At 57.0% G+C, this 57,671-nt stretch carries 47 protein-coding genes (2 of these 47 only partly in view); 16 read left to right on the top strand and 31 right to left on the bottom strand.

What is annotated here, in order from left to right:
- The 6 genes from BM155_RS01695 to leuC form a co-directional block, all read right to left on the bottom strand.
- Window positions 1–824, bottom strand: partial view of a FimV/HubP family polar landmark protein gene (locus BM155_RS01695; protein ID WP_074900753.1) — the start only. The gene continues 2,182 nt to the left of window position 1, outside the view; only the first 824 of its 3,006 coding nucleotides appear in the window; the start codon lies at window positions 822–824; the stop codon falls past the left edge of the window.
- A gap of 203 nt (window positions 825–1,027) precedes the next feature.
- Window positions 1,028–2,023 carry an Asd/ArgC dimerization domain-containing protein gene (locus BM155_RS01690; protein WP_067152425.1) on the bottom strand — a complete coding sequence of 332 codons (996 nt, stop codon included), beginning with the start codon at window positions 2,021–2,023 and terminating at the stop codon, window positions 1,028–1,030.
- A 575-nt stretch (window positions 2,024–2,598) separates the two neighbouring features.
- A complete protein-coding gene (gene asd, locus BM155_RS01685; protein ID WP_067152423.1) occupies window positions 2,599–3,714 on the bottom strand; it encodes an aspartate-semialdehyde dehydrogenase in 1,116 nt (371 codons plus the stop codon).
- Window positions 3,715–3,996: 282 nt separating this feature from the next.
- A complete protein-coding gene (leuB, locus tag BM155_RS01680; RefSeq protein ID WP_074900942.1) occupies window positions 3,997–5,082 on the bottom strand; it encodes a 3-isopropylmalate dehydrogenase in 1,086 nt (361 codons plus the stop codon).
- Between the two features lie 98 nt (window positions 5,083–5,180).
- On the bottom strand, window positions 5,181–5,828 hold the full coding sequence (gene leuD, locus BM155_RS01675) for a 3-isopropylmalate dehydratase small subunit (RefSeq protein ID WP_067152420.1): 648 nt from the start codon (window positions 5,826–5,828) through the stop codon (window positions 5,181–5,183).
- Window positions 5,828–7,267, bottom strand: coding sequence for a 3-isopropylmalate dehydratase large subunit (gene leuC / locus BM155_RS01670; protein WP_067152418.1), 1,440 nt, complete (start codon window positions 7,265–7,267; stop codon window positions 5,828–5,830). Before leuC ends, leuD begins: the two co-directional genes overlap by 1 nt.
- Window positions 7,268–7,430: 163 nt before the next feature.
- Here leuC and BM155_RS01665 point away from each other — a divergent pair, with 163 nt between their 5' ends.
- The gene (locus BM155_RS01665; RefSeq protein WP_074900751.1) at window positions 7,431–8,330 is read left to right on the top strand and encodes a LysR family transcriptional regulator; all 900 of its coding nucleotides are present in this window, start codon (window positions 7,431–7,433) and stop codon (window positions 8,328–8,330) included.
- Window positions 8,331–8,543: 213 nt separating this feature from the next.
- Complete coding sequence (locus tag BM155_RS01660; RefSeq protein ID WP_067152414.1) at window positions 8,544–9,314, top strand: TIGR04219 family outer membrane beta-barrel protein; 771 nt, start codon at window positions 8,544–8,546, stop codon at window positions 9,312–9,314.
- A 66-nt stretch (window positions 9,315–9,380) separates the two neighbouring features.
- On the opposite strand, the gene aroC is transcribed toward BM155_RS01660, so the two are convergent.
- Window positions 9,381–10,472, bottom strand: a complete 1,092-nt coding sequence (gene aroC / locus BM155_RS01655) for a chorismate synthase (RefSeq protein WP_074900749.1) — start codon at window positions 10,470–10,472, stop codon at window positions 9,381–9,383.
- A gap of 124 nt (window positions 10,473–10,596) precedes the next feature.
- Window positions 10,597–11,520: a 50S ribosomal protein L3 N(5)-glutamine methyltransferase gene (gene prmB / locus BM155_RS01650; protein WP_074900746.1), complete on the bottom strand. Its 924-nt coding sequence runs from the start codon at window positions 11,518–11,520 to the stop codon at window positions 10,597–10,599.
- A 108-nt stretch (window positions 11,521–11,628) separates the two neighbouring features.
- Between prmB and folE the strand changes: the two genes are divergently transcribed.
- Together folE and BM155_RS01640 are read left to right on the top strand one after the other, a co-directional pair.
- The gene (folE, locus tag BM155_RS01645; protein ID WP_067152410.1) at window positions 11,629–12,168 is read left to right on the top strand and encodes a GTP cyclohydrolase I FolE; all 540 of its coding nucleotides are present in this window, start codon (window positions 11,629–11,631) and stop codon (window positions 12,166–12,168) included.
- A gap of 225 nt (window positions 12,169–12,393) precedes the next feature.
- Complete coding sequence (locus BM155_RS01640) at window positions 12,394–12,738, top strand: 5-carboxymethyl-2-hydroxymuconate Delta-isomerase (RefSeq protein ID WP_067152408.1); 345 nt, start codon at window positions 12,394–12,396, stop codon at window positions 12,736–12,738.
- Between the two features lie 59 nt (window positions 12,739–12,797).
- Here the strand turns inward: BM155_RS01640 and BM155_RS01635 are convergent, their stop codons facing one another.
- From BM155_RS01635 to BM155_RS01605, 7 genes are all read right to left on the bottom strand, one after another.
- A complete protein-coding gene (locus BM155_RS01635) occupies window positions 12,798–13,691 on the bottom strand; it encodes an alpha/beta fold hydrolase (RefSeq protein WP_083421046.1) in 894 nt (297 codons plus the stop codon).
- Window positions 13,692–13,848: 157 nt separating this feature from the next.
- Window positions 13,849–14,307: a phosphohistidine phosphatase SixA gene (gene sixA / locus BM155_RS01630; protein WP_067152406.1), complete on the bottom strand. Its 459-nt coding sequence runs from the start codon at window positions 14,305–14,307 to the stop codon at window positions 13,849–13,851.
- A gap of 30 nt (window positions 14,308–14,337) precedes the next feature.
- Window positions 14,338–14,823, bottom strand: a complete 486-nt coding sequence (locus BM155_RS16735) for a DUF4389 domain-containing protein (protein ID WP_082817398.1) — start codon at window positions 14,821–14,823, stop codon at window positions 14,338–14,340.
- An 11-nt stretch (window positions 14,824–14,834) separates the two neighbouring features.
- Window positions 14,835–15,872, bottom strand: coding sequence for an NAD(P)H-dependent glycerol-3-phosphate dehydrogenase (locus BM155_RS01620; RefSeq protein WP_074900743.1), 1,038 nt, complete (start codon window positions 15,870–15,872; stop codon window positions 14,835–14,837).
- 189 nt (window positions 15,873–16,061) lie between these two features.
- A complete protein-coding gene (gene htpG / locus BM155_RS01615; RefSeq protein ID WP_067152402.1) occupies window positions 16,062–17,969 on the bottom strand; it encodes a molecular chaperone HtpG in 1,908 nt (635 codons plus the stop codon).
- A gap of 139 nt (window positions 17,970–18,108) precedes the next feature.
- On the bottom strand, window positions 18,109–19,299 hold the full coding sequence (locus tag BM155_RS01610) for a serine hydrolase domain-containing protein (protein ID WP_067152400.1): 1,191 nt from the start codon (window positions 19,297–19,299) through the stop codon (window positions 18,109–18,111).
- 221 nt (window positions 19,300–19,520) lie between these two features.
- Window positions 19,521–20,123, bottom strand: coding sequence for a peroxiredoxin (locus tag BM155_RS01605; protein WP_067152394.1), 603 nt, complete (start codon window positions 20,121–20,123; stop codon window positions 19,521–19,523).
- A gap of 330 nt (window positions 20,124–20,453) precedes the next feature.
- On the opposite strand from BM155_RS01605, the gene BM155_RS01600 reads away from it, so the two are divergent.
- The 3 genes from BM155_RS01600 to bfr all read left to right on the top strand — a co-directional run bounded on the left by BM155_RS01600 (window position 20,454) and on the right by bfr (window position 22,912).
- The gene (locus BM155_RS01600) at window positions 20,454–20,666 is read left to right on the top strand and encodes a bacterioferritin-associated ferredoxin (protein ID WP_067152392.1); all 213 of its coding nucleotides are present in this window, start codon (window positions 20,454–20,456) and stop codon (window positions 20,664–20,666) included.
- Between the two features lie 70 nt (window positions 20,667–20,736).
- On the top strand, window positions 20,737–22,062 hold the full coding sequence (locus tag BM155_RS01595) for a DUF2254 domain-containing protein (RefSeq protein WP_074900740.1): 1,326 nt from the start codon (window positions 20,737–20,739) through the stop codon (window positions 22,060–22,062).
- A gap of 370 nt (window positions 22,063–22,432) precedes the next feature.
- On the top strand, window positions 22,433–22,912 hold the full coding sequence (gene bfr, locus BM155_RS01590) for a bacterioferritin (RefSeq protein WP_074900738.1): 480 nt from the start codon (window positions 22,433–22,435) through the stop codon (window positions 22,910–22,912).
- A gap of 125 nt (window positions 22,913–23,037) precedes the next feature.
- Here the strand turns inward: bfr and grxD are convergent, their stop codons facing one another.
- On the bottom strand, window positions 23,038–23,370 hold the full coding sequence (grxD, locus tag BM155_RS01585) for a Grx4 family monothiol glutaredoxin (protein WP_067152386.1): 333 nt from the start codon (window positions 23,368–23,370) through the stop codon (window positions 23,038–23,040).
- A 244-nt stretch (window positions 23,371–23,614) separates the two neighbouring features.
- On the opposite strand from grxD, the gene BM155_RS01580 reads away from it, so the two are divergent.
- The 5 genes from BM155_RS01580 (at window position 23,615) to BM155_RS01560 (ending at window position 31,701) form a co-directional block, all read left to right on the top strand.
- Window positions 23,615–24,799 carry an aspartate aminotransferase family protein gene (locus tag BM155_RS01580; RefSeq protein WP_175487734.1) on the top strand — a complete coding sequence of 395 codons (1,185 nt, stop codon included), beginning with the start codon at window positions 23,615–23,617 and terminating at the stop codon, window positions 24,797–24,799.
- Between the two features lie 22 nt (window positions 24,800–24,821).
- A complete protein-coding gene (gene argF / locus BM155_RS01575; RefSeq protein ID WP_074900736.1) occupies window positions 24,822–25,736 on the top strand; it encodes an ornithine carbamoyltransferase in 915 nt (304 codons plus the stop codon).
- A gap of 706 nt (window positions 25,737–26,442) precedes the next feature.
- Window positions 26,443–29,376 (top strand): ribonucleoside-diphosphate reductase subunit alpha, encoded by a 2,934-nt coding sequence (locus tag BM155_RS01570; RefSeq protein WP_067157525.1) that lies wholly within the window; start codon window positions 26,443–26,445, stop codon window positions 29,374–29,376.
- 325 nt (window positions 29,377–29,701) lie between these two features.
- Window positions 29,702–30,958, top strand: a complete 1,257-nt coding sequence (locus tag BM155_RS01565) for a ribonucleotide-diphosphate reductase subunit beta (RefSeq protein ID WP_067152382.1) — start codon at window positions 29,702–29,704, stop codon at window positions 30,956–30,958.
- Between the two features lie 269 nt (window positions 30,959–31,227).
- Window positions 31,228–31,701: a tRNA-uridine aminocarboxypropyltransferase gene (locus BM155_RS01560; RefSeq protein WP_074900734.1), complete on the top strand. Its 474-nt coding sequence runs from the start codon at window positions 31,228–31,230 to the stop codon at window positions 31,699–31,701.
- Between the two features lie 279 nt (window positions 31,702–31,980).
- Here BM155_RS01560 and BM155_RS01555 read toward each other — a convergent pair whose 3' ends face one another.
- From BM155_RS01555 to BM155_RS16930, 4 genes are all read right to left on the bottom strand, one after another.
- Window positions 31,981–34,749 carry a TonB-dependent receptor domain-containing protein gene (locus BM155_RS01555; RefSeq protein ID WP_083421045.1) on the bottom strand — a complete coding sequence of 923 codons (2,769 nt, stop codon included), beginning with the start codon at window positions 34,747–34,749 and terminating at the stop codon, window positions 31,981–31,983.
- A 202-nt stretch (window positions 34,750–34,951) separates the two neighbouring features.
- Entirely contained in the window at window positions 34,952–37,198 is a 2,247-nt protein-coding gene (locus BM155_RS01550; RefSeq protein WP_175487733.1) for a glycoside hydrolase family 32 protein, read from the bottom strand.
- A gap of 18 nt (window positions 37,199–37,216) precedes the next feature.
- Window positions 37,217–38,173: a PfkB family carbohydrate kinase gene (locus tag BM155_RS01545; protein WP_074900718.1), complete on the bottom strand. Its 957-nt coding sequence runs from the start codon at window positions 38,171–38,173 to the stop codon at window positions 37,217–37,219.
- Window positions 38,174–38,188: 15 nt separating this feature from the next.
- Window positions 38,189–39,670, bottom strand: a complete 1,482-nt coding sequence (locus BM155_RS16930; protein ID WP_074900933.1) for a glycoside hydrolase family 32 protein — start codon at window positions 39,668–39,670, stop codon at window positions 38,189–38,191.
- A 249-nt stretch (window positions 39,671–39,919) separates the two neighbouring features.
- On the opposite strand from BM155_RS16930, the gene BM155_RS01535 reads away from it, so the two are divergent.
- Together BM155_RS01535 and BM155_RS01530 are read left to right on the top strand one after the other, a co-directional pair.
- Window positions 39,920–40,957: a LacI family DNA-binding transcriptional regulator gene (locus BM155_RS01535; protein WP_074900715.1), complete on the top strand. Its 1,038-nt coding sequence runs from the start codon at window positions 39,920–39,922 to the stop codon at window positions 40,955–40,957.
- 26 nt (window positions 40,958–40,983) lie between these two features.
- Complete coding sequence (locus BM155_RS01530) at window positions 40,984–42,222, top strand: MFS transporter (RefSeq protein ID WP_067152370.1); 1,239 nt, start codon at window positions 40,984–40,986, stop codon at window positions 42,220–42,222.
- Between the two features lie 113 nt (window positions 42,223–42,335).
- On the opposite strand, the gene pgi is transcribed toward BM155_RS01530, so the two are convergent.
- Window positions 42,336–43,949, bottom strand: a complete 1,614-nt coding sequence (gene pgi, locus BM155_RS01525; protein WP_067152368.1) for a glucose-6-phosphate isomerase — start codon at window positions 43,947–43,949, stop codon at window positions 42,336–42,338.
- A 356-nt stretch (window positions 43,950–44,305) separates the two neighbouring features.
- Between pgi and BM155_RS01520 the strand changes: the two genes are divergently transcribed.
- Window positions 44,306–44,626 (top strand): hypothetical protein, encoded by a 321-nt coding sequence (locus BM155_RS01520; protein WP_074900712.1) that lies wholly within the window; start codon window positions 44,306–44,308, stop codon window positions 44,624–44,626.
- 54 nt (window positions 44,627–44,680) lie between these two features.
- On the opposite strand, the gene BM155_RS01515 is transcribed toward BM155_RS01520, so the two are convergent.
- The 8 genes from BM155_RS01515 to BM155_RS01480 all read right to left on the bottom strand — a co-directional run bounded on the left by BM155_RS01515 (window position 44,681) and on the right by BM155_RS01480 (window position 54,818).
- Complete coding sequence (locus BM155_RS01515) at window positions 44,681–47,845, bottom strand: efflux RND transporter permease subunit (protein ID WP_197463064.1); 3,165 nt, start codon at window positions 47,843–47,845, stop codon at window positions 44,681–44,683.
- Between the two features lie 4 nt (window positions 47,846–47,849).
- Complete coding sequence (locus BM155_RS01510; RefSeq protein ID WP_175487732.1) at window positions 47,850–48,920, bottom strand: efflux RND transporter periplasmic adaptor subunit; 1,071 nt, start codon at window positions 48,918–48,920, stop codon at window positions 47,850–47,852.
- A 231-nt stretch (window positions 48,921–49,151) separates the two neighbouring features.
- Window positions 49,152–50,039, bottom strand: coding sequence for a dienelactone hydrolase family protein (locus BM155_RS01505; protein ID WP_074900710.1), 888 nt, complete (start codon window positions 50,037–50,039; stop codon window positions 49,152–49,154).
- Between the two features lie 95 nt (window positions 50,040–50,134).
- A complete protein-coding gene (locus BM155_RS01500; RefSeq protein ID WP_067152360.1) occupies window positions 50,135–51,004 on the bottom strand; it encodes a MaoC family dehydratase in 870 nt (289 codons plus the stop codon).
- Window positions 51,005–51,317: 313 nt separating this feature from the next.
- Entirely contained in the window at window positions 51,318–52,775 is a 1,458-nt protein-coding gene (locus tag BM155_RS01495; RefSeq protein WP_074900707.1) for a flavodoxin domain-containing protein, read from the bottom strand.
- 18 nt (window positions 52,776–52,793) lie between these two features.
- Window positions 52,794–53,627, bottom strand: a complete 834-nt coding sequence (locus BM155_RS01490) for a DUF4198 domain-containing protein (protein ID WP_074900704.1) — start codon at window positions 53,625–53,627, stop codon at window positions 52,794–52,796.
- A 30-nt stretch (window positions 53,628–53,657) separates the two neighbouring features.
- Window positions 53,658–54,191, bottom strand: coding sequence for a DUF2271 domain-containing protein (locus BM155_RS01485; protein ID WP_067152354.1), 534 nt, complete (start codon window positions 54,189–54,191; stop codon window positions 53,658–53,660).
- Between the two features lie 33 nt (window positions 54,192–54,224).
- Complete coding sequence (locus tag BM155_RS01480) at window positions 54,225–54,818, bottom strand: PepSY-associated TM helix domain-containing protein (RefSeq protein WP_067152352.1); 594 nt, start codon at window positions 54,816–54,818, stop codon at window positions 54,225–54,227.
- A gap of 382 nt (window positions 54,819–55,200) precedes the next feature.
- Here BM155_RS01480 and BM155_RS01475 point away from each other — a divergent pair, with 382 nt between their 5' ends.
- Window positions 55,201–56,547 carry a Na+/H+ antiporter NhaC family protein gene (locus BM155_RS01475; RefSeq protein WP_067152350.1) on the top strand — a complete coding sequence of 449 codons (1,347 nt, stop codon included), beginning with the start codon at window positions 55,201–55,203 and terminating at the stop codon, window positions 56,545–56,547.
- Window positions 56,548–56,675: 128 nt separating this feature from the next.
- On the opposite strand, the gene BM155_RS01470 is transcribed toward BM155_RS01475, so the two are convergent.
- The gene (locus BM155_RS01470) at window positions 56,676–56,999 is read right to left on the bottom strand and encodes a TfoX/Sxy family protein (RefSeq protein WP_067157515.1); all 324 of its coding nucleotides are present in this window, start codon (window positions 56,997–56,999) and stop codon (window positions 56,676–56,678) included.
- Between the two features lie 456 nt (window positions 57,000–57,455).
- A protein-coding gene (purL, locus tag BM155_RS01465) for a phosphoribosylformylglycinamidine synthase (protein WP_074900700.1) crosses the window boundary here: on the bottom strand, window positions 57,456–57,671 show its end. The gene runs 3,651 nt beyond the window's last position; the window shows 216 of its 3,867 coding nt (coding positions 3,652–3,867); the start codon falls outside the window, past its right edge — the gene reads right to left on this strand; the stop codon is at window positions 57,456–57,458.

Raw genomic sequence — 57,671 nt, 5'->3', positions numbered from 1 at the left:
GCCACTTCGGAAATTGCCTCGCGCATACCGAAGGCTCGGATATCCGCTGCTTCCGGCAGCCGCAGCACAGCCCCCTTCTTCAACAGGTTGATATTGTTATTGATAAACGCTTCTGGATTGAGGCGCTGAATTGCCAGCATCGTCTGCTGTACGGAAAACTCGCGCCCGACGCGGTTTTGCGCCGCGATCTCCCACAGAGTTTCGTTGGCGGCTACAGGACCGTATACCCGGCTGCCATCATCTGCCATCGGCGATTCATCAACAGCCATCGGCGCAGTTGCGCTAGGTTCTTCCATCGTCGCCTGCGGCTCGGCCGGTGCAGAGCGTGTGGTGGGGGCCTGTTGTGGCCGCGGCGCGGAAGGCGTGCGGCGCACCTGTTGGCGCTCGCGTTCGGCGGCACGCACCGGCCGCTTGGCGGCGGTGTCTGAGAAGGCGGGCAAATCCATCAGGAGGGTGTATTCCCGCAGCAGGCGTCCGCTGGGCCAGCGGGTTTCCACAAGAAAATTGAGGTAGGGTTCGCGTATCGGCGTACGGCTGGTAATGCGTATTACCGGCTGACCACCGGAGTAATCCACATCGAAACGCAATTCGGTGAGCAGGTAAGATCTATCGATTCCGGCCCGCTCAAAATCCTCCGCGCTGGCGAGGCGCACTTTAATTTCGTTGTCATCGAGGCCGCGGGTCTGCAGCAGGCTGATTTCCGCATTGAGGGGTTGGTTGAGGGTAGAGTTCAGCTTTATTTCACCCAGCCCCAACGCCAGAGCCAGGTTGCCCCCCAGCGCGCTGACCAGACCAACCGCAAGTGCCAGCTTTCGCACACGCATATCCGATTCCCTTTATTGTTAGAATCCCGGGTTTTCCGTCATCCGCCACGCGCATTTTCGAAAACCCCGCCACTGCACAGTAAACGTTCAATGGTGCAACTGCCGCAAGGACAGTTTTTCTCTCCGGCGAATGTATCGCCCCCCAAGGCCGAATGGAAGGAAGTTAAGAATGCACCTTCACTATGGCCGCTAAGTATTAAATATCAATAGTTTTTTAGCAACAAGTGCACAATCTGCACACAGTTCATGGCCAAATCTTTGCGCAAATTGTCCGAAACCGCACAAAAATTAACCTGCCGATGACTTAACAGACTTTGCCGCAAGCGCCCGATGAGCGTCGTTTCACCGCCGACAGCGTCTTCCGCCGAGGGCCGCTCCGCCATTTGCAGGCGGGCACCGTTTTTGAGCAGAGCGCGCACTTTTTCCAAATCGATATCTTCACTCAACGCGACACTCAAGTTGGCTAACTGGCCGTGAAAAACAGACGCAGTGTTAATGCAGGCATCCACCGCCACCGTATCGCCGAGCAGGCGTCGCAGATCGTGGATCAACGCCAATTCACTGATGTTGTGACCACTGGCCAGCAGCGCCTCGCTGGAACTCAACTGGTTAAATGCCAGCCGCTGTCCAATAGCGGGATCAATGTCCACGTCCTGGCCACTGAACATACGCGCCGTCTGCCCCGCCATCGCATCCACTGCGGACTTGCCCAGCGCCGACACCGGCTGATTGAGCTGTATCTCCACCCGCCGCAATTGATCGCGCAGAGGGAAGAGCGCCTCGGCCACCATCGCCGCACCGGCAACCGGCAGCGTCAGCACTCGGCGCTCAGCGGTGGCTATGGCATCGCTGTTGATCAGAGGATGCACCAGGGTAACGCTATCATCGCCGCGGGTATTTCCAGCGGTATCCAGCACCCATGCACCAGCCTTTTCTGCTGTGTCGAGGGCTGCCTGAGCAGCTTCACCAGCCTTGAGCAGTACCACGACCTGCTCTGCGGTAAAAGTGAATTTTTCCAGGGACTGCACCGGAATATTGCGTTTGGCAAATACTTGCTGCTCTACATCGCTATCCTGCACTTCCAGCAGTTGCAGCCGCTCCGCAGAGACGGAGCCGCGTTCCTCCAGGATTTCCAGCAGGGGAGCGAAAGCCGCATTGTCGACACCGACAATGACCAGTTCAGGGGTGCTTTCGGACATGGTGATTCACTTCTCGGGATGGGGATACAAAAGTGGGGCGATTATACTCACGCGGAGCGATCAAAAAAGCCGCTCCCGGGTTGTGAAACAGCTTTCTTGTGTGAAGGGAATCACAGGCTCGGACTTCCGCGGGCACAACTCGGCCAGAAATGCCGCGGCCCGCGCTTACAACTTGCCTGGAGCCCCTCTGATAAATGCACCGCCTGGTATAAGTCAGACTGCACGACCGGGCGGCGAACTCAGATGATCGATGGACTTTTCGAAACCGTCGTATACAGAGACTGACGGGTATATTTTCGAAATGCTCACCCCATTGCCTGAGCGCCCCGAAATCAGCGACAGCTCTCATGGGATTAAGGAACCTCTGATTAATTCGCGTGGACACTATGGTAGCTTCCGGGGCGCTCAGGCAATAGGAAGGACATTTCGAAAACGCACGAGTACTTCCCTGTAGCTCCGACGGATACATCCCTGTATCCGACGGTTTCGAAATGCCCGTCCTATCACCTGAGCTTCACATCCGCCCCCGAAGCGCCTCAGCCACCAGAAAGTGACTTAATCAGAGGTTCCTTAAATCAGAGTTTCCCAAGCAATATCAGCAATACTCGGCGCAGGGGTTCCGCCGCGCCCCAAAGCAACTGATCGCCGACCGTGTAGGCATTGAGGTATTCGGGCCCCATGTTGAGCTTGCGCAGCCGGCCCACTGGGACATCCAACTTTCCGGTTACCGCTGTCGGTGTGAGACGCTGCAGAGTGGCCTCGCGCTCGTTGGGAATTACCTTCACCCAGTCATTGGCGGTGCCGATCAACTGCTCTATGTCTGCCATAGGCAGGTCCTTTTTCAGCTTCACTGTGAAAGCCTGGCTGTGACAGCGCATGGCACCAATCCGTACGCAGGTGCCATCTACCGGCACGGTGCGCTCAGTGCCAAGGATTTTGTTGGCCTCTACCTGCGCTTTCCATTCTTCCCGGCTCTGGCCGTTTTCCAGCTGGGTATCGATCCAGGGTAACAGACTGCCGGCCAGGGGCGCACCGAACTCTCGCGTGGGGAAGTCTGCACTGCGCATGGTGTCGGCCACCTTGCGGTCGATCTCAAGGATAGCGCTGGCCGGATCTTCCAGCTCATGGGCGACGCCATCGCGGATTGCGCCCATCTGCGCGATCAGCTCGCGCATATTCTTCGCACCGGCACCACTGGCCGCCTGGTAGGTCATAGCGGATACCCACTCCACCAGATCCGCTTTAAAAAGACCGCCCAGTGCCATCAGCATGAGACTGACGGTGCAGTTGCCGCCGATAAAATTTTTCACCCCAGCGTCGATCCCCCGGTCGATCACATCCCGGTTGACGGGGTCGAGCACGATAATGGCATCGTCTTCCATGCGCAGACTGGAGGCGGCGTCGATCCAGTACCCCTGCCATCCTTTATCGCGCAACTTGGGAAATACGGCTTTTGTGTAGTCTCCGCCCTGGCAGCTGACAATCGCATCCAGCTCCGCCAGGGCATCCAGATCATAGGCATCGCCCAGCCGCGCCACTTCGCGCCCAATATCCGGGCCCTTGCCGCCGGCATTGGAGGTGGAGAAAAAAACCGGCTCTGGGATATGGGCGAAATCGTTTTCTTCCAGCATGCGGCCCATCAGTACCGAACCGACCATGCCGCGCCAGCCGATAAAACCTACTTTTTGCATTGCAGATAACCTTGAAATCCCGTGGTGTAAAGAATCCGGTCTATGGAGCCTCCGATGAGTTCACTCCCTGGCAGTTAAGAAACTTCGATGCCAGATGAGAGGCTCAGGTGATGGGGCGGACACTTCGAAATCGATCGGATACGAGGAAATAGCCGGCGGAGCCTCAGAGACTTGCTCGTGCGTTTCCGAAATGTCCTTCCTATTGCCTGGCCGCCCCGAAGTTCACAACATCACGCATGCGAATTAATCAGAGGTTTCCTGGCCGGTGTCACAGTGCTATCGCTAGCGCCGATAGCCGAGTGCTTCGGTCACAGCCGTGCCCATCTCCGCGGTGGATACCTTTTTACATCCTTCAGTATAGATATCCGCGGTGCGCAGGCCCTGATCCAACACTTTGCTCACTGCCGCTTCAATCGCATCGGCGGCTTCGCCCAGATTCAGCGAATAGCGCAGCATCATCGCCGCGGACAGGATGGTCGCCAGTGGATTGGCGATACCCTGACCGGCGATATCCGGTGCCGAGCCATGACAGGGCTCGTAGAGACCGAAACCGGCTTCATTCAGTGACGCGGACGGCAGCATACCGATGGAACCGGTGAGCATGGCAGCGGCATCGGAGAGGATATCGCCAAACATATTGCCGGTGACCATCACATCGAACTGCTTGGGCGCCCGCACCAGCTGCATAGCCGCGTTGTCCACGTACATATGTGACAGCTCGACATCCGGGTATTCCGGCGCCAGACGGTCCAGCACCTCGCGCCACAGCACTGTCACCTCCAGCACATTAGCCTTGTCCACGGAGCAGAGCTTCCCTTTGCGCTTGCGCGCGGCCTCAAAGGCGGTGCGCGCAATGCGCTCGATTTCCGATTCACTGTAGACGTAAGTATTGAAGCCCTGTTTTTCACCATTCTCCAAAGTGCGGATTCCGCGCGGCTCACCAAAATAGATACCGCCGGTAAGTTCCCGCACGATCAGAATATCCAGGCCGGAAACCACCTCCGGTTTCAGTGAAGAAGCCTCGGCCAGCTGTGGATACAGGATGGCTGGCCGCAGGTTGGCGTAGAGGCCCAAACCGCTGCGGATTTTCAGCAGGCCTTTTTCAGGGCGAATATGGCGCTCGAGCTGATCCCATTTGGGCCCGCCTACCGCACCCAGCAGTACCGCATCACACTTACCGGCCGCTTCCAACTGCGCGTCGGTAAGCGGTTCACCGTGAGCATCAATAGCGGCGCCACCGATCAGGCCCTGCTCAAAGGAAAGACCGAGATCGAATTTTTTGTCTACGGTTTCCAGTACCGCCACCGCCTGCTCGACAATCTCCGGACCTATGCCATCGCCCGGCAGGATCATAATTTTTTTGCTCATTTTCTTTTCCAGTTTAAGGGTGCGTGTTATCAGGGCCGGAGGCGATTCAGCGACCGGCATCTACGCCTTCCTATCAATCTATATTTTTGCGCCCGGAATTATTTCACCGCATCAAAAAGCCAGGGGGCTTGCTCGCGGCGCTTGGCTTCGTAAGCGCGGATATCCTCCGCATCCTCAAGAGTCAAACCGATATCATCCAACCCATTTAGCAGGCAGTGCTTGCGGAAAGCATCTACCTCGAAGCCTATGACATCGCCATCCGGCTTGACGACCTGCTGTTTCTCCAGATCGATGGTCAGCTCGTAGCCTTCCTGCGCATACATTTCCCGGAACAGCTGGTCTACAACCGCCTCGTCCAATACGATCGGCAGCAGGCCGTTCTTGAAGCAGTTGTTGAAAAAGATATCCGCAAAACTGGGCGCGATGATGGCGCGGAAGCCGTAATCGTCCAGGGCCCAGGGCGCGTGTTCGCGGCTGGAGCCGCAACCGAAATTCTTGCGCGCGAGCAAAACCGAAGCGCCTTTGTAGCGTGGAAAATTCAACGGAAATTCCGGGTTCAACGGCCGTTTGGAGCAATCCTGCCCCGGTTGCCCCTCGTCGAGATAACGCAATTCGTCGAACAGGTTGGGGCCGAAACCAGTGCGCTTGATGGACTTCAGAAACTGCTTGGGAATAATCAGGTCGGTATCCACATTAGCGCGGTCCATCGGAGCCACCAGCCCTTTGTGGCAAACAAAAGCCTTCATCACGCAGTCTCCGCTTGAGTTACAAATTCACGCACATCGACGAAATGACCGGCAATCGCCGCTGCCGCGGCCATCCCCGGACTCACCAAATGGGTTCGCCCGCCATAGCCCTGGCGCCCTTCGAAGTTGCGGTTGGACGTGGAGGCGCAGTGCTCGCCCGGATTGAGTTTGTCCGCATTCATCGCCAGACACATGGAACAGGACGGCTCGCGCCATTCGAATCCGGCGCGGGTAAAAATTTCGTGAAGCCCTTCCTTTTCCGCCTGTGCCTTCACCGCCTGGGAACCGGGTACAACCAGTACCTGCTTGACACTGTCGGCCTTATGGCGCCCCTTGGCCACCGCCGCCGCCGCGCGTAGATCTTCGATACGCGAGTTGGTGCAGGAGCCGATAAACACCCGGTCCAGCTTGATGTCTGCAATCTTCTGCCCGGCGCTCAACCCCATATACTCGAGGGCCCGCTCAATACCGGCGCGCTTGGTGGCATCCGCTTCCTCGGCCGGGTCCGGCACCCGCGCACCCACCGGGGCCACCATTTCCGGAGAAGTTCCCCAGCTGACCTGGGGCTCGATGTCTTCACCGCGCAATTCCACCACTGCGTCGAAAACCGCATCGTCATCGGAGTGCAGGCGGCGCCAGTTCTCGACAGCTTTATCCCACAATTCGCCCTTCGGCGCGTAGGGTTTGCCCTTCACGTAGTCGAGAGTGACTTGATCCACTGCCACCATACCGGCGCGGGCGCCCGCCTCGATGGCCATATTACATATCGTCATGCGGCCTTCCATGGACATGGCGCGGATCACCTCACCGCCAAACTCGATGGCATAACCGGTGCCACCGGCGGTTCCTATTTTTCCGATAATTGCCAGCACCACGTCTTTGGCGGTCACCCCCGCCCCCAGCTTGCCGTCCACGCGCACCAGCATATTCTTCATCTTGCGCTGAATCAGGCACTGGGTGGCCATCACATGCTCCACTTCCGATGTGCCGATGCCATGCGCCAGCGCGCCCAGGGCGCCGTGGGTGGAAGTGTGGGAATCGCCGCAGACGACGGTCATCCCCGGCAATGTCGCGCCCGTTTCGGGGCCGACCACATGCACTATGCCCTGCCCCGGGTGGTTGATACCAAACTGCACCACGTCGAAATGGCGGCAGTTTTCATCCAAAGTTTGCACCTGGATGCGCGCAATCTCGTCGCGGATACCTTCCACGCCAGCGGCGCGCTCGGTGGCGTCGGAAGGCACGTTGTGATCCGGCGTCGCCACCAGGGAATCCTTGCGCCAGGGTTTACGGCCCGCCAGCCGCAGACCTTCAAACGCCTGCGGAGAGGTCACTTCGTGGATCAGGTGTCGGTCGATATAAATCAGCGCAGTGCCATCTTCGCGGCTTTTTACCAGATGGTCCTGCCAGAGCTTGTCGTAGAGTGTCTGTCCGGCCATGGCCGCTTCTCCTCGTTCTTGAACTGCCGCAGTCTAGTCCCGGGCATTGAATAACATCAATTTATATTTATTATAAGTTAGAGTCCAATTTGGAATATTTGGTGAGAATGCGGTTTGTTACCCATCCGGTACTACACCGCCCGTTTGCAGGAAGAATCAGATTATGGAAATCCAGTGGCTGAAGGCCTTTCTGGCCACCGCCGAACAGGGCTCGGTGTCCGAAGCGGCGGAGCAACTGCACCTCACGCAACCAGCGGTCAGCAAGCGCCTAGCGGCTCTTGAACAGCAGCTGGATACTCCCCTGTTCGACCGCATAGGACGGCGTCTGCGCTTGACCGACGCGGGCCGTACCCTGCTGCCACGGGCGCGCCATATCCTCAACGAGGTCAGCGACGCGGAGCGTGAACTGCGCGCCCTGGGCAGCCATGTCAGCGGCAGCCTGCGCATCGCCACCAGCCACCACGTCGGTTTGCACCACCTGCCGCCGGTACTCAAAACCTTCAGCGCCCGCTACCCGGACGTCGCTCTGGATATCGACTTTCTGGACTCGGAGCAGGCCTATGAAGCGCTGGCTGCCGGCGAGTACGAGCTGGCCGTGGTCACTCTGGCACTGAAGGACTACCCCAACCTGGAGGCCAGAGTCATCTGGCCGGACCCCTGTGTCGTGGTGGCCGCACCGGACCACCCCCTGGCGCAGATGCCCGTCCTGGACATTGCCGACCTGGCCCGCTATCCAGCCATTCTGCCGGATCTGAATACCTACACGGGCAGGTTGATCAAAAGGGAGTTCGATGCCCGCGGATTAAAACTCACTGCAAAACTCGCCACCAACTATCTCGAAACCATCAAAATGATGGCCGGTGTGGGGCTGGGCTGGAGTGTACTGCCGCGCACCCTGGTCGACGACAGCCTCGCCGAGCTCCCTGTGGCGAAGCTGCATATCCTGCGCAATCTCGGCGTAATCAATCACCGCGCCCGCACCTTGAGCAACGCCGCCAGTGCCCTGCAACAATTGCTGCTCGCTACAGCGGATCAACAGCGCGCGGTGCCGGGCAGTCGATAGTGGATTTACGCATCTTCCCTTTTTCAGTTCACTTTCGGATTGTAGAGATAAACAACGGCCAGAAGAGCGGTGTCTCTAACGTCAAGAGGCCAGTAATCAGAACGGTCTAAACAGAGATTCGCCGATAAAAATTAAAAAAATGTGCATCTGACATGAGCGGGCAATACAAAAAACGGTAAACTGCGCCACAGTTTTTACAATGGAGAGAAACTCATGAAAAAAATAACACTTGCCCTTTGCGCGGCACTCGCCAGCGGTGCCGCCAGCGCAGACACCATCCTCGGTTTCGACGCCAGTGCCGGCGTCTGGCAGCCGAGCTACAGTGGTGCCATCGGTGTAGACGATTTTGACACTGACGAGTTCTCCCTGGCCGAAGACAATGTCACCTTCCTACAGGCAGCCCTGGAGCACCCGATACCGCTGATCCCGAACATCATGCTCGCACACAGCAGTATTGAAACCGACGGCTCCGCGGTCTTGAACACCGACGTCACTTTCGCGGATGAGACGTTTGACGCCAACTCCGAAATCAGCGCGAATATCGACCTAACACACACGGACCTGACCCTCTATTACGAAATTCTCGACAACTGGGTCAACCTGGACCTGGGGCTGACCGCACGCCAGTACGACGGCGCCCTCGAGATCGTTGAGCAAGGGGTTACCGCCGCAGTGGTGGGCGCACCGGAACTCGCACAGGAAACCGTTGAACTCTCCGGCGTACTGCCCATGGTCTACGGCATGGCGCGTTTTGATCTGCCCTTTACCGGCTGGTCCATCATTGCCCAGGGCAATGGCACTGGCTACAACGGCGACACCCACACAGATATCACCGCCAAAGTACGCTGGGACTTTATGCCGGTGGCAGACTTCGCTATCGAAGCCGGTTACCGAGTGATGAGCCTGGACGTAAAAGAACTGGATGACCTGCAGAGTGATATCGAGATCAAAGGCCCCTATATCGGTCTGAACCTGCACCTCTAAGGCGCCATTGCCAGTAATAAAAAAGGGCCTTTCCAGGCCCTTTTTTATTTTCCGCCAAACCGATTCTCACCCACCAACAGTCACCACGCCCGGCACAGCATCTCCGTTTTGGGCGCGCTGGCGCAGGGCGTGGTCGATCAACACCAAGGCCACCATCGCCTCCGCGATTGGCGTCGCGCGTATACCGACGCAGGGGTCGTGGCGCCCCTTGGTGACCACTTCGATGGGGTTCCCGTGGATATCGATACTGCGACCCGGAATACGCAGACTGGAGGTCGGCTTCAGCGCGATATGGGCGATGATGTCCTGGCCACTGGAAATTCCGCCCAGCACACCCCCGGCATTATTAGACAAAAAGCCCTCCGGCGTAATTTCGTCCCGATGCTCTGTGCCCTTTTGTTCCACACTGTCGAAGCCGGCTCCAATTTCCACCCCCTTGACCGCGTTGATACTCATCAAAGCGTGTGCCAGATCCGCATCCAGGCGGTCAAAAATGGGCTCTCCAAGTCCGGCGGGGACGCCACTGGCGTGCACTGAGATGCGCGCGCCAATGGAATCGCCCTCTTTAATCAGAGCCTGCATATAGGCTTCCATTTCCGGGACCTTGTCCACGTCGGGGCAAAAGAAGGGATTCCGCTCCACCTGTGTCCAGTCCAGTTTTTCCGCCCGGATAGGCCCCAGCTGTGAAAGGTATCCGCGCACCTCGATACCGTACTTTTGCCGGAGCCATTTCTTGGCAATGGCTCCTGCGGCGACGCGCATGGCCGTCTCCCGCGCGGAAGCGCGGCCGCCGCCGCGGTAGTCTCGCAAGCCGTACTTTTGCCAGTAGGTATAATCCGCGTGGGCCGGGCGCACCTGCTCGGCAATGTTGGCGTAATCCTTGGAACGCTGGTCGGTGTTCTCGATCAAAAGACCAATCGGAGTCCCCGTTGTTTTTCCCTCGAACACACCGGACAGAATCCGAACCGCATCCGCCTCGCGGCGCTGAGTGGTGTAGCGGGAAGTGCCCGGCTTGCGTCTGTCCAGCTCCCGTTGAATTTCCTCTTCGCTGATTTCCAGCCCCGGCGGGCAGCCATCGACAATGCAACCCAGCGCGGGGCCGTGACTCTCACCGAAAGTGGTGACACAAAACAACTTGCCAAAGGTGTTGCCGGACATAGTTCCTGCCTATTAGCACTTTATCCATCGAAAGCCGCGCATTATAGAGGATTCCCTTTTTAGAAAGCGGCGCGGGCGCCAAAAAGCACGATTGCTCCGCGCTCCGGCGCCTGCGTAAGAGGAACTATTCGGCTTCGAAAAAGGATTGGTAAGCGAGCAGGTCTTCACGCCCGATAATGAAGACACCGTGACCTCCGTGCTCAAACTCGGGCCAGGTAAAAGGCACCTGCGGAAACGCCGCCTCCAGCGCCTCCCAACTATTGCCCACCTCACACACCAAAAGACCATCCGGCTGCAGATGGTTGGCCGCCTCGCGCAGCAGGCGGCGGGTAAAGTCGAGGCCATCCTCCCCTGAGCCCAGGGCGATTTCCGGCTCGGCCCGATACTCTTCCGGCATCTCCGCCAGGTCCCGAGCGTCCACATACGGCGGATTGCACACAATCAGATCGTAGCTCAGTCCCCGCAGGCCGGAAAAAAGATCTGACTGTACAGCGCGTACCCGGTCGTTCATTTGATGGCGCTTGATATTGATTTTTGCCACCTCGACAGCGCCTGCATCAATATCGCCCAGATCCACCCGGGCTTCGGGAAATGCCTCGGCGCAGGCAATGCCAATACATCCACTGCCGCAGCACAGGTCCAGTACCGCCAGAGGCTCCGACCTGAGCCAGGGCTGGAAACCGTTGCGGATCAACTCCGCAATCGGTGAGCGGGGCACCAATACCCGTTCATCCACGTAAAAGGTCAGTCCGCAAAAATGCGCCTCGCGAGTCAGATACGGCGCCGGAAGCCGCTCCTCGACGCGCCGCTCCAAAATTGCCATCACCTCGCGGCGCTCCTCCATTGTCAGGCGCGCGTGCAGCACCTCCGGCTTGCTGTCCAGCGGGAGATGGAGGCGGTGCATCACCAGTGCCACCGCCTCATCCCAAGCATTATCGGTGCCGTGACCAAAATAAAGGCCGGCTTCACTGAAGCGACTGGCACCCCAGCGGATATAGTCCAGCACCGTACACAGTTCGTGCAGACTGGCCTCGCGCCTCTCTATCATTAACTCTTTCCTTTAACCTGAATGAATGAACGAAGATCTTTACTCAAAGATGACAAACGCTTAGGGTACCCCACCCGCCCTTCGGGCCGAGACCCTGGAAAGAGCAGTATGAACGAACACTACGCGCGAATTATCGAAGCAATCGGCGAGGATCCGCAACGCCACGGCCTGCGGGACACCCCCGAGCGGGCCGCAAAGGCCATGGAATACCTGACCCGCGGCTACCGCCAGTCTGTCGAGGAAGTCGTCAACGGTGCCCTCTTCCCTTCGGATTGCAGTGAAATGGTGCTGGTGAAGGATATCGAACTCTACTCCCTCTGCGAGCATCATCTGCTGCCCTTCATCGGCAAAGCCCATGTGGCTTATATTCCAGACGGCAAGGTGCTCGGCTTGTCCAAGGTAGCGCGCATCGTCGATATGTATGCGCGTCGCCTGCAAATCCAGGAACAGCTGACAGTACAGATTGCCGAAACCCTGCGACAGGTCACCGGCGCCGCCGGCGTGGGCGTCATCATCGAGGCCAAGCATATGTGCATGATGATGCGCGGCGTGGAGAAGCAAAACTCAGTGATGAAGACCTCCGCGATGCTCGGCGCTTTCCGCAGCAATCAGGCCACTCGCAACGAATTCTTATCCCTGATCCGCTAGGGGACCGCGATCCCTTGCTCCCAGGCAAGAAGCTCGGACGATGGGATACACCGCCGGATACAGAAAAGTTTCCGGCGGCGCTATTCGAGTGTTTTACAGTTGCAATCCCGTGCCCGGGCGCTCCTGAATTCTCCACTGTGCCCGCTAGAATGAATCGCCCCCTGGCGCACGCCCCTGGCCCTTTGCCATACTCTCTACCGAAAGTGGTCCGCCAATGAGGCCAGTATGCCCCACCTGGTTATTGAGTATGCGCGCAAACTGGAAGAAACGATTTCCATCCCGGCACTGGTCAGCGCCGCGCAGGAGGCGATGAACCGCTCCGGCCTGTTTGCCTCCCACACCATCAAAACCCGCGCCCTGGCCTACGACCACTTTATTGCCGGTGATAAAGGCGGCAGCTTTATTCATGCCGAGATACAGCTGCTGGAAGGCCACAGCGATCGGGAGCGGGAGGCGCTCAGCTCGGCAGTGTTCAATTGCTTGTGCCAATTTGCCAACGGCGTTCCAGCTGTGACGGTTGAAGTGCGGGAAGTGGATGCCAGCTGCTACGCGAAAAGATTACCCTTCTGACCGGCCCCGGTTACCCCCCTTGGAAACCTCTGGCGAGTTCCCGTCAGTGCCAAAGCCTATTAATCAGAAACTTTCCCTGTTTCACCGCGCAGAAACGGCCCAAACCAGTCGGCAATGACCCCGGCACTCTCCTCCATATGCAGGTGGTGCCCACCGGGGAATTCCCGCACTTCGATATTGGCTCGCCCCTGCAGGACCTGCCGCAATGGTACAGCTCTGTCGGCCATTCCGCTCTTCGCCAGGGCCAGCCGGACCGGCATGGTAACCCGATCCAGAAATGCCCAAACCTGGGCCTTGTTCAGTTTGGCGGTGGAAGTCGCCATGAGGCGCGGATCGCTGCGCCAGGTAACCCCTCCGTCGGTTTCCATGGTGCCGCGCTCTGCCAGGGCGCGGGCAGCGGTGCCCGATAAGGGAAACATCCCCTTCTTGCGCGCCTCAACCGCCTCTTCGAAAGTAGCGTAGTGGCGGCGCCTGCGCGCACCCAGCCGGGCGCGCTGGGCGATAGCCCTGGCTAGGATCTCGGGCGCTTCCTTGTCCTCCGCCAGCGGCGGAATCAAGCCGTCAATCAGCGCCATTCTCTTGACCCGCCCCGGGAAGGTGCCGGCGGTAAGCATTGCCGCTATGGCACCGCGGGAGTGCCCCAGCAGGGAGAAGTCACGCCAACCGAGCGCCTGACTCACCCCCAGAATATCTTCAACTTCCTCCCAGATGTTGTAGTTGGCGTCCCGCGAACGGTGGTAACTGCGACCGTGACCGGCCATATCCACCGCGACCAGGTGAATTCCGGGCAGCAAGGGCGCCAGGCGATCGAAACTGGCGCAATTATCCAGCCAGCCGTGCAACGCCAGGACAGGCTCACCGTCGGGCGGCCCCCACAGACGGGCGGCGATGGCCTTGCCGTCAAACTCGAGTGTCTTTTCGCTAAAAAGGCCAGGGCCCTGGGATTGATTCATGGGCGGCAACTTCCGGGAAATCTCACTGGCGATATTGAAGGGGCGCCGGAGGACTAGCAATGACCACAGACATCAGCGCAGGTGGTGATTCGGGCGGGACTGGGGAACACGCCCCGCCATTTTGCGGCCGGGGCCGTGAAGCAACGGAGAATACACCTCAGTATGCGTGCTGTAACCACTCGAGTTCCCCGCAGCTGTCAGCCCACACTGGCGCGCGGAGACAGGCGAGGCTGGATGTTCCCATGGGGTGCCGGTTGCCGCTGCCGCAAACCCCATTAACCAGTCTACCCACCAGCGGCTGGTGGCTGACCAACAACAGTGGATAACTGGCAGTATCCACCTGCTGCAACGCATTCAACACCAGCTCCGGAGGGGTATCACCAATCAGAAGCGACTCGGTTTTTACCGGCAGACCCAATAGGTCGGCAACAATCCGCGCTGTCTGCTGAGTCCGGATGAAAGGGCTGGCCCAAATGGCACGAACGCCAGCCAACTCAGCAGCGCGCATTTCACAGACGCGGGCCACGGCCTCGCGACCGCGTTCAGTCAGTTGACGGGCGGCGTCATCCCCCCGCACTGGCTCGGCCTCGCCGTGGCGCAATATCAGCAACTGCACGTCGGCTCCCACTCCTAAAGGTACAGACAGTTACGGCTTGTCGCCGCCCCGCTCCTCGGGTTTCCCTGCATCCTCTGCCCCTGTCTCATCTGAGGGTTCTCCGTCGGCTTTGCTTTTTTCCTCAGCCTCAGTGTCACTGCCGAGCTCGATCACCTCGCCGGACGCCTCTGCTTCAGTTCCGGAGACCACTTCCGTATTCACTTCCTGGGCACTCTCAAAACCGGACAGATCCTCGGCCTCAGATTGCGGCCACTCAGAGAAGGGAAAGGGCTTTTCCTCGGTGTTGTAAACCAGGAACTGCAATGTCTGGTATACATAGGAAGCGATCTGATCCCCCAGGCGGCGCAGGTTGTCGTTGGCACCGCCTGTAATGATCGCAAACAGGAATTGCAACACCACTACCGCCAACATCACCACGCCGGCAATTTCCAGCAGAAAGAAGAAAAGCACCATATACAGCAGGCGCATCCACTGGTTGCCAGAGGTCAGGTTTTTTTTCAGGTCATCGTTGTCCATAAAATTTCCCGTCAGGATTTCACCGAATAGGCTACATCGAATGTTTGCGCGCCCGACATTAAATTGCGTATCACCTCCGGAATCGGCCGCTCCTCAAATAATATGGCGTGGATCGCGGAAACCAAGGGCATGTAGACACCCAATTCGTCCGCTTTGCGCTTGATCAGGCGAATGGTATTGACCCCTTCCGCCACTTGGCCGATTTCCGCCACCGCTTCTTCCAGTGCGCGCCCTTTGCCCACTAAGTAACCGACACGGTAGTTGCGGCTGAGCTTTGAAGAACAAGTCAGAATCAGGTCGCCGACACCTGCAAGGCCGATAAAGGTCATGGGGTCCGCGCCCATGGCTTCAGCGAAACGCATCATCTCCGCCAGGGCGCGGGTGATCAACAGACTGATGGTATTCTGCCCCCGCTCCAACGCCGCGGCCATCCCGGTGACAATTGCATAGATATTTTTCAGCGCGCCCGCCAATTCCACGCCGAACACATCTTTGCTCGAATAGATTCGGAAGGTCTCGGAATGCAGCACTTTCTGAATACTAGTGCAGAGCGTTTCGTCCTCGCTGGCAATTACCGTGGCGGTGTAGTGCCCCTCGACGATTTCCTTGGCGAAATTCGGGCCACTGAGCACACCTACACGCATACCGCTGGTTTCCTCGCGCAGAATATCGCTCATCAGGTGGAAACTGTCGTGCTCTATTCCTTTTGTGGTGGATATCAGCATGGTACCGGGCGCCAACAAGGGGGCCACCCGCTGCACCACTTCGCGGAAGGATTTGGAGGGAATGGCCACGAAGACAATTTGGCAGCCGCCGACAGCCTTTTGCAAATCACTGGTAACCGTCAGCTCAGGATGCAGGGACACTCCGGGCAGATAGTAGCGGTTCTCCCGCAGCCTGCGGCATTCCTCCGCGCGCTCCGGATCGCGCATCCACTGGCGGGTGTCGTAGTTATTGCCCGCGACAATATTGGCGATTGCAGTGCCGAAGCTGCCGCCACCCAATACCGCGATAGAGAGGGGTTTGGATGTTTCCAAGTGTGTCGTCATATCCGATACAGCTTTTTTGAAGTTTTGCGGATTATAGAGGGCGTACAGTGGCAGCCCAACGATGGTGGGAAAAAAATATGGAATCGGGTCACATTGGATAAATATTAAGCGATTCCGTGCGCACCGGCAAAGACGCCCGGCAGCCTTGTCGCCGCCGGGCGGACCTTGCGATGCGACCCGGAGAGCGCCTCAGCGATTCAGTTCCAGCAACAAGGCATTCAACCGGCGTACATAGTCCGCCGGATCACTCAGCTGATTGCCGGCAGCAAGGCTGGCCTGGTCCATCAGGATATTGGTCAGATCCGCAAAACGATCTTCGTCCTGCTCCCGATCCAGGCGTTGTACCAGTGGGTGATTGGGGTTCAGCTCAAAGATGGGTTTAGCTTCCGGCAGTTTCTGGCCAGCCTGCTCGAGAATGCGGCGCATCTGCGGCCCCATATCCTGTTCGCTGACCACAAGACAGGCCGGTGAGTCCACCAGTCGGGTGGTGGCGCGGACTTCCTCTACACGGCCTTCCAGCACCGCCTTGACCCGCTCCACCAGGGCGCCGGCCTCTTTCTCCAGCTTCTCGCGCTCGGCCTTGTCCTCCTCGGTTTCCGCATCCCCCAGATCCAGAGCGCCCTTGGCCACATCCTGAAAAGGCTTGCCGTCGAATTCGTGCATATGACCGACAAACCACTCGTCCACATGATCCGTGAGCAGTAACACCTCTATGCCCTTCTTGCGGAACACTTCCAGGTAGGGGCTGGACTTCGCGGTGGCAAAGTTATCGGCGCAGACGTAGTAGATGTACTTCTGCCCATCTTTCATACGACCGACATAATCCTCGAGGGATTGATTCTGCACCGGCTCGTCGGTGTGAGTGGTGGAGAAACGCAACAGCTTGGCAATCTTATCCCGGTTGGCATAGTCCTCCGCTGGACCTTCTTTCATCACATTGCCAAACAGATCCCAGAACTTCTGGTACTGATCCACGTCCTTTTTCGCCAACTTGTCGAGCATATCCAGCACCCGCTTGGTCAGGGCGCTCTTGATTGCTTCAGTGTTGCGGTCTTTTTGCAAAATCTCGCGGGAGACGTTCAGCGGCAAATCGTTGGAATCCAGCACGCCCTTCACAAAGCGCAGATACAGCGGCAGGAACTGCTCTGCATCATCCATGATGAAAGTTCGCTGCACATACAGTTTCAGCCCGCGTGCAGCCTCGCGCTGGTAAAGATCAAACGGGGCCCGGCCGGGAATATACAGCAGGCTGGTGTAATCCAACTTGCCTTCGACACGGTTGTGACTCCAGGTCAGCGGATCGTCAAAGTCATGAGTAACATGCTTGTAAAATTCTTTGTACTCCTCGGACTTGATCTCACTTCTGGGACGGGTCCACAAAGCCTGGGCGGCGTTGACCGCCTCGAACTCCGGCGTTTGCTCCGCCTTGTCATCGCCTTCCCCGGTGCTCTCCTTCGGCATTTCCACTGGAATGGCGATATGGTCGGAGTATTTTTTGATAATCGAGCGCAGGCGCCAGCCGTCGGCAAACTCCTTGGCATCATCCTTCAGGTGTAAGACAACTCGGGTGCCGCGATTGGGCCACTCAACCGTTTCCACTGTGTACTCGGCTTCACCGTGACATTCCCAGTGCACTCCCTGCTCGGCGCCCAGACCCGCGCGGCGGGTGAAGACCTCTACTTTATCGGCAACGATAAAGGCGGAGTAGAAACCGACCCCGAACTGGCCGATCAGGTGCGCATCTTTTTTCTGATCACCGGTCAGCTGCTGCATAAACGCCGCAGTGCCAGAACGGGCAATGGTACCGAGATTCTCGACCACCTCTTCCCGGCTCATACCAATGCCGTTGTCGGTGATGCTCAACGTGCCCTCGTCTTTGTCGAATTCGATACGGATACGCAGATCGGGGTCATCCGCGAGCAATTCCGGCTTGGAAAGGGCCTCAAAGCGCAATTTGTCGGCGGCGTCGGAGGCATTGGATACCAGCTCGCGCAGGAAGATCTCCTTGTTGGAGTAGAGCGAGTGGATCATCAGATGCAGCAGTTGTTTGGCTTCCGTCTGGAAACCGTGGCTCTCTTTGTGGGCCTCAACGGTCATGAATTGGTCTCCCCGTACACATCAATCGGAACAGGGGGCAGATATAGGGGCCGGAAGTGGGGTTTCAAGGCTAACATCCCCACATGTCTTTTCCATTGTACAGAAACAGGGGGCACTCAAAGCGCAGAGCGGCAGGATTTTACTTGTTGGCCATCGCCGTGGAGAGAGTGCCGTTGCCGGTGATGTCGATAACAAAATTGGCGGTCAGATCGGCGATAATGCGAGATTCCGCATTCATCAGTATGGCGATGCCAATTTTCTGTTTCTCCGAATAGGCGACCGCGGCGCGAAAACCGGCTACCCAGCCGCCGTGATAGATAATGCGATCGTTACCGATCGTATACAGGCGCCAACCGAGGCCGTATCCGGCGTGGGAAAGATAGTCGCGCCAGATACGGTGGCGCATATGGCGCTGGGTCTCAACCCGCTCGGTGGTGATATCTTCGATAACCTCGGGAGACAGCACCTTGGGGTAATAGCCCATCTGTGCCTTCAACCACTGTGCCATATCCGAAATACTGGCGTTGACCCCCGCTGCCGGTGCCGCCAGGTAGTATTCCTTTTCCACCTTGACGGGACGCCAGCCGCGCCCGGTCTGCACATGGGGGGCGGCTCGGTTATCCGCCGCCATAAAACTCTCCCAGCCAACCGAGGCATCTTCCATCTTCAGAGGAATAAAGAACCGCTCCTTCAGCTGGCGCTCATAGGGAACCCCTGTGGCCTTGTAGATCACATCCTGAATCAGACTGAACAGCACATTCTGATAGCCATAACACTTACCCGGAGTACAGCGCGGATCAATATTGGCGAATTTGGGCAATATCTTGCTAAGAGGTTTATTGTCTTCCAGGTAATTGTCGTAGGCGTTGGGGGTCAGGCCGGAAGAGTGACTGAGCAGGTGCTGCACTTGCAGCTGCCGGGAAAGTGAAGGGGTTTTGAAGCTGAGCTCGGGCACATAGCGCACCACCCTGTCCGTCCAACCAAACTTCTTCTCGTGTTCCAGTACCGCGGCCATACTACCGGCAAATGTCTTGGATACAGATGCCAAGCGGAACACGGTGTTGCGGTCTACCTTGTCGCTTTTGCCCTTGATGCGTACGCCATAGGTGCTCAACGCGACTACCCGATCACCGTCGACGATCACATAGGCGCCACCGGGAATATCCTTTTCCCGCATCAACATGCGGAAATAACGGTCGAACTCTTTGGCACTGGCGTCGATATCAATCTCATCCGCCTGCGCCGTCAACCACAGGCCGCAGAACAGCAATGCCGCGATACCGCGCAGGCACCGACAAGAGAAAAGGGTGGATAAGGACGCAGGTCTCATGCCGTACTTCACGCCACCGCGGCAATGCTCAACTTGTTAATAAGACTAGCAGCCAACAGGGGAGTTCTCTTCTGGTTTGGGGGTCCGCATGAGGCGCCGCATTGTAATGGCAAACCGACATTGGTGCACGAGTCCCCCAAAAAAGCCTCTGAAAGATACAAAAAAACCGCCTCGCGGCGGTTTTTTCGAAGGGGCGCTCTGCGCCCCAGTGCTGCGACAGCTTACAGCTTGTCGGCGTTCTCGCTCAGGTAGGAGGCAACGCCTTCCGGAGAAGCATTCATACCCTTGTCGCCCTGCTGCCAGCCAGCCGGACATACTTCGCCATGCTCCTGGTGGAAAGCCAGCGCGTCAACCATGCGCAGCATTTCGTCGACATTGCGGCCCAGAGGCAGATCGTTCACCACTTGGTGACGTACCACGCCCTCTTCATCGATCAGGAAGGAGCCGCGGAAGGCTACGCCGCCTTCAGACTCAACATCGTACGCCTGGCAAATTTCGTGCTTCACGTCGGCAACCAGAGTGTACTTGACCGGGCCGATACCACCTTCGTTGACCGGGGTATTGCGCCAGGCGTTGTGGGAAAACTGAGAGTCGATGGACACACCGATCACTTCCACACCGCGCTTTTCAAACTCTGCGAAACGGTGGTCAAACGCAATCAGCTCGGACGGGCACACGAAGGTGAAGTCCAGCGGATAGAAGAAAACTACCGCCTTTTTGCCCTTGATAGCTTCTTTCAGGTTAAAGGACTCGACGATTTCGCCGTTGCCCAGTACCGCCGCAGCGGTAAAGTCCGGAGCAGGCTTGCCTACCAGTACTGCCATGAGAACCTCCTCAATCTAATGATGGGTTGGTTACGAAGGATAAAACGATCAATTTATATACAACCACTATAAATTGACTAAGGATTGATAGTGGGCCGCTATGATACACAGGCGCACCTATCAGTCCCATTAAATTTTTATATAACTTTGATAGTGGCGCCCTCCACTGACTTCTGCGGGAGACCGAGTCAATACTGCCCTTCCGGTCGCGAAAAATCCGTCTAGACTCATAATTGAGTGCCAGGAATATTATTGACACTCATTCTCACTTGCAATACGATCCTCGCACTGTGAGATAGTTGATCAAGTTAGCGCCAGGTTTCAGCGATAATGTACGTTTGTATCTGTAAAGGCATTACCGACCGTCAGATCAAGGAAGCGGTCTATGACGGCTCCACCTCGGTAAAGGCCCTGCGCCGCCACCTGGGCGTCTCCTCCCAGTGCGGTCGCTGTGCCCAACTGGCGCGGGAAATCATCGATGAAACCATGGCGGGCGGCATGATGACCGCAGGTAATAGCAGACTCTTCTACTCCGCCAGCTAGCCCCACCCCCACTCTCAAGACGGCTGAACTAAGCTGATTTCACCTCTGTCGCCGCGACTCGGGTGAAGCCGTGATTCAAAGCCTTGTGCATCTGAGCGAAAAGCTCCGCTCCAGCTTTTGGAGCCTGCCGTTGCTGATGATCTTATCGGCCATGGCAATCGCTCATATTCTGCTCCTGCTGGACGACTGGATAGACCCGGCAGGTATGACCGGCCTCACTTGGTTGCGCCTGCGGGACCCGGACAGCGCGCGCGCTCTGCTCTCTACTATTGCCAGTTCCACCATCACCGTCGCCGGCACAGTGTTCTCCATCACCGTGGTCGCCTTGACACTGGCCTCCAACCAGTTTGGCCCCAGCCTGGTACGCAACTTTATTCGCGACCGCCGCACCCAAGCGAGCCTGGGAATATTCCTCGCCACCTTTGTCTACGCCCTGATGATTATGCGCAGCATGGACACTTTGGGAGAGCACACCAGCAAGTACGATCTGGCAGTACAGGCAGCCCTACTAATGGCCCTGATCAGCATCGGCGTTCTGATCTACTTCATTCACAACGTCGCCCAATCCATTCAAGTAGACAATATTACCCACCATATCAACCGCGAATTTCACCTAGCCATAGAACGTGAATACCCGCTTTCACACGAATATACGAACGGAGAGAAATTTGACACCGGACATCTGGATCTCGGCAGCAGCTGGGTGGAAGTTCCCACCGCCCGCGGCGGCTATGTGCAATTGGTGGACCGACAGAAATTAATTGCGCTGGCACAGGAACATGACTGCTGCCTGCAGATCACCTGCCACGCCGGCAGTTTTCTGCATCATTGGAGCAATATCGGACGCATATATCAGGCCCCGCGGGACTGCACTACATTGATCGCAAAAACACAGTCCGCATTGAGAATAGGCCCCCTGCCCACCGCGGAACAAGACATCGTATTCTCGGTCTGCCAACTATCGCAGATTGCGGTGCGCGCCCTGTCACCGGGTGTCAATGACCCCTATACCACCTATACCTGTATCGATCGGCTGATTGAAGGACTGGGCACAGTACTACAGCGACCGCAGCCACCAAACTGCTTCTGCGACGATAAAGGCAAGCTGCGGCTGATCACCCGCAAGCTGGAATTTTCCCAGCTACTCGACGCCGCCCTGGAAGAAATCTGCGAATACAGCCGCGGAAATAGCATGGTTATACGCCAGCTGCTCAAAGCCTTGTCGCAGCTCGCCGATGTCTGCGCCCGCGACAATGACACAAAGGCACTGTGCAGTTATCTGCAGCGACTGGAAGAGGATTGCCGAATATTCTTAAAAAGCCCCTCGGACCAGGCAATCGCCGAAGAGAAAATCGATACCATTCAACAGAAGTTGGCGAAAGGGAAAGCCGGATAATTCAGTAATATCTATGGCACTGATAAAAGGCGATAAATACCGCGCCATTCACGGAAATGACAAAGTCCAGACTGCCGGCAAACCTGCACCATGACCCAAACCCCCAGTGAAAACCGGAATCCCTCTCGCGGAATAGAATCATTTTCGTTTGGTTTTACGGCCATATTCGCGTTACAGACTGTATTTTCCCCACTTTGTGCAACCGGCCCGCGCTCTTGACTTGCCAGTAACCGCAACGCAAACTCATCGCGCATTGCGGCTGTGACCCTACAATAAACCTCAGGGAAAACATCAGCGGCGAACAAGCTATTAACAACTAAATTTCTCTGCAGACACGTTTCCCGACTGCAGGGCCTCAGGAGCATAAGCAATGAAAGGCGACCCCAAAGTTATCGAACACCTGAATAAAGTACTGGGCAATGAACTGGTAGCCATCAACCAGTATTTCCTGCACGCCCGCATGTACGACAACTGGGGCCTGAAAGCACTCGGGAAACAGGAATACCACGAATCCATCGATGAAATGAAGCACGCCGACTGGCTGATCGAGCGCATCTTATTTCTCGAGGGAATTCCCAACCTGCAGCACCTTGGCAAACTGTTGATCGGTGAAGATACCGAGGAAATGCTCAAGTGCGACCTGAAGCTCGAGCAAAAGGCTATTCCCGACCTGCGCGATGCCATCGCCTACTGTGAGTCAGTGCGCGATTACGGCAGCCGGGAGCTGCTGGAAAAAATTCTCGAATCCGAAGAGGAGCATGTGGACTGGCTGGAAACCCAGCTGGAACTGATCGATAAAGTCGGCCTCCAGAACTACCTGCAATCGCAAATGGAAAAAGCTTCGGAATAACAGTTGTGAGATCGGCGGCACCTGCCCATATGAACCAGAGGTCGCCCAAATACATTTTCGCTACGTCAGACAGAAAAAAACCGCGGTAATTACCGCGGTTTTTTTACTTCAGAGAAAAGCCGACTTTACTCTCCAGCCTCCCCTTCGGCAGCGGCCTCGTCGATTAGCTTCTTCAACTCACCACTTTCATACATCTCCACAATAATGTCACAGCCACCGATCAACTCCCCTTTCACCCACAATTGCGGGAAGGTGGGCCAGTTGGCGTACTTGGGCAACTCAGCGCGGATATCCGGATTGGCCAATACATCCACATAAGCAAAGCGCTTGCCACAGGCCATCAACGCCTGAGAAGCTCGCATGGAAAAACCGCACTGGGGTGCGTTGGGGCTGCCTTTCATATAGAGCAGAATGGCATTGTCGGCGATCTGCTGCTTGATATTCTCCAGTGTGTCCATAGGGATGACTAACCTCAGATAGTGAAAGTATTGGTTAATTCCGGGCGCCGGGCGGCAGCGCGCTGGCCGGCATTGTACCCCAGTGCGCCGCCGCGAGAAGCCCATTTCCACGCGCCTATAACTAGCGCGGCACAATGTGTATGTTAGTATTGCCCGCTTCCCGGGGAAACTGCGGCCCAGAACCGCCCGCACCGAATTTTCTGCGGCTCCCTTTTTCGGCCCACTGACACAGAGGAGATAACAGGTGGCCACTCCCGCACTGATGCAAAACTACGGCGATAGAACCCTGACTCTGGTCCGGGGAGAAGGTAACTACGTGTGGGATGACGCCGGCCAGCGATACCTGGATGCCATCGCCGGTATCGCCGTCTGCGGCCTGGGCCACTGTCACCCCGCGGTGACCGAGGCCCTGCACGACCAGGCGCGCACCCTGTTGCACGTCTCCAACCTATACAATATTCCCACCCAGGAACAGCTGGCGGACCGGCTGGTGTACTTGTCCGGCATGGACAATGTGTTCTTCTCCAATTCCGGTGCCGAGGCCAACGAGGCGGCAATCAAGCTGGCCCGCCGCTTGGGCAACGAACGTGGCTACGCGGTGCCGAAAATTGTTGTAATGGAAGGCGCCTTCCACGGCCGCACCCTGGCCACTCTGACCGCCACCGGCAACGAAAAGGTACAGCAGGGCTTCGCGCCGCTGCCGGAAGGTTTTTTGCGCGCCCCCTTCGACGACCCAGATGCAATCAACCAACTGGCGGCCGAGCACCCCGACATTGTCGCGGTACTGGTGGAGCCGGTACAGGGAGAGGGCGGCATCCGCGTGCCGGCACACGACTATTTGAACCGGTTGCGCAACCTCTGCGACAAACACGACTGGCTGCTGATGCTCGATGAAATCCAGACCGGAAACGGCCGCAGTGGGAAGCTGTTCGCCTACCAGCACAACGATATACTGCCGGACGTGGTCACCACCGCGAAGGGACTGGGCAACGGCGTACCCATCGGCGCCTGCCTCGCCCGCGGCAAGGCGGCGCGCCTCTTTACCGCTGGTAGCCACGGCTCCACCTTTGGCGGTAATCCGCTCGCGTGCCGCGCCGCCCTGGCGGTGCTGGACACACTGGAAAACCAGTGGCTGATAGAGCGCGCGGAAAAACTCGGCGCCCGGCTGTTGCAGCAGCTGCGCCAGCAACTGGCCGGCTGTGACGCAGTCGTGGATATCCGTGGCCTCGGCCTGCTGGTCGGCGTGGCGCTGGACCGGCCCTGCGGCGAGATCGTGGAAATGGCCCGCGCCGAGGGAATACTGATCAATGTCACCGCCGGCAATGTGGTGCGCCTGCTGCCACCGCTGACCCTGACCGACGACGAGTGCGCCCGGATCGCGGAAACTGTCAGCACACTGATTCAACGATTCACCCGCAGTGCGGCCTGATTGATACAAAGGGGAACAACGCATGGCCATCAGACATTTCCTGACCCTGCTGGACCTGTCCAAAGACGAACTCAACAGCGTGATAGAACGCGCCATCGAACTAAAGGCACTGCGCGCCCAGGGCATCGCCACCACCCCTTTCCGCGACAAGGTGCTGGGCATGATTTTCGAGAAGTCGTCCACCCGCACCCGGGTGTCCTTTGAAGCGGGCATGGCACAGATGGGCGGCAGCGCCCTCTTCCTTTCACCGCGCGACACCCAACTGGGCCGAGGTGAACCTATCGAAGACAGCGCACGGGTAATCTCGCGCATGGTGGACATGGTGATGATCCGCACCTTCGGCCACAACGTACTCGAGCGCTTCGCCGAATACTCTCGCGTACCGGTCATCAACGCCCTATCCGACAGCTACCACCCCTGTCAGCTGCTCGCCGATATCCAGACCTACGTCGAACACCGCGGCAGCCCGGCGGGCAAAGTGGTCGCCTGGGTCGGCGATGGCAACAATATGTGCCACTCCTATATCAACGCCGCGCGCCAGTGCGATTTCGAACTGCGCATCGCCTGTCCGGAGGGCTACGAGCCGGAGGAGTCCATCGTCGCCGCCGCGGGAGACCGAGTCCGCATAATGCGCAAACCAGCAGAGGCCGTTCGCGGTGCCGACTGGGTCGCCACCGATGTCTGGGCCTCCATGGGCCAGGAGACGGAACAGAAAGAGCGGGAGCGTGCCTTCCAGGGATTCCTGGTCGACCACGAACTGATGAGCCACGCCAACAGCGATGCTGTGTTTATGCACTGCCTCCCCGCCCACCGCGGTGAAGAGGTCAGTGGCGAACTACTGGAGGATGAAACTATCTCCGTCGTCTGGGATGAAGCGGAAAACCGGCTACACGCGCAGAAAGCGCTGATGGAATTCCTTCAGGAAAACAGCGAGTAAGCCCGGTGCGCAGGATGGTGAACACGAGGCCGATGTGACCACATCAAAAATCGTGTTCATCACTTTGCGCCAGCGGAAGCCCTGTCGCCCGGCCTGTCTACCCCATTCGAAAAAACCGGCCATCTTAGTACCACTTTGCTCAAAGACTAGACAAACCGAAATAGTTATTGCCGGGGTTAATTTAGGGGCCGTTTGCTATTAAAAAAAATTCTTAAAATCCCCCTTGGATTAAAAAGCCCTGCACACTCATTCACCACCCCCAGCAACGGCGGGCACTGGCATGGAAGTGGCCACTGACCTTCCCCCGCCTACCCACAAATTATCCACAGAAAACCACGGAGTTATTCGCCTTGAATTAGGCCTGCTACCGCATTATCTTGTAGCGCAACCTAAGGACCACCCCAATATATTGGGGTAAGACAACAGCAAAACCCTAGCCGGCAGCCGCGGTGGCGCCATCATACGGACAGGTTTTTCAAAGCGAATTCATAAATAGCAGGCGGAATGGACTCCCCGCCGCAGGCAAGGGCCGGCACCCACAAGGGGGGCCGGCGGCGAAGCGGCCTGCTCCCATCCCGCCCCGCGGGAACAGGGAAACGACGGACCCGTTCCACACCATACTCTTCTCTACGGACCCACTGGTTAGAGGGGAAACTGCCCACGGGCAACAGCGGAAAACGACATACAAGTTCTTGTGGAGATCTACATGCACACAGAGTCAGGGCGCTCTCAATCCGTGCCTACAAATACAGACACTACCAGGGATCAAGCCAGCGAAAGCACCAGCCTCGCCGCCACTGCGCCGGGACAGATCCGCGTCATCAAACGCAACGGCACCGTAGTGCCCTACGACGACAGCAAAATCTCCGTCGCGGTCACCAAAGCATTCCTGGCCGTGGAAGGCGGCACTGCCGCCGCCTCCCGCCGCATTCATGAGCGGGTGGAGGAACTGGTTTCACAAATCACCGCCACATTTAAGCGCCGCATGCCTTCGGGAGGCACCATCCATATCGAGGAGATTCAGGATCAGGTGGAACTGGCCCTGATGCGTGCAGGCGAGCACAAGGTGGCCCGCGACTATGTGCTCTACCGCGAAGAGCACGCGCGTCTGCGCGCCGAACGGGAAAAGCAGCAAGAGGCCGCTCAGTCCGCCGACACCCACCCGGACATCCGCGTGAAGCGGGAAGACGGCAGCCTAGTGCCACTGGATATGGAGCGCCTCCGCACCATTGTCCGGGAGGCCTGCGAGGGCCTGAAAGACGTGGACGGAGAAGCTATCCTCGACGAGGCGTTGAAAAACCTCTATGACGGCGTGTCCGAGGAGGACATCAACACCGCCCTGGTCATCACCGCCCGCACCCTGGTAGAGCAGGAACCCAATTACACCTACGCCACCGCCAGCTTGCTGCTGGACAAATTGCGCTCTGAGGCCCTGCGCTTCCTGGGCGTGGCCGATACCGCCACTGCCCGCGAGATGCAGGATCTCTACGCGGCCACCCTGCCCGCCTATGTGCAAAAAGGCATCGAGCTGGAACTGTTGGACCCCAAACTGGCCACTTTCGACCTGGAAAAACTGGGCGCGGCCATCAAGGGTGAACGCGACCACCAGTTCACCTATCTGGGCCTGCAAACCCTCTACGACCGCTATTTCCTGCACAGTGACGACACCCGTTTTGAGCTGCCGCAGATCTTCTTTATGCGCGTAGCCATGGGACTCGCCATCAACGAGGACGACAAGAACGCACGGGCGATCGAGTTCTACAATTTGCTCTCCTCGTTCGACTACATGAGCTCCACACCGACCCTGTTCAATGCGGGTACCCTGCGGCCACAGCTGTCTTCCTGTTATCTAACCACGGTACCGGACGACCTCTTCGGCATCTACGGCGCCATACAGGACAACGCCATGCTCTCCAAGTGGGCCGGCGGCCTCGGCAACGACTGGACCCCGGTGCGCAGTCTCGGCTCCTACATCAAAGGCACCAACGGCAAATCCCAGGGTGTGGTGCCTTTCCTGAAAGTCGCCAACGACACCGCCGTTGCGGTCAACCAGGGCGGCAAGCGCAAGGGGGCCGTCTGCGCCTACCTGGAAACCTGGCACCTGGATATCGAGGAGTTCCTTGAACTGCGCAAAAACACCGGCGACGACCGCCGCCGCACCCACGACATGAACACCGCCAACTGGGTGCCGGACCTGTTTATGAAGCGCGTCTTCGAAGACAAGGAGTGGACCCTCTTCTCTCCCGCCGACTGCCCAGACCTGCACGACCTCTACGGCAAGGCCTTCGAGGAACGCTACGACTACTACGAGCGCCTGGCTGCGGAAGGCAAGCTGAAACTGCACAAAAAAGTCCGCGCCGTGGACCTGTGGCGCAAGATGCTGGGCATGCTGTTCGAAACCGGCCACCCCTGGATCACCTTCAAGGACAGCTGCAACCTGCGCAGCCCGCAACAGCACGCCGGTGTCGTGCACAGTTCCAACCTGTGCACCGAAATTACCCTGAACACCAAGGCCGGCGAAGAGATCGCCGTGTGCAACCTGGGCTCGGTCAACCTCGCTCAACATATTGACGACGCCGGCAAACTGGACCGGGAAAAACTGGCCCGCACTGTCAAAACCGCTGTGCGCATGCTGGATAACGTTATCGACATCAACTACTACTCGGTGGAGACGGCGCGCAATTCCAACATGCGCCACCGCCCGGTGGGCCTGGGCCTGATGGGATTCCAGGACGCCCTCTACAAAGCGGGCATCGCCTACGCCAGCGAAGCGGCCGTGGAATTCGCAGACACCACCATGGAAGCCATCAGCTTTGAAGCTATCTCCGCCTCCAGCGACCTGGCGGCAGAGCGCGGCAAGTACCAAAGCTACGAGGGTTCCCTGTGGAGCAAGGGCATACTGCCGCTGGACTCCATCCAAATACTGGCCAAGCAGCGCGGCGAACAGTTTATCGAACAGGACACCAGCGCCACCCTGGACTGGGACAGCCTGCGCGAAAAAGTGAAAAAACAGGGGATGCGCAACTCCAACGTGATGGCTATCGCCCCCACGGCAACCATCGCCAATATCACTGGCGTCTCCCAATCCATTGAGCCCACGTATCAAAACCTGTACGTGAAATCGAACCTGTCCGGCGAATTCACCGTGGTCAACCCCTATCTGGTGCACGACCTGAAAGACCGCGGCCTGTGGGACAAGGTCATGGTCAACGACCTCAAATACTACGAGGGCTCGGTGCAAAAGATCGACCGGGTTCCGGAAGACCTGAAGGCCAAATATCGCACCGCCTTTGAAGTGGAGCCGCGCTGGATAGTGGACGCCGCCAGCCGCCGCCAGAAGTGGATCGACCAGGCGCAGTCTCTGAACCTGTATATCGCTGGCGCCGATGGCCGCAAACTGGACCTGACCTACCGCATGGCCTGGTACCGCGGACTCAAGACCACCTACTACTTGCGCGCCCTGGCCGCCACCAGCACGGAAAAATCCACCGTGAACACCGGCACTCTGAACGCGGTCAGCGCTGGCGGTGCCACTAGCGGCGGCGCGGCGGCCATGAGCGAAGCCCAACCGGAACCGGTTCCCGCGGCAGTCCCCAAAGCCTGCTCCCTGGACGATCCGGATTGCGAGGCCTGCCAGTAAAGCGCGCGCCCTGCCCCCGCGACGCCAGCGGGGCGGGGTATGACTTATCGCAATAGGCGCCGGAGCGCCATCCGGAGCAATTGCGGACCGGCCATAGGATGGCCAAATAAGAACTCTCGGGGGAGAGCGCAGTAACCGCACCTGCGGTCAAGACCACTCGCACCGGCCCCGGTCCACCCGCCCTTCCGGGGGAAGGCGGGATCAAACAAAAATCGGACCGGGTGTCGGCAGCGACCTGCCGGTGCGCCAAGCCTGGCTTGGCGAAGTGCCACTCCCCGGCATGACAAGTAGTTTCAACCACCAGATACGAATCAAAGGGCCAATTATGCTGAGCTGGGACGACTTCGACACACAGCCCCAACCCACAACGAAAACCACCGAACCGCGACCGGCGCCGGAGACGCTGCAGCAACAAGAAGTAACCGAAGCGCGCCCCTCTTATGGAGCCGCCAGTGCTCCGGCGTCGCCCGCGGCCCATAAAGCCGCTTCCTCCGCGGTCGAAGCGGCGCGGGCCGCGGTGGCTGAATTAGACCCGGCTCCGGGCCTGGAGGAACTGGAGATGGGCGCCGCCCGCGTACAGGTAGATGAAAAACGCATTATCAATTGCCGCGCGGACCTCAACCAACTGGTCCCCTTCAAATACGACTGGGCCTGGCAAAAATACCTGGACGGCTGTGCCAACCACTGGATGCCCCAGGAAGTAAATATGAACAAGGACGTCGCCATGTGGAAGGACCCAGAGGGCCTGACCGAAGATGAGCGCCGTATTGTCAAATACTCCCTGGGCTACTTCTCCACCGCCGACAGCTTGGTCGCCAACAACCTGGTACTGGCCATTTACCGCCTGATCACCAACCCGGAATGCCGCCAGTACCTGCTGCGCCAGGCGTTCGAAGAGGCCATTCATACCCACGCCTATCAGTACTGCGTGGAATCCCTGGGTATGGACGAGGGCGAAGTCTTCAACATGTACCGGGAAGTGCCCTCCGTGGCGAAGAAAGCCGCCTGGAGCCTCAAGCACACCCAGTCCATTGGCTCCCCCACCTTCAAGACCGGCACTCCAGAGACCGACCAGGAACTGCTGCGCAACCTGGTGGCCTTCTACGCGGTCACCGAAGGCATCTTCTTCTACTGCGGCTTCAGCCAGATACTGTCCATGGGCCGCCGCAACAAAATGACCGGTGTCGCCGAGCAGTTCCAATACATCCTGCGCGACGAGTCCATGCACCTGAACTTCGGCATCGACGTGATCAATCAAATCAAACTGGAAAACCCGCATCTGTGGACAGCGGAATTCCAGCAAGAAGTCACTCAGATGATTCTCGAAGGCATGGAACTGGAAGTGGCCTACGCCCGCGACACCATGCCGCGAGGCGTCCTCGGCATGAATGCGAATATGATGGAGGAGTACCTCCACTTTATCGCCAACCGCCGCCTGACCCAGCTGGGCCTGAAAGAACAGTTCCCGGGCGCCCAGAACCCCTTCCCCTGGATGTCCGAGATTATGGACTTGCGCAAGGAGAAAAACTTCTTTGAAACCAGGGTGATTGAATACCAGACTGGCGGCGCGCTGCAGTGGTAAGCACCAACCGGAAAGCCAACAACAGGGATTACGACAACAAATAGTCGCTCACAGGAAGAGAAGTTTTGAAACGGGCGAAAGCCCGTTTTTTGTTTAAGGAACCTATAATGGAGTGTCCATTTCGAAACCATCGGGTACAGGCGAGTACTAGTGCGCTTTCGAAATAGCTTCCCCATTGCCCGCCCCCTAAACTGGCTGCAGCACTCACTCGATTTGATCAAAATACCTTAAAAACGCTGCGCTTAAAAAGGTACAAGCCCAAACCAGGAATGAAAATTACTCTGCTGACCCACCAACGCGAGCTGGAGCGAAAAACCAATACCGGCGCACTGGCCCTGCAGCACTGCGGAAATATGGTAGAACGTTTGGTGTGGGCGCGCCGCAGCCCAGCTGTCGATCTGGTGAAGGCCATTGAATGCGGGAAGGCTGTTCTGGTGTATCCCGGGGGAGAGTCGAGAGGCACACAGCTGGAGGATTTCGCGCAGGTGATATTGATCGACGCCACTTGGCAGGAAGCCAGAAAAATTTACAACCACAGCCCCTATTTACAAGCGGCGCCCCGGGTGACGCTGACAACAGACACCGCATCCAACTACCGCCTGCGACGCAACCAGCCCAATGGCGGCCTCTGTACCGCAGAGTGTGTGATCGAAATACTGCGCAGACACGGTGAAAATAGCGCTGCCGATAGATTGCACACAGCCTTTATACAATTCAACCAAGCGGGCTACGCCCGCAATTGAAAAGTATAAATTAAGTACTCCTAAGGAACCTCCGATTAATTCACGTGAACGCTAAGGTAGGTTCCGGGGCGCTCAGGCAATAGGCTGGCTTCTCATCTGGCTCCAATAAGTTTTTTACCGTCAGGAAGTGAATTAATCAGAGGTTCCCTAAAAAACTTCTCAGCATTTTTGTGGACGCCGGGAATTGCAGATATCAAGCGCTGCTCTTGCGCACGACCCTAGCCGTTCGCAAGAGCAGTTACAGAAATCTCTCTGCGGAGATTTCAAAAGCCCCAGTGATTAAAAGCGATAGCTGATACTTGCTTTCACCGAACGCCCCATTAATGGACGGGCAACTCCCGTATAGATGCCATCACTAAATACCGATTCACTAGTGATGTTGGTTCCCTCAGTAAAGGAGTCCGCATCATTTACGTTGTTAACATGCAGCTGTATATCCATATTTTCGGTAGCTGCGTACATCAGCCCGAGATTAACCTGGGTGTACTCCGGGTACACAGTGACATTGACACTGTCATCGCTGGCAAAGCGCTCGCTGAAGTACTGGACCTGCCCATATACCGTAAGCGGAATAGCGTTAAAGGTATATGCCGGGCGGAAATTCAGCATAATTTCAGACTGCCGGCGTGGGCGACGCCCCTCAGAGGTGGAAACCTCGTATTCGCGCAGGTCATTGACACCGTCATTATCGGTATCCACTTCCACGATACCGGAGCGGATGGCATTATCCTGTGATTGCTCCGGGTCCTGCCACACAAGGCTACCCTGAAGACGCAACCCCGGTATCGCAGACGGCTGGTAGTCCGCTTCCAGCTCGATGCCTATATTGGTCACACTCTGGCGGTAACTATCGCGGATTTTGGGACAATCCGCCGGTGCCGGTACACTGCTACAAGGAATACCCCCGTAACCAGTCGCGCCCAAATCATCCAGAGTAGCGCCCAAATTTTCCTTGGCCTTAAAGTCGATATAGAAAAGGGAAACTCCGAGATCAAGTTCATCCTGGGAAATTCGGAAGCCCCCCTCTACCTGCTGAATATCTTCCACCAGATCACCGCGGACCACTTCTCCGGTGCTTGGGTTTGTAGCCGGCCCCCCAAAAATGTAGTCCTCAAAACCCGGCAGGCGGAAGGAATCAGACACCGTACCAAAAACCGATACATCGCCCCAGCCGCCGTTCTCTATCAACAAGTAGTTAGCCCCCACAGACCAACCATATGCATCGTAATTTTCCTGTGCTTTCTGGGGCACGCCATCCGGCACATTGACGAAATTATCCGCTAAGGTGTCTTCCGTTGACCCCACCACAACATCATCGGGAGTGAAGTCGTTAGATGTATTGCCAGGATCATATGAATTAGTGGTAACCCGATCTACATCCAACTCCTGCCAGCGCACCCCTACATCCAGTTTAAGGCGATCATCCAACAGTGCGATATGATCATGGAGATAAAATGCTTGGGTTTTCATGGTGGCTTCAGCACCGAGGCCGAATATCGCAGGTTGATCCATACCACCACTCGTAATGGCAGGCCCCACTTGTTGTTCGGCAGCATCCACCGCATAAAAATCTACGATACGGGCATTCTCTCCGATATCGCTCCAGGCGCTGGCAAATACGGAAAACACATCATAGGTGAAGTCACTACCGTAAATACCCAGTGTCAACTCGTGATCTGAGCTGGCAATCTCAAAGCTCTTGCTCACTCTAACATCGCCTGTGAAATTGGTCGCATCCACCTTGCCGTACACGGGGATATTGTGTGAGAGGATAGCAGGAGCCTCTGTGGCGCTGGATAAATCAGTGCCGGTTACCGTATCCGCATAGTAGGCCTTGACTTCGGTGGCACTTGCATAAGCTGCGCCCAAATCGCCGGTCAAACTCTGGATACGGGTGAATTGATCCCCAGTTACACGAGCTGTCTCCATGGGCGGATCAATGAATAGCGCGTTGAAACCGTTACTACCGTCAGTAAAACGAAAGTGGGATTCGAAGCGCAGGCCATTTTCCAGGTCGTGCGAAACATCCAGACTGAATATATCGAACTCTGGATTAATACCATTGCGGATATCGAGATTCAGCGGATTACCGTTATTATCAAACAACGTATAATCCGCGATATTGTCAGACAATTGAGTACCGGAGCCAAAATCAACTCCGAGGCTATTTACACTGCCTGGATCAATTTCAAATGGGTCACTTTCGGTTCCGGGTGCACGATTATTCGGCACGGAAAATGGAATATTCTGGTAATAAATAGTCTTGTCATCGATTACATGGGCCTGCACTTTGAGTGTGGTGCGCGCATCATCACTAGTGAACAAAATATTGCCACGCAACTGCCCGCCCTCATTTCCGGTGAATCCCGGATCGCGCCGGCCATCAGCTGTGCGATAAAAACCGCCTACAGCGTAGGTGAAGTTGTCATTTATTGGGCCAGCAACGTAGAAATCATTGCGCACATGCCCCCAGTCTCCAACTTCCGCTTTGTACTCCCCTTCGAAGTCTTGTGTTCCCGTTCGGGTCACATAGTTCACCGCCGCACCCAAAGCATTGGAATAGAGTACCGCGCCCGGTCCGCCTTTTACGGCTTCTACACTAGTGGTCATCAAGTCGGTTTTGATGAACACATCATTGTTCATAAAGGGGGCTTCCGGCTCTTCGTAAACCGGCAGGCCATCGATCAGGTTGGGTACATAGCGGTAACCACCCGCCTGAGGCAGCCCGCGCACCAGTACATTGTTATGAGTCTCACCGGCAGTACCACCCTCAGCAAAAAAACCTGGGATATTTCCCAGCAATTCCGCAGTACCGTGGGGAGCCAGCTGCTGTATATCAGATCGGTCCAGAGTGTTGATATTGAAGGTGGCATCAAACTTACGGGTTTCCTGCGCCACACCCGTGACAATAACCTCTTCTAAAGCCTCTCTTGTTGATTGCTTATCATCAGTATTGACTGCTTTGCCAACTTCTTCTGCCACCGCGGCATTAATCGCCAAAGCCAGGGGCGCGGCCAGAAAAGTTAGGTGGCTAAACTCTCTCTTCATCACGGTACCTCCTTGAGGTGCATTATTTTTCTGGTTTTTGTGTCATTTTGCGATCGACCTATTCCTGCGAACTCACTGCCGACACACAGCTTAACACCACAAAATGTCTATCGTTAGACATAAATTCGCAAAAAATGTCCATCGCTGGACATTATTCTGTCATCTAATCACCCTTGTCAACGAGAAAAAGCGACCAATTTCGTCAATGAGTCCCGACAACTTCCATAACACTGGGCAAAAATAGCGGCCATGCGCTCACGCGCACCTGTCCGGATTGATCCCTGCCCAGGGATTGTACGCGAACCTGCCGGGCCATAGGGTCTTTGGGGTAGCTGCGAAACGAAAAGGCTGCAGCATCGTTGATAAACACCTCTATAACCGAACCATCCACAAATACCCGCAAGCGCCGCAGAGGGCCAAATGCCGAGCTGTCATATGCTGTCTCCAGACGCAGCGGTCCCTCGTCCTCACCGCTAAGGGATGCATGTGTTTTATCCAGCACCAGTCGCCCCTCTACACCGTCAATCTCCAATCGCGTGTACTCACCGGCATCCGATGCGAGAAGATCCAGCTTCAACGCCAGGGGGGGTGCCCCCTGCGCTTCTATCAACAACTCATATGCCCCCTGGGGATGTAACAGCTTGTGTGCCTGAGGCGTGATACTGAGCGTTTTAGAAGTGAATAGTGCTTTTCCTCTCAAAGCGGTCAGTTCCGGAGCCGGAGATTGCCCTAGGGTCCGCCCATCACCCAGCAGCCGCCAGCGACGCGGAAAACTGAAAGTGTGCGCCCAACCGGCATTTTCCTGTGCCTGCGGGCTGCGCCGTTCGTCAATAATACCTATCGCCCGCAAACTACCATCCGGCGCTCGCGCTACCGTAGGTGCCAAGTGACCAGGCAACAGATCCAAGTGTTTCGGTTCTGTGTAACGAGGGTGAAACAAGCCGTCACGCCACTGACCAATCCAGTACACCGCGCGCGTCGCCGGCTCACCGTATTTAGTGACTTCACCGCCGATAGGGTTGGCCAGTAAGATGTAGGCGTCATCGGAAATCCGCTCGAAGACCGGCATTTCCCATATCAGCGAGCCGATATCCATTTCGTGATAGGGCACGCTGACAAACTTTTGCAGGTGCCGCCACGGTCCTATCTTTTCTTCTCCTTCCAACACGTAGTGGTCCAATCCACCGCCGTCTTCAAGAGCAGCGCCAATCAACATGTGCAAGCTATCACCGTCGCGGAACAAATATGGATCGCGAAAATCCCGCACATATTTGCTATTGATAATTGGCCCCAACTTGCGCCAGTAACGCAATTCCGGGTCTTCACTTATTGCTACTGAGATTCCGGGATTACTGTGCTTAAGACGATCGAAGTGATTGACACTGGTATAGAAAGCAAAGGCCTTACCACCGTCATAGATGACATCCCCAGACCAGATTCCTTTCATATCAAAGCCAAAGTCATCCGCCTGTAACTCAGGCCAAAGAGCGTCTTCCAGATTTCGCCAGTGCAGCAGATCTCTACTCGCCATATGCCCCCAATGCATTTGGGTTTTATAGGGGCCGTTGGGCGTGCGCTGGTAGAACAAGTGCCACATTTCCCCAACCCGCACAAACCCGTGAGGCTCATTGGTCCAATTGGCCGGCGGCATGGCATGCAAACGCGGGCGTAAATGGTCGTCTGCAAACCGGCTTGCAGGGACCACCAACGACGCCTGCGCGTCAAACTTCTCGCGCGCAACCTGTGCGCGGACAGCCGTCATTTCCCGGGAACTGAGACCGCGCTGGTATAGGCGTAGACTGTCGAAAGCACCGTTCAGGCGATTGACGGTGAAATTGAGCATATCAACTTCCCGCGGACTCCGGGCAATCTGCAATGGCGCATCCGCCGGACGCAATGGAGCCGCCAGTTCTGCTTCCACCACCACCTCACCCTCCAAATAAAGCGCAACCCTATGTCGATCGATGGATACGCCCAGCAGCACCCATCGATACAGCGGGAAGCGCTCGGGTGCGGTCAGAGTTACCTCTCCCTCTTCGGTATGTACGCGGATTCCCCAGCGACCGTAGGTATCGATAAACACATCAAAACCGGCCCCCTCTTCCCATTGGTTGAGTATTGAAGAGGGGGACAAGTTGTTCACCGGCACCTCTCGATCGGAAGGATAACTTTCCAGGGCCACCCACAGAGTGGCCGACAATTCAGGGCCGCTCTGCCACGGTATTTCCAGCCAACTGGAAATACCGTCACTGCGCCAAGCCTGGCCGGACACCCCGATCACCGCATCCGGCGCGGAAAACTGTGTGTGAATCTTTGCCGGCGCCAAAGCGCCAGCTTCCAGACGCTCAAAGTCCTGGGTGTAATCCGCTTGTAGCTGTGCACTGGTGGAGACACAGTAACAGGCCCACAGGCAAACAACGAACGTTACAAAACTCTTCCGCACGCTCATCTCCATTCCCGTCTCGGTCTAAGAGGCCAGTGCTTGCGGCAGAGCCGCCTCCAGCTCTGCCAGCGTCGGCGGATTGCAGCCTTTGCGGGAGACATTGATCGACGCCGCCCACTGCGCAACAGTCAACAGCTCTTCCAGCTCCTCAGCAGACAACGCCGCTAAACCTCGGGCAAAACCACCCTTACGCAACAGAAAAGCCAGCAGCGCAGAGAAAAATGTATCGCCTGCGCCCACAGTATCCCCCACAGACGAAGGCGCCATGGCTCTCTGAGCAACCTCGGTCTCACTGGTGATCAAGGTGGCGCCACCAGCGCCTTCTGTAAAAGCCACTAGCTGTACTGTGCCGTGCCGCACCAGATCTCGGCAAAATTCAAGCGGTTGTTCAATGCCGAGCAGTTCGAGGTCCTCGTCGCTCACTTTGAGCACATCGGCGCAATCGATCAAACCCCGTACGGTAGCAAGGTAAGCCTTGTTATCTGGTACTACACCAGGACGCAGATTGGCATCGATACTGATTGATATTCCCCGCGATCGCAGGTTACTTAGAAGCACCCGCAACTGCGTCTCCATGGATGGCACCAGCGCCAGGGAGCCGGTGTGAAACAACTGACACTCGGGGTGTACCGCCGCAGCCAGTCTGGCACTATCAATATCCAGATCCGCCACGCCCTCACGATAGAGGCTATAGCTGGGTTGCCCATCACTATCGACGGTCACCAGTGCCAGCGAAGTAGGTCGGCGCGAGCGCGGCACCCGGTCACAGTGGATACCTTCCGCCGCGGCGACTGCGGCAATCCGCTCGCCCATCCGATCGCAAGAAATGGGAGACAGATAATCACAAACAAGCCCCTGCCGGGCGAAGCCCCGACAGACATTGAAAGGTGATCCCCCCACATAAAACTCGAATCTCCCCGGGAGCGTTTCAATCAGATCGATCAACGCCTCACCAAATACCGCAACTCTTGCCGCGCACATAGGCTGCCCCCAATATCAGATGGTGTACAGGCTGTATGCGGGCGATAGCCCTGCAGCGCGAAGCACAGCCAGTCGCGACAATGGCTCACTGGAGAAAAACACCGCGGTCAAAGCCGTTTTACCGCCATCAACGAAAATTTCCATGGCACTGCCATCAATTACCACACGCAATTCGCTATCGCGATTCAAGCTGTGCACAAGTGGTGCGCGGATCTCACGGCCCAGCCCCTCCTCCACCCAGCCGGACTCCCGGCGATCGAGCAAGAGCACACCGCGCTCGCGGGACAGCGTCAGCAGCAGTCGCTCGCCATCGCCGGCAAGAAATTCCAATTCCAGCTCCGGCGCAGAACCCACGCTGATAGAGAGATCCAGCGCATTCCCTCCAGGCAGCTGCACCACCTTGCCTCTCTCGAGCACGCCTTCACTGTGCAGAGTGCGCGCGACTTGAACTTCGGTAACAGGCCGATTTCCCAGCAGCAAGCGCTCCTGATCCCGATACAGGTACAACTCCCGCGGCAAAGTCATAGCACCGCGCCAGATTTCCGTAGGCACCTTGTTTGCGTAGTCCCAGTTGGACATCCAGCCCACCAGGATGCGGCGGTCACCTCTCCCCTGCAGGCCGTCCCAGGTCACACCGGCATAATTATCAGTTCCATAATCCAACCAGCGGACCTCTTGGTGCTCCGGCACAAACCGCTCCCCATCGAAATCACCGATAAAATACTGCGTAGCAGAGCCACCGTTTGGGCCACCCGGGTTGATACTGACCAGCAGGCACCAACGCTCCTCTCCCTCGGGCGTTTTCAGAGGGAACAAATCCGGACACTCCCACACCCCACCGTGATCGCCGGCCTTCTCACCGAAGTCTCCTAAGAACTCCCACTCCTTTAAATCCCGTGAACGGTAGAAATGCACGCGGTCGCCAGCCGCCAATACCATCACCCACCGCCTGCTGGAGGCATGCCAGAACACCTTGGGATCTCGGAAATCCTTTATTCCAGGGTTAGGAATAACCGGGTTATCCGCATATTTCTCCCAACGCCAACCGCCATCAGTACTGATTGCCAAGCTCTGGACCTGAACTCCGTTGCCGTCATGGTGAGTAAATGTGGCCACAACCGGGGGGTTTTCCCCGCGCTGAAAACCGGAGGTGTTCTCCCAATCCACCACCGCACCGCCGGAAAAAATCATTCCCAAACCATCGGGTTCAGAAGCGAGGGCAACCGGCTTCTCCTGCCAGTGAAGCAAATCCCTGGATACCGCATGTCCCCAGTGAATATCCCCCCAAACCGAACCGCCCGGGTTGTACTGGAAAAACAGGTGGAACACGCCATCCAGATACACCATGCCATTGGGGTCGTTCATCCAGTTGCGGGCGGGAGAAAAATGTCGGCGGGGCCGCCAATGGGATGGTACCCGCTCAGGCAGCGCTTTCCGGGCACAGTCTTCGGATACTGAAGGAGCGCCGCTTCCGGCAGTTGCGAAGTCTTGTTCCATAATTTGCATGCTTCTATATCGCTTTGTTGCGTGTTTTCTGCACCTTGGCGCACTCTGTCTTTGGCAGACCTGTGAGTTAGAGATATTCCTCCCTCTGCAACAGAAGAGAAAACAACACCAAAAATGTCTACCGTTGGACATTATACGGATAGCAGTTTAGTATCTGTCAACAGGTAGCAAGGGCTTAGATCACGCAAGTGCGAATCGGGTATAGTTCAGGGTCATTCAACCAGTAGACATTCAATACCCATGAGCTCGATCAAAGACGTAGCAGAACTGGCCGGTGTATCCGTTAAAACCGTATCCAGAATTCTGAATGGTTTCGAGGGCGTCAGTGAACGTACCCGAGCAAAAGTCCAGGAAGCCATGGACCGCCTCGAGTACTACCCCTCAGCCGCGGCTCAGTCCTTGCGGGGAAAGGAAACCGGTCTAGTGAGCCTGATCACTGACCATCTGACAACCACGCCGGATGCATTTGAAATTGTTGCCGGCATTCAGAGCGTGTGTGAAAAGCGCGGTAAATTGTTGTTAATCGGAGAGACCGGAGGTAGCCAAGAAAGCTTTCAGAAACTGGTCGAGGATTTTCGCCGACAGCGAGCCCAGGCAATCATTTTCGCCACCATGTATCACCGCAAGGTGGAGATTAAGCAGTCGTTTGAGCGCTGTCCGCTGATTCTGCTGAACTGCTTCGATACCGACAGTCGATACCCCTGCATCATCCCAGACGATGAGCAGGGCGGCTTCGATGCCACCGAGCACTTACTGGCTCAGGGGCATAAGCGAATCGCATTCTTGACTCTGTTCGAACATATGCCGGCTACCTCACTGCGTGTCCGAGGACACCTGCGGGCACTGGAAAAACACGGCATAGAAGTCGACCCAAATCTCATTACCGAAGGCGTATTTGATGATTCACAGGATGAGTTTGCCGGACTAGAAGCGCTGCTGAAAGAATTGCTGAAAGGGCCAAAAGCACCAACGGCGATACTCTGTGGTAACGACAAAATGGCCATGCGGGTATACATGCACGCCATTCAGCTGGGCTTTCGGATTCCGGATGAGCTGTCGATTGTGGGTTACGACAACTACCGAATGATTGCAGAAAATCTGGTACCCAAGCTGACCACAGTATCACTGCCCTATTTCCAAATGGGTGAGTTGGCGGCGAAACTGGCCATAGACGGCCCTGCAGAGAAAGAAAAAGGAAAGCGCAACAAGCGCAAAAATAACCACACAATCAAGATCGGTGGCGATCTCATCGTAAGGGGGTCCACCGGGTTTCAATAAAAGCGATAACAAGTGAGAGTCGAGCGATGATAAAAACCTCAACCCGTAACTATTGGCTTCTAAGTGGCGCTCTGTTTGCGTTCTTCCTCACTTGGTCTTTTGCTTTTTCTCTATTTCCCATCTGGCTCAATCGCATCGTGGGTCTTAGCGGAGAACAGACTGGAGTAATTTTCAGCATCAACGCCATTGCCGCTCTAGCGGTAATGCCACTCTACGGCTACCTTCAGGACAGACTGCAACTGAGAAAAAACCTGCTGTATACCGTCGGTTTTTTTCTGCTCGCATCCGGACCTTTCTTTATATTTATTTATGCTCCCCTACTAAAATCACAGTTTTATCTGGGCGTGACTCTTGGCGCCTTTTATTTTGCACTGGCATTCTCCTCCGGCGTAGGTGCTCTGGAAACCTACATCGATCGTTGCAGCCGCCTTACCGGATTTGAATTTGGCAAAGCGCGCATGTGGGGCTCGCTGGGCTGGGCCAGTGCCACCTTCTTTGCCGGCTCCCTGATTAACATAAATCCAGACATCAACTTCTGGATGGCCAGTGCCTCCGCCGTGATTTTTTGTATCGCTGTGCTACTGGTACAGGCACCGAAAAGCGTCGAAGAGAAGCTGGAAAGCCAGCGGAAAGTACAGATCCATGACGCTTTTTCCCTATTGAGGCTACCCACCTTTTGGGCCTTCGCTACTTATGTGATGGGCGTAACCTGTGTTTATTCTGTCTACGACCAGCAGTTTCCAGTGTACTTTGCCTCACTGTTTTCCAACGTTGACGAAGGTACTTCCATGTTTGGCTACCTGAATTCGCTACAGGTATTGCTGGAAGCCGGCGGCATGTTTTTGGCACCGCTTATCGTCAATCGTATTGGCGCCAAGAATGGATTGCTACTGGCCGGGGTCATTATGGTCATACGTATTTTGGGCTCGGGCATCGCCTCGGATCCAATCTCAATTTCCATTATCAAACTTCTGCACGCAGCGGAATTACCGATCATGCTTGTAGCCATATTTAAATATATTGCGAGGAACTTTGATTCACGCCTGTCCGCCACACTCTACCTGGTAGGATTTCAATTCAGCACTCAGGTAGCCGCCAGCGGCCTTTCTGTGATTGCCGGTATCATGTATGACCGAATCGGCTTCACCAACGCGTACTTTATTCTGGGAACTGTGGCTGCCATCTTTCTGGCCATCTCCGCAGTGGCCCTACGCAACGACACCAAGGCAGAATTTAGAACCACAGTCAGTCCAGACTGCGCCTGATCGCCCTGAAAACTCCCTCCGGAAAAAACCAGGGGGAGTTGCTTTAGGGGCCTATGATTATCCCACTTTGTGGTGGAACAAATTTTTAAGTCCGAATTAAAAACTCGATGTGATCAACATTTACATTTAGGATGCATAGAACGAAAACGGGCTATGGCGTTATCAGTCGATCCATCAAACTTTATCTCCGCTAATCCAGACATGGCTTGCAATACATCACCACAAAGCTGCTTACCCAGCTCTACCCCCCATTGATCAAAAGCATTGATATCCCAAATAACGCTCTGCACGTAAACTTTGTGCTCGTACAGAGCGATCAGCGCCCCTAATGTCTCTGGTGTTAGCGCCTCCATCATCAATAGTGTGCTCGGTCGATTTCCCGGCATTGCCCGCGCAGGAGCCAGAGATTGCGCTTCCGACGCCGAGCAGCCATCCTTAAGGAACTCGATCCTTGCCTGTTCCAGGCTTTTACCCATCATCAGTGCGCGGCTCTGCGCAAGACAATTCGCCACCAACAATGGCTGATGGCCGTCAGGCGCCACAGGATTTTTCAATGGAAGAATAAAATCCACGGGGATAAGATCCGTTCCCTGATGCAATAACTGGTGGAAAGAATGCTGCCCATTGGTTCCAGATTCTCCCCAGATTACCGGAGCCGTGGTATATGGCACTGCCTCACCATCCCTAGTAACGCTCTTCCCATTGCTCTCCATTTCCAATTGTTGAAGGTAAGCCGGCAATAGTCGCAGATTATGCGCGTATGGAATAATTGCCTGCGTCTGCGCTTTCAGGTAATTCCTGTACCAACAGCCGAGCAGCCCCATAAGCACGGGAAGGTTTTCCGAAAGCGGAGCTTGCGCAAAATGCCGATCCATCTCCGCGGCGCCATTGCGCAGTGCCGCAAACACCTCACCCCCAAAAGCTAGCGCAATGGAGATCCCAATTGCCGACCATAGGGAATAGCGTCCCCCTACCCAGTCCCACATCGGAAATATTTGATCTGCGGCGACCCCAAATGCCTCTGCTCTCTCAGGAACAGCGGTTACAGCAACAAAATGGCTGGCGATATCAGCTCCATCTGCCGCAGCCTGTAACCATAACCGCGCCGTCTGCGCATTGCGTAAGGTTTCCTGGGTCGTAAAGGTTTTAGATGCCAAAACAAACAGGGTAGATTCTGGGTCGCTATCCGCTAGCGCTGAGGCGATATCACTGCCATCCACGTTGGAAACAAAACGTGTTTCAAGCTTATGCTCACAGTGATCCAATGCACTACAGACCATTTTCGGGCCGAGGTCTGATCCTCCGATACCGATGTTGATCACCCGTGTAAACGGCTTGCCCGAAAAGCCGCGAACCGCACCACTATGTATACACGCAACATAAGTTGATATGCGGTCCTGTATCGTCCGTGCTAGGGCGGCATATTCAGCAGGTTGGTCCAGGCGCAATGCCGTGTGCGCCGCTGCGCGCCGCTCGGTACTGTTGACTCGTTCACCAGACAACAGTGCCTCTATCCGTTGTGACATATTACGGCACTTTGCGAGGGCGATTAATTTACCCATCACAGAGTCATCAACCATATTCTTAGAAAGATCTAAGATGAGGCCTGCCGCCTGAAAAGTAAAACGGGATGCCCGCTCAGAATCGCGTAGAAAAAACTCGGATATTTTCGCCTCTTTAAGGCGAATAGCCTCAGACTCAAGGCCATTTCCATCTATTCCTGTCAAAAGTTAACTCCCCATCATCAATAAAAGATGACCCGCTGATACAAGAGAAACACCAGCAGCTATTCATATAGTTCAACCGTATGACAACGGTTATGTCTATCGATGGACATTACAAAAAATATATCATTTGCTCAAGCCTAGTCATTCTGCCAAAGCAAAATCCAACCGCGCACCTAAGCAACAAAGTAAAGGAACATCCCGTGCGTTATGCTGCCAAGGGGCTTGGCCGAACCACTACGCGGATATAGCGAGGTTTTGCAGCGAGACTGGCAGCCGTCTATATACCGTTTAATCAAACGCTGCATACACACAGCTGAAGACTATAGTTACACTTTTAACAGACACGGAGCCCGAAAATGGAATTTCTTATCCTGTTGATCATTTTGTTGGTCGTACTGGTACTGCCGCTAAAAATGGCCGCGGCAATGATGGGGGCACGCAATACCGGCGTATTCCACTGTCTGTTCGCACTGTTGCTGGCAGTGATTATCCAGCGCTTTGTCGGTGGCATAATTCCCGGGGTGACGGCGGAATACGGCATGTTGATCACCATTCCCCTGGCCGCGATCGCCTATATGCTGGTATTGGGCACCAGCTTCCTGAAGGCGATACTGATTGCCATAGTACAGGGGGTGATTCTAATCGGCGCCGTGTTACTGTTGGGCTTCGCCGTTTAGCCTCTGAAGCCCAGCTTCGTTTGCGCCCCTGAACAGCCGCGCCGCCCCCCATTATCACAGGTGCCCCCCTTGGCCACCTCTCATTGACTGTTCCGCAGCCGCCTGCAACTCTTCCTCCAGCTTGCCGCGCTCTACTGAACGCGGCTTATGGAAACGGCCCAACCCTAGATAAACCACCGGTGTGAGATAGAGGGTGAACAGCGCAGCCAACCCCAAGCCTCCGAACATAACCCAACCGATAGCCCCGCGAGCTTCAGCCCCGGGGCCACTGCTTAGGATCAGGGGCAGGCCCCCGAGTACCGTGGAGAGCATGGTCATGGCGATAGGCCGCAGCCGCACCCGGGCCGCCTCGATCACCGCCTCGTAGACACTGTGGCCGCGGTCCCGCAGCTGGTCGGCGAACTCCACCAGCAAAATGCCGTTTTTGGCCATCAGGCCAATCAGCATCACCAGGCCGATCTGGGAGAAAATATTGACCGTGGTACTGGTCAGGAAAAGCGCATAGATTGCAGCCGCCAGGCCAAATGGCACCGTGACCATCACAATCACCGCACTACTGATCCCCTCGAACTGGGCACACAGCACCAGAAAGACTACCAGCGCCGCAATGGCGTAGGTCATGGCCACTTCCCGGGAACTTTCCTCCAATGTATCCGCTTCGCCCAGAAAAAGAATGCCGATATCTTCCGGTAAAACTTCACTGGCCAGCGCACGCAGTTCCTCAACTGCACTGGCCAGAGGATAACCGGGCTCGAGCCCCGCGCTGATTTCGATGGCGCGGCGCTGACCGTGGCGGTCCAGCTCTGCAGCGACACTCTCCTCGTGCAAGGTAACCATGCTCGACAACGGCAATAACTTGCCGCTGTCATTTTTTACATAAAGATTGACCAGATCTTCCGGAGAGGAAATCGTGGTGTCGGCCGCCTCCAGCATTACCGGTACCGCTTCGTCGCCCACATTCAGATCGGTGACATCCAGGCCGTCGACCACTGCGCGCAGTGTCGTGGCGATATTGTCCAGCGGCACACCCAGGTCCGCGGCGCGGCGGCGGTCTATCTCGATGGAAAGCTGTGGCTGAGTGGGTCTGTAGCTGATATCCGGCTGGCCCAGGTGCGGCAGGCGGTCCTCTATGGCGCGCGCCATCTGCCGCGCGGCCTCGTAGATGCGCGGATAGTCATTGCCCACTAACGCCACCTCGACATCGCCACCGGCACCGCGCAACGACAGGCTGTTGGGACTGTTGACATGGATACGTGCACCGGGGATTGCCTGCAGCGGCCCGAGAATCTCCTGCATCAGTGCCTGCTGGGAGACAGTGCGCTCCTCCCAGGGGGCCAGCAGCAGCGTAACCCTGGCCCGGTTGGGATCGTAGCGACCAACTTCGGTGAGGATATCGCTGACATCACCGCGCGCCACCAGCGGCTGCACCGCACTTTCGATATGCGCTGCCTGACGGCCGATATAGTTCTGGCCGACTCCGTCCGGGCCGGTGGCATTCACTCGGATAACCCCGCGGTCCTCCGGCGGCAAGAGCTCTTTGCCCAGTAGTTGGTACAGAAAACCCGCCCCCACAGCCACTAGCAGTGCCACGGAAAAGCTTAACCAACCGTGGCGCAGGCAGGTTGCCAGGCTGCGCTCGTAAGCAGCGCCAATACGCCCGCCGGCGCGGACCAGTTTGCCGTAATAGCGGCCTTCCCGCGCAGCCTGCCCGCCTTGAGTAATTCTCGCAGTGAGCATTGGCACCAGTGTCAGCGCCACTACCGAAGACAGCGCCACCGCCGTGGCCAGTACTAGGCCAAATTCACGAAACATGCGCCCGGCGGTACTGGGCAACAGTGCAATGGGGATAAATACGCTGATCAGTACTGCGGTAGTGGCCAGGACCGCGAAAACCACTTGGCGGGTGCCCAATACCGCAGCGGCACGGGCCCCCATTCCTTGCGTGCGCAGACGCTGGATATTTTCCAATACCACAATGGCATCATCCACCACCAGGCCGGTGGCCAAGACAATCGCCAGCAGGGTGAGGATATTGATGGAAAAGCCCATCAACCAAATTCCCGCCAGTGTGCCTATCAGAGCGATAGGTATTGCCGTGCTTGGCACCAGCGTGGTGCGGATATTGCCGAAAAACAACCAGATGGCGGCAATCACTATCAACACCGTGTAGCAGAGGCTGGTGACCACCTCCTTTACGGAGCCGCGGATAAAGACAGCGCGATCCTCGGTGACGGTGATATGGAGATTGTCAAAACGCCTGTTGAGCTTGTCCACGGCCCGACGCACGCCGTCGCTGATCTCGATGGTATTACTCTGGGCCTGGCGCACCACGGCCAGGCCGATCACCGGCCGGTTATTCAGGTATACCAGGGACTGGACATCCTCCGGGCCAAAGGACACATAAGCGATATCGCCGATCCGCACATCACCGCGGATAATAATATTGCGCACCTGCTCTTCGGTGACTGTCGACGCATCGGCACGCACCAACAACTGTTGATCTTCCGACTGGAAACTGCCGGAAGGGACATCCAGCGGCGCCCGCTCGAGCACAGCGGCTACGTCGCTGACAGACAGACCGAAGCTCGTCAGGCGCAACGGGTCCAACACCACCCGCAGCACCCGCTGGCGCTGGCCGAAAATAGGCACATCGGCAACGCCGGGGACCGAGACCAGCTCCGGAATAATGTCTTTTTCAATGATGTAGGTGAGCGCTTCATCACGCAGCTGATCGCTGGTAACCGCCAAGTAAATGACCGGTTCCGGCTGGTCGGCAGCTTTCACCACTACCAGTTGCTCCACATCTTCCGGCAGTTCCCGCTGTACTTGGCTCACCGCTTCACGTACATCAGAGGCGGCAGTATCGAGATCGATATTCGAGTTGAACTCGATATGAATACGGAAGTTATTTTCCTCACTGGATGATTCGATATGCTTGATACCGGAAACCCGAGCCACCGCACCTTCGACGATGCTGGTCACTTCCGAGTCCATAGTCTCCGGAGAGGCGCCTGGCATCTGGCCGCGTACCGACACAATCGGCACATCCACGTCGGGCAGTTCGCGTACCTCCACCGCCGAGAAAGCGGCGATGCCGGCAATGGCGATCAACAGGTTCAGCACCAGCGCCAACACCGGCCGCCGAATAGCCAGTGACGCCAGATCGCTGCGGTGAATATCGGGAGTCGGACTTGGACTCGACTTGCAGTCGTCGCGCACGGCGTTACACCTCCGCGATATCAACGACAGACAGCCCTTCGCGCATGCGCTGAGTGCCTTCTGTCACTACCGGTGTACCCTCGGGAAGGTTCGCATCCACCAGAATGATTCCCTGCAACCTCTGCACCACCGTGGCCGAAACGCGTTTTGCCCGCCCCTCTTCAACCACCCAGACAAAGGCGCCATCGTTGCCCCATTGCAGCGCCACCTCCGGCACCGCCGGATAGCGCCCGGACACCAGATTCAGCGTCACCCGGAAACTCATACCCGGCCGCAGTTGATCCTCGCGGTTGTCCACAAGTGCCCGCACGGCAAAGGTGCGGGTCCCGGGATCGACGCGACTGTCGATATCGGTGACCTTACCAGTATGTTCCGCGCTGCCATTGGCCCAAGTGGCCACATCAATTGACTGCCCCGGTCCGATCTGGCCGAGAAACAATTCCGGCACCTGGAAGGTAACCAGCAGTGTAAGGCGATCGTCGATAGTGGTAATCGGTGTGCTGGGCGACACCTGTGCGCCGGGATCGAGGTCAGTGATTCCGAGATAACCCTCAAAAGGGGCCTCGATGGAGCGGTAATCCAATGCCACTTCGGCCCGCCGCAAGCTGAGCCGGGCGCGCTCGACAGCGCTGCGCGCATCGTCCAGCGCACTCTCTGTCACCGTGCCCGACCCCCGTGTACGCTCATAGCGGCTGTAGAGCCGCTCGGCGTCCTCCAGTGCCACGCGGGCCTGCGCCACAGCCAAGCGCTGGTCGCGGTCATCGAGCCGCAGGATAGTCTGGCCGGCCTTCACTCTGTCGCCAGCTTTGAATAAAACCTCGACGACCTCGCCACTCACCTGAGGATAGAGTGTCACACTCCTGGCCGCCCGCGATGTACCCACCGCCTCGATTCGCACTCTGCGCGGCTGCCAGGCCACCGCTTCGGTTACCACCGGCTGCGCAGATGACAACTGCACCGGTGGAGCGGCCTCGCTTCCCGCCTCACAGCCAGCAAGCAGGTGCAGCGCCAGAAAAAACAAACCGATACCTGCGCTCCGGTAACAGCGGATACGCCCCGCATTCGCTGGTCTCAAGGTGCCTCCCATCAACAATTACTGCCGTTTTGTTGAAAACACATTAGCTTACTGCTTCGCATTTGCGATTGCCATGCAGCCACGCAGCGCCGTGGCGGATTTACGGAGCCTCAGGAGATGGGGTGCACACAGCGTTGGAAAACATGGAAACAGGAGGAAACAACGCTTTTTCCGGGGCGAAAGGGAAGACAGAGCGGACCAATTCCCGCCCCGCTTCACCGATAAATGCCATCAGGACAAATTGCGTGCGAGCAATGCCTGCAAACGCCCCCAGGCCCGCTCCGCCTGTTCCCGGTTGTACACCGCGGAATCCGGCGGACACCAGCCGTGCAGCGTGCCCTCGTACACTTCAATCTCGGCGGGCAGTTCGGCGCTGTCAAATGCCGTGCGCAATGCGGTTTTGGCGCCGGGGTCGCGCTCGTCGTCATTCTGTGCGATCGCAATAAGAAAGCCCGCTTTCATCTCCGGCACCAACCGGTGGGGGCTGTCTTCCCCATCGGTCACCAAGCCTCCTCCATGGAAAGAGGCTCCGGCGCCAATGCGCTTGGGCATATCCGCCGCCAACCGGAAGGTATATGAACCGGTCATGCAGTAACCGACAACGCCGATCCTTTTCCCCGTATCCACCGAGGGCTGGCGATCGAGAAATCTGACGAAAGCACGGCCGTCAGTAACACAGGTGGCCGGTGACAGAGTGGCAGCCAGCGCCTTCGCCCTGGGCCAGACAGCCTTGCGCAAATCGGGATCGATCACCCGAGCCTCATCGGGAATCAGCTGGGCATGGGTGGATCTGTAGTAAGGATTAACCACCAGTACCGCATAGCCGGACTCGGCGAGCCGCCTTCCCATTTGCCGGAAGGCCGGGCGCATTCCGAAGATATCCGGCCACATAATCACTGCGGGGTGGCGGCCCTTCGCCGGATGGACAAAATAGGCGTCCGCTTCGCCGTCAGGTGTTTCCACCACCACTTTGGATTCCTTCACTTCCTGTGCCCGTGCGGACCAGGGCAGCATCATCGCCAGGGCCGCCCCCAGCCCCGTCTTGCCGAAAGCCCTGCGTGTCATGCCATGTCGCCGGTAATAGGCTTCCGCCTCCCGGTTGCTATCTTCGTCGCACATTTTTCTCTCCTCCTAAAAATATGGCGATTGACGCGGCTACCCTGCCATCCAACGGGGCAAGGGAACACCCATTGCCGTGATGTCTACCGCAGCGGCTAAAGCGATTCAATCACCCCCGTCAAATGCGGTTTTTTGCCCGCGCTGTCTTTTACGGCAAATTCAATAGAGCCATCCACGGCACGCTGCTGAAACTGCACGCTGGAGGGTAGAAATACCGGCAACTTGAAAGAGACACTGACCTTAAAGGCGTCACCGGGCAGCAGGGAATCCAGTTCCGCCAGACAACGCGCCTTGGTCCACATACCGTGGACAATTGCACGGCGGAAACCGAACAGGCGGGCAGTCAGCGCCGACAAATGAATGGGGTTACTGTCTCCGGAAACCCGGGCATAGCGGCGGCCGGTGCCGGCAGGGACATCCCAGCGGGATACAGAGTCCGGTGTAAAATCGACAGTTTTGCGTTTGTTGTGCGCACGGCTTGCGGGCCTACTGCCCCCACCGCGCCGCAGCATGGTGGTGACACACTCCCATAGCAGCTCCTGCCCGGAGAGAACACGGGTATACAGATCGAATTCCATTCCCTTCGGCACCGGCCGCGGCCCGCGCAGAGTGCAGTCTATATCGAGCGTTTCATCTACGTCGATGGTTCGGTGCTGAATAATCTCGTTGCGCAAGTGCACCAATCCCAACACGCGGAAAGGAAAGGCATCGGACACTAGGAGTTCCATGTGCAAAGGCGCGGCCAGCACAAACGGATAAGTGGCAGGCAAGCTCCCCCTGGCGGAGAAAGCACAGGCTTCGCGGTAGGCGTTCAAGGAACTTACATTGACGCGCCGCCCCTTGAGCACCGCCCGGCCCAGCTCACTCTCCGCGACCGGAAGCTGCCCCGATTTACTGACGGTAAGTGCGCGCAGATAGTAAGACAGTGTGGAAGGGACGGATTTCAGCTCAATGATTTTCGACATGCTATACCTGGATGCCCCGGGGAAAATAACTGTTCGCAACTGCTGAGAATTTGCCGGATTAGTGACCGGATTCTGGCAGAAAGCGGTTACAGTTTGTACTCAGGCTCAGCTGCAGCCCCCTGTTGGATATAGGGGTTGACACAATCCGGGTCCGATGCTTTTAGGAATCTCGAAAATCTCAGAGCATCACTCAGAGAAGAGGCTCAGGTAATGGAGGGCATTTCCAATCCGCCGGGGTAAAGAGGCGGCTCCGATGATGCCACAAGGAAGCGCCCGCGCGCTCCTCACGGCTTCCCCAATCGCTCCGTGAAAATCAATACAAATCCCGCCGGTAGCGGCCTTCATCGAGCAGCCGATTCACCGCTTGCGTACCGAGCAGATCTGCCAGGGCTCTGTGCACCGCCTCGCCCATTCCCGCACTGCTGCCACAGACGTAGACATCCGCCCCCTGCGACAGAAAGGAAGCCACCTGCTCTCCGTTGGCCGTCAGAAAATGCTGCACATAGCGCGGACCATTTCCAGCGCGAGAAAAAACTCGGTCGCAGCGGCTCAGTGTTCCAGCTTCCAACCAGCCATCTATCTCACTGGCCAGGTGCCGGTCCACCTCGGGACTGCGCTCGCCGTAAATCAGCCAACTCCGTCCGGGGCTGGGGCACCGGGCCCGCTCCGCGAGCTGTGCGCGCAGTCCCGCCAGACCGCTGCCGGCTCCGATAAGCAAAATCGGGCGGCGGTGATCCAACGTGTGGCAATGGGCGTTGACTCGGATACAGCCGGCCAGGAAACCACCAACCGGACAATAACGGGTGAGCCAGCCGGAGCCCAGTCCACCCCGCCGCTGGCGCACCAACAATATCAAACGGCCCTCCTCGGGGCGGGAGGCCACGGAATATTCGCGCTCGGGCAACAGGGGCCAATCAACAAATTCACCGCCCAGCAATTGGCCTGGCTGGCAAATGCGGTCCGGTAGTTGCCGCTCACTCAACCAGGCCGCCAGCGTACGGCTATGCCCCGCCACGGTAATCCAATTGGCGCCATCCACACCCTGCCGCGCGAGCCACTGTTCCACCACCCGCCGCGCCAACCGCGGCCGGATGGTGAGAACATCGCCCGCCCGCCAGGCGGGAGACGGCCCACAGGCCCGCAGTTCAATCCGGTACAGGGGATCGCCGGGACTGCCGGGGTTCAGCAGTTGCCGGTCGGCCAACTGCCAATAATTGACGGCATCCGCTGTGCCGGCCCCCGGGCTTGTGGTGTTCGGCTTGCCGCTGTCTATGCGCACCAGTGGCTGCAAGGGCTTGGCACCCATGGCGGCCAGGCCCCTATAAACCGCTTGGCCAAAGGCACAGAATTTCGTATAGGCACTGTCGCCGAGGGCAATTACCGAATAGGAGAGATGAGACAAATCCAGAGGCAAACGGGCGCCGTTGAGATAACGGCGGGCAAAGGCGCGCCCGTTGTCCGGCGGCTCGCCGTCGCCAAAAGTGCTGACCACAAACAGCGCCCGCCGCGTCGACAACAGCGCCTCATTTGTAAGCTGATTCAACGGCAGCAGCCGTATCTCATCACCACTGTAACCCTCGGCTTTTAAATCGTCGATTTTCTGCCGTGCGAGCGCTTCCGCAGTGCCGCTCTGGCTGGCATAGGCCACCAGCGCGGCGCCACCGGCGGCCGCCGCGCGTACGCGCCGCTGCCGCCAGTAGAGCCAGAGACACCAGCTGGTCCAGGCAATAATGACAGCGCCGGCCAGGATACTTCTTTGGTATTCCGTCACTTTATCGGTTCCGAGGTCTTACAGCGGCAGTACCTCGAAGGTGGCGGAGTACACACCGTGTCGCTTGGTGGCCGGCGCTTTGGCCTTGTCATCCTCATACTCGGCTTCCATGAAATAGCGCCCCGCCGCCGGCCAAGTGACACTGAACAGGCCGTCACTGCCCGCCTTGGCGGTAATTTCATTCTGACTGTCCCGGTAACGGGTGCCCCCCGGAATCAATACCACTTCCGCATTTTTGGCCGGCTCCCCGTCAATCAGCAGTTTAAATTCGGCGATTTCACCGGCATAGAGATCGTTCGGGTGAGTAACCGGGACCAGTTCCAAGCCCACGCCTGTAGGCGCGAGTACCTCTGAGGTGGGATTGCCTGCCGTCACAAACGTCTCAGTGCGGCGGTAATCGTAGATAACGCGCAAATCCTTAGCATCCTTCGGCACGGCGGTTGCGAACTCGGCATCGTCCGCGCTCTTGCCCCGACCGGGCCACATTTGACGCTTGCCTGCAGCATCTTTCCAGAAAGCGCGCAGACCTGCCGACGCACGACTTACCTTGTAAGTGCCCTCTTCTTTCAGCTGCAGATCAAAGGTACTGCGATAGTGCCCCTTGGCGAGATTTTGCAACGGAACCTGTTCTCCGCTGGGCGCGGTCACCGCTACCTGCTCCATGGGCAGGGCGACGTGATCCGGGAAAAATATGGTATTCGATACAGCGGCATCGAAAGTCACATAGGGACTTTCGCCGGAAAGTACAGTAGCACTCGGCAGTATCCACATCCGGTGCGCCTGCGCCTGCATGGCCACACCCGCACTGATAACTGCGGCCAGCAACGCCCGGCCCAATACATTTCTCTTCATTCCGTGTTCCTCTTGTGCGTAGATTGACAATCAGGGGAGCAGGGCCACGCGTATTGCGCCCAGTTCAGTATTGCCACTGCCAGTGAGCGGCAGTGCAGATTTATCCAGTGGCCAAGTCAAAGGGATCTCCACCAGCTCACGGCCGCCCACCTCCCGCGCAGCCTCCACTCGCAGGCGGTAACTGCCCGGCTTCAATGCCGCCAGTTGCTCCCGATCCAACGCCAACTCCAGTTGGTGCTCGCCGGGGCCGTAGGTGGCGGAAGTAATCCCATCCACCGGCATATCGAGGCTGCGGCCGCCCCGGCGCCACCACTGGCGCAAATCCTTGAGCCATTTTTTGCCCTCGTCATTGGGCATGTGAACGTCGTACCAGACTGCCAGCTGTGTGGCCCGACGGGATTCGTCCTCCAGCCAAACGGCCACGTAGGGCTTGTGGTATTCCGCTACTTTGAGACGCGGAATCTCAATACTTACCTGCAGGCTCTCCGCCTGGGCCCAACCGGTGACCGACATACCCGCCACCAACGCCAGGGAGCGGAGTCTTTGCAAAGGCTTTATGTGCATAATTTCTTTCGGTACTTCCTTTTTTCAGCTCAGTCAGTGAATAAAAACCAGGGCAATCACCAAAGGGATGACGATGCCCAGGGCAGTGAGTGGCCAGGTAGACGGTCGGCGCGGAGACTGCTGCCAAAGCAGCCAAAAACCGGTCAGACAGAAAACAACACAGGCGGCCGCAAAGATATCCAGAAACCACTTCCACACAGGGCCGCTGTCGCGGCCTTTGTGCAGGTCGTTCAGATAGGCGATCCAACCGCGGTCGGTGTCCTCATAGATCAACTCGCCGCTATCGGTGTCCAGGGACAGCCAGGCATCGCCGCCGGGCCGCGGCATGGCGAGATAAAATTCCCCGCTATCCCACTCACCGCTGTGCCGGCGGGGCACTTGGATCTGATGTTCTTCAGCGAGCCATTGCACTAAATTGGCTGGCAACTGCCGCTCTGTTTCGGGAAGCCAATGCGCCAACAGTGGAGCGGGCACAGTGATTTCGCGGCTGACTACCCGCGGCTCAGCGGAAATCTCTGCAGCGTGATTCAGAGTGATACCGGTGATGGCGAACAGCAACATAGCCGCCAGACATATGGCGGAACTCACCCAATGCCACTGGCGTACTGTCCCTACAGAAAATCCCACTTCTACTGCTCTCAATCGAATGTTTTCATTGGCTCCGGGCCAGTATCGCCGGCGCTACGCTCCCGCCGCGGTTAAAACTCCCGACAAATAATAATGCTTCTCATTAACTAAACACAAGAAAAAAGGGGGCGGTGCGTTGCGTGAAATACAACAGTACCGCGGAGCCTCCTTCACCGGTAACAGAAGTGGACCTTGCATGATCTGAGAGAACTGAGCACCTTCGCAACCGTAAAAGGCTCCGAAGATCACCGAGCCTAGCCGGCTTTTATATAACCGAATTGGGACTCTCCCAACCGAATAGTTATTGGTCGATCTCTGGCCGCTCCGTATAATCCGCAGCTTTTCCGCATCATTTCTTCTGTGGTACCCAATCAACAGCTGTATGACCAAAGCCTCTCCCCTGGCACTCCTGCCCCTTTTTCTTTTCCTCGGCCTGTTTGTAGGGAGCGGCCTCTGGTATCAGTCCCAAGGGGTGGAGATGGCCTTCTATCAAATCTCCGCTCCGGTCGCGATACTGCCGGCAATCGCGCTGGCCGTACTGCTCGCTCGCGGCTCTCTGAACCACCGCATCGAAACATTTATCCGCGGCGCTGGCGATCACACCATTGTCACCATGCTGCTGATTTACCTGCTGGCCGGGGCCTTTGCCAGCGTCGCCAAGGCCGCCGGTGGTGTGGACGCCGCCGTCAATCTCGGCCTCAGCGCAATTCCCCCCACCCTGGTTCTGCCGGGGCTCTTCGTGATCACCGCTTTTATCGCCACCGCCATGGGCACTTCCATGGGCACCGTCGCCGCCATTACGCCAATTGCCGTGGGCATGGCCAATGCGACCGACCTGCCACTGCTATTGACTGTCGGCACTATCGTCGGCGGCGCCATGTTCGGCGATAACCTGTCGATTATCTCCGACACCACCATTGCCGCCACCCGCACCCAGGGTGTGGAAATGCGGGACAAGTTTCGCATGAACTTCCGCATCGCCCTGCCGGCGGCGTTAGTGACCGTGAGTGGACTCTATTTCCTGGGTAGCTCGGCAGTAGTGGAGGCTCCGGGGGACTTTGAGCCGCTGCGGGTTCTGCCTTATTTAGTGGTGCTGTGCCTTGCGGTATCGGGCGTCAATGTATTACTGACGCTTTTCACCGGTCTGTTACTGGCCGGGGCCATTGGTCTGACCCTGCAACCGGACTATGGTCTGGCGGCCCTATCCAGGGATGTCTACGCCGGCTACACCGGTATGCAAGAGATATTGATTCTTTCCCTGCTGATCGGCGGCTTGGGGGCAATGATGCAGGCGGGCGGCGGTCTGGCGTGGCTGGCCACTGCGATCGACAAGCTCAATCATTCGCGGCGCAGAGGCGCAAGTGCGACCCGCATTGGCGAGCTGGGCATCAGCACCGCAGTAGCGGCCACCAATGTGTGTACGGCCAATAACACTGTGGCGATTCTGCTCACCGGAAGCCTGGCCAAGGATATCGCACAACGCTACGGTGTTGATCCTCGCCGCAGCGCCAGCCTGTTGGATATTTTCTCCTGTGCAGTACAGGGACTGCTGCCCTACGGCGCACAGGTACTGCTGGCTTCCTCACTGGCGAAGGTCTCCCCACTGGCCTTGATCGGCAACATTTATTACTGCTGGTTGCTGGGGATAGCAGCGCTGATCTCCATAGCTATCGGCCTGCCCCGCGAAACTTTACGTCAGGCAGATACAGCTTCAAGCCCCGCAGATTAAAGGGCACAAAGCAAAAATCAGCAGCTCTACAAAAACTGCGCGGAATTTGCGTCCGGCAGCAAAGCCGCCTCACGCTCAAATAAAAATAAGAAGCGGAAGCGATGAAACGGAAGCTGTGAAACCCCGCCCTATTTCGGCGGCAGGGAACCGGCGAATTCCGCCCCCCGGCTCACCCAGGCATCCAGGTCAGCGGCCACCGCATCTTCCTCCACATAGACCATCCCTTTCAGCGGCCTGCCGGTATAATCCATTGGCCTTGTGTAGCGCTCGGCCAGTGCATCCTGGTAATTTTCTGGACCTACTCGCACCATCAGCTCCTCACCGACGACACCACAGGCCATGTTGCCATTCAGCATAAAGGCGAGACCGCCGAACATTTGCTTTTCTGTCAGACCGTCAGTGTTCCTCAACAGATTGCGGACTTTTTCCGCCAACTCTTTGTTGTATGCCATAACAATCTCCTCAATCATCCTTGCTGAATTCGGAATTGCATACCGGCTCCGGTTTACGCCACAAAATCATCGCTGCCGGGAAAGCCGATAAATCGAAGAGGTATCCATTATGAGATTCCCGAATACAGGTCGGGACCTTGGGGTATTTTTTTCCGTATTTCGCCCGGTGCACAAACAGGCGGACTGGGTTTTCGGGAGGCCTGCGACGGGAATAATGCTTGAAACGGATCGATGGAGCAGTGAAACCGCTTGCCGTACAGCAGAGAAGCAGAGGTTATAGTGTTCAGCAAGAAATTCCGAAGCCTGAGCCATCGTTAAAAAGTTATTTTTCGATAACTTTTTAAGTGTAGCAGCTAAGGAGGGACATCACGGATTTGGGATGGGGTTTGTGAAGCTGTCCCGGGCGATCGGCATCAATTGCGACACATGGCCGCAATTGATGCCGCTATCTGCCCTTTAGTCCACAAACACCCGCGCGTTGCGGAACAGACGCATCCAGCCGGAGTCCTCTTGCCAATCATCCGGGTGCCAGCTGTTGCTAACCGTGCGAGCAACCCGCTCCGGGTGCGGCATCATAATGGTGACGCGGCCATCCTCAGAACACAGTGAGGTAATGCCGTTTACCGAACCGTTCGGGTTAGCGGGATAGGTCTCGGTAATCTCGCGGTGGTT

Source organism: Microbulbifer thermotolerans, assembly GCF_900112305.1.
Taxonomy (GTDB): domain Bacteria; phylum Pseudomonadota; class Gammaproteobacteria; order Pseudomonadales; family Cellvibrionaceae; genus Microbulbifer; species Microbulbifer thermotolerans.
This window is presented reverse-complemented; position numbering and strand designations above follow the sequence as displayed.

Excerpts from the sequence above, each read along its gene's own strand:
- BM155_RS01560 (WP_074900734.1), top strand. The coding sequence starts at position 31,228 with ATGAAAATTACTCTGCTGACCCACCAACGCGAGCTGGAGCGAAAAACC.
- BM155_RS01545 (WP_074900718.1), bottom strand. The coding sequence starts at position 38,173 with ATGTGCGCGGCAAGAGTTGCGGTATTTGGTGAGGCGTTGATCGATCTG.
- leuB (WP_074900942.1), bottom strand. The coding sequence starts at position 5,082 with ATGAGCAAAAAAATTATGATCCTGCCGGGCGATGGCATAGGTCCGGAG.
- bfr (WP_074900738.1), top strand. The coding sequence starts at position 22,433 with ATGAAAGGCGACCCCAAAGTTATCGAACACCTGAATAAAGTACTGGGC.
- BM155_RS01505 (WP_074900710.1), bottom strand. The coding sequence starts at position 50,039 with ATGTGCGACGAAGATAGCAACCGGGAGGCGGAAGCCTATTACCGGCGA.
- BM155_RS01620 (WP_074900743.1), bottom strand. The coding sequence starts at position 15,872 with ATGACGACACACTTGGAAACATCCAAACCCCTCTCTATCGCGGTATTG.
- BM155_RS01610 (WP_067152400.1), bottom strand. The coding sequence starts at position 19,299 with ATGAGACCTGCGTCCTTATCCACCCTTTTCTCTTGTCGGTGCCTGCGC.
- argF (WP_074900736.1), top strand. The coding sequence starts at position 24,822 with ATGGCCATCAGACATTTCCTGACCCTGCTGGACCTGTCCAAAGACGAA.
- BM155_RS01535 (WP_074900715.1), top strand. The coding sequence starts at position 39,920 with ATGAGCTCGATCAAAGACGTAGCAGAACTGGCCGGTGTATCCGTTAAA.
- leuC (WP_067152418.1), bottom strand. The coding sequence starts at position 7,267 with ATGGCCGGACAGACACTCTACGACAAGCTCTGGCAGGACCATCTGGTA.
- BM155_RS16735 (WP_082817398.1), bottom strand. The coding sequence starts at position 14,823 with ATGGACAACGATGACCTGAAAAAAAACCTGACCTCTGGCAACCAGTGG.
- BM155_RS01500 (WP_067152360.1), bottom strand. The coding sequence starts at position 51,004 with ATGTCGAAAATCATTGAGCTGAAATCCGTCCCTTCCACACTGTCTTAC.
- BM155_RS01485 (WP_067152354.1), bottom strand. The coding sequence starts at position 54,191 with ATGCACATAAAGCCTTTGCAAAGACTCCGCTCCCTGGCGTTGGTGGCG.
- BM155_RS01570 (WP_067157525.1), top strand. The coding sequence starts at position 26,443 with ATGCACACAGAGTCAGGGCGCTCTCAATCCGTGCCTACAAATACAGAC.
- BM155_RS01665 (WP_074900751.1), top strand. The coding sequence starts at position 7,431 with ATGGAAATCCAGTGGCTGAAGGCCTTTCTGGCCACCGCCGAACAGGGC.
- BM155_RS01600 (WP_067152392.1), top strand. The coding sequence starts at position 20,454 with ATGTACGTTTGTATCTGTAAAGGCATTACCGACCGTCAGATCAAGGAA.
- BM155_RS01660 (WP_067152414.1), top strand. The coding sequence starts at position 8,544 with ATGAAAAAAATAACACTTGCCCTTTGCGCGGCACTCGCCAGCGGTGCC.
- prmB (WP_074900746.1), bottom strand. The coding sequence starts at position 11,520 with ATGATAGAGAGGCGCGAGGCCAGTCTGCACGAACTGTGTACGGTGCTG.
- htpG (WP_067152402.1), bottom strand. The coding sequence starts at position 17,969 with ATGACCGTTGAGGCCCACAAAGAGAGCCACGGTTTCCAGACGGAAGCC.
- leuD (WP_067152420.1), bottom strand. The coding sequence starts at position 5,828 with ATGAAGGCTTTTGTTTGCCACAAAGGGCTGGTGGCTCCGATGGACCGC.
- aroC (WP_074900749.1), bottom strand. The coding sequence starts at position 10,472 with ATGTCCGGCAACACCTTTGGCAAGTTGTTTTGTGTCACCACTTTCGGT.
- BM155_RS01555 (WP_083421045.1), bottom strand. The coding sequence starts at position 34,749 with ATGAAGAGAGAGTTTAGCCACCTAACTTTTCTGGCCGCGCCCCTGGCT.
- BM155_RS01490 (WP_074900704.1), bottom strand. The coding sequence starts at position 53,627 with ATGAAGAGAAATGTATTGGGCCGGGCGTTGCTGGCCGCAGTTATCAGT.
- BM155_RS01475 (WP_067152350.1), top strand. The coding sequence starts at position 55,201 with ATGACCAAAGCCTCTCCCCTGGCACTCCTGCCCCTTTTTCTTTTCCTC.
- BM155_RS01565 (WP_067152382.1), top strand. The coding sequence starts at position 29,702 with ATGCTGAGCTGGGACGACTTCGACACACAGCCCCAACCCACAACGAAA.
- asd (WP_067152423.1), bottom strand. The coding sequence starts at position 3,714 with ATGCAAAAAGTAGGTTTTATCGGCTGGCGCGGCATGGTCGGTTCGGTA.
- BM155_RS01640 (WP_067152408.1), top strand. The coding sequence starts at position 12,394 with ATGCCCCACCTGGTTATTGAGTATGCGCGCAAACTGGAAGAAACGATT.
- BM155_RS16930 (WP_074900933.1), bottom strand. The coding sequence starts at position 39,670 with ATGGAACAAGACTTCGCAACTGCCGGAAGCGGCGCTCCTTCAGTATCC.
- BM155_RS01530 (WP_067152370.1), top strand. The coding sequence starts at position 40,984 with ATGATAAAAACCTCAACCCGTAACTATTGGCTTCTAAGTGGCGCTCTG.
- BM155_RS01520 (WP_074900712.1), top strand. The coding sequence starts at position 44,306 with ATGGAATTTCTTATCCTGTTGATCATTTTGTTGGTCGTACTGGTACTG.
- grxD (WP_067152386.1), bottom strand. The coding sequence starts at position 23,370 with ATGGACACACTGGAGAATATCAAGCAGCAGATCGCCGACAATGCCATT.
- BM155_RS01470 (WP_067157515.1), bottom strand. The coding sequence starts at position 56,999 with ATGGCATACAACAAAGAGTTGGCGGAAAAAGTCCGCAATCTGTTGAGG.
- BM155_RS01690 (WP_067152425.1), bottom strand. The coding sequence starts at position 2,023 with ATGTCCGAAAGCACCCCTGAACTGGTCATTGTCGGTGTCGACAATGCG.
- folE (WP_067152410.1), top strand. The coding sequence starts at position 11,629 with ATGAACGAACACTACGCGCGAATTATCGAAGCAATCGGCGAGGATCCG.
- BM155_RS01605 (WP_067152394.1), bottom strand. The coding sequence starts at position 20,123 with ATGGCAGTACTGGTAGGCAAGCCTGCTCCGGACTTTACCGCTGCGGCG.
- BM155_RS01550 (WP_175487733.1), bottom strand. The coding sequence starts at position 37,198 with ATGAGCGTGCGGAAGAGTTTTGTAACGTTCGTTGTTTGCCTGTGGGCC.
- BM155_RS01635 (WP_083421046.1), bottom strand. The coding sequence starts at position 13,691 with ATGAATCAATCCCAGGGCCCTGGCCTTTTTAGCGAAAAGACACTCGAG.